General features: G+C 63.6%; 55 protein-coding genes and 1 pseudogene (1 of these 56 cut by a window edge). 32 read left to right on the forward strand and 24 right to left on the reverse strand.

Annotated features, from left to right (window positions below):
• A protein-coding gene (locus V6M89_RS17960; RefSeq protein WP_332854442.1) for a LysR family transcriptional regulator crosses the window boundary here: on the reverse strand, positions 1-776 show its 5' portion. Its footprint begins 148 nt before the window's first position; 776 of the gene's 924 nt are visible here — the first part of the coding sequence; it begins with the start codon at positions 774-776; the stop codon falls past the left edge of the window.
• A 110-nt stretch (positions 777-886) separates the two neighbouring features.
• On the opposite strand from V6M89_RS17960, the gene V6M89_RS17965 reads away from it, so the two are divergent.
• A complete protein-coding gene (locus V6M89_RS17965) occupies positions 887-1621 on the forward strand; it encodes a 3-oxoacyl-ACP reductase family protein (RefSeq protein ID WP_332854443.1) in 735 nt (244 codons plus the stop codon).
• Positions 1622-1628: 7 nt separating this feature from the next.
• Here V6M89_RS17965 and V6M89_RS17970 read toward each other — a convergent pair whose 3' ends face one another.
• Genes V6M89_RS17970 through argS form a run of 7 tightly spaced genes read right to left on the reverse strand, consistent with a single transcriptional unit; the run spans position 1629 to position 7839 of the window.
• On the reverse strand, positions 1629-2321 hold the full coding sequence (locus V6M89_RS17970) for an SPOR domain-containing protein (RefSeq protein WP_332854444.1): 693 nt from the start codon (positions 2319-2321) through the stop codon (positions 1629-1631).
• An 18-nt stretch (positions 2322-2339) separates the two neighbouring features.
• The gene (locus tag V6M89_RS17975; RefSeq protein WP_332854445.1) at positions 2340-3107 is read right to left on the reverse strand and encodes a type III pantothenate kinase; all 768 of its coding nucleotides are present in this window, start codon (positions 3105-3107) and stop codon (positions 2340-2342) included.
• A complete protein-coding gene (locus tag V6M89_RS17980; RefSeq protein ID WP_332854446.1) occupies positions 3104-3919 on the reverse strand; it encodes a biotin--[acetyl-CoA-carboxylase] ligase in 816 nt (271 codons plus the stop codon). Before V6M89_RS17980 ends, V6M89_RS17975 begins: the two co-directional genes overlap by 4 nt.
• On the reverse strand, positions 3916-4722 hold the full coding sequence (locus V6M89_RS17985; RefSeq protein ID WP_332854447.1) for an SDR family oxidoreductase: 807 nt from the start codon (positions 4720-4722) through the stop codon (positions 3916-3918). The genes V6M89_RS17980 and V6M89_RS17985 overlap by 4 nt, the downstream gene beginning before the upstream one ends.
• Positions 4723-4724: 2 nt before the next feature.
• Positions 4725-5396, reverse strand: a complete 672-nt coding sequence (locus V6M89_RS17990; RefSeq protein ID WP_332854448.1) for a thiol:disulfide interchange protein DsbA/DsbL — start codon at positions 5394-5396, stop codon at positions 4725-4727.
• Between the two features lie 25 nt (positions 5397-5421).
• A complete protein-coding gene (locus V6M89_RS17995) occupies positions 5422-6108 on the reverse strand; it encodes an SPOR domain-containing protein (protein WP_332854449.1) in 687 nt (228 codons plus the stop codon).
• A 21-nt stretch (positions 6109-6129) separates the two neighbouring features.
• A complete protein-coding gene (argS, locus tag V6M89_RS18000; RefSeq protein ID WP_332854450.1) occupies positions 6130-7839 on the reverse strand; it encodes an arginine--tRNA ligase in 1710 nt (569 codons plus the stop codon).
• A gap of 222 nt (positions 7840-8061) precedes the next feature.
• Here argS and rsmB point away from each other — a divergent pair, with 222 nt between their 5' ends.
• The 8 genes from rsmB to V6M89_RS18040 all read left to right on the forward strand — a co-directional run bounded on the left by rsmB (position 8062) and on the right by V6M89_RS18040 (position 16175).
• Complete coding sequence (rsmB, locus tag V6M89_RS18005) at positions 8062-9465, forward strand: 16S rRNA (cytosine(967)-C(5))-methyltransferase RsmB (protein ID WP_332854451.1); 1404 nt, start codon at positions 8062-8064, stop codon at positions 9463-9465.
• Complete coding sequence (locus tag V6M89_RS18010) at positions 9458-10111, forward strand: DUF4390 domain-containing protein (protein ID WP_442881983.1); 654 nt, start codon at positions 9458-9460, stop codon at positions 10109-10111. The genes rsmB and V6M89_RS18010 overlap by 8 nt, the downstream gene beginning before the upstream one ends.
• Positions 10112-12409 carry a sensor histidine kinase gene (locus V6M89_RS18015; RefSeq protein WP_332854453.1) on the forward strand — a complete coding sequence of 766 codons (2298 nt, stop codon included), beginning with the start codon at positions 10112-10114 and terminating at the stop codon, positions 12407-12409. It abuts the gene before it with no gap.
• 63 nt (positions 12410-12472) lie between these two features.
• Positions 12473-13186, forward strand: a complete 714-nt coding sequence (locus tag V6M89_RS18020; RefSeq protein WP_116992269.1) for a response regulator — start codon at positions 12473-12475, stop codon at positions 13184-13186.
• Between the two features lie 16 nt (positions 13187-13202).
• The gene (locus V6M89_RS18025; RefSeq protein WP_332854454.1) at positions 13203-13610 is read left to right on the forward strand and encodes a GTPase; all 408 of its coding nucleotides are present in this window, start codon (positions 13203-13205) and stop codon (positions 13608-13610) included.
• Between the two features lie 111 nt (positions 13611-13721).
• Positions 13722-13979 carry a BTH_I0359 family protein gene (locus V6M89_RS18030; RefSeq protein WP_008445042.1) on the forward strand — a complete coding sequence of 86 codons (258 nt, stop codon included), beginning with the start codon at positions 13722-13724 and terminating at the stop codon, positions 13977-13979.
• Positions 13980-14032: 53 nt separating this feature from the next.
• Positions 14033-14800, forward strand: a complete 768-nt coding sequence (locus tag V6M89_RS18035) for a class II glutamine amidotransferase (RefSeq protein WP_332854455.1) — start codon at positions 14033-14035, stop codon at positions 14798-14800.
• A 94-nt stretch (positions 14801-14894) separates the two neighbouring features.
• Complete coding sequence (locus V6M89_RS18040; RefSeq protein ID WP_332854456.1) at positions 14895-16175, forward strand: EAL and HDOD domain-containing protein; 1281 nt, start codon at positions 14895-14897, stop codon at positions 16173-16175.
• Between the two features lie 62 nt (positions 16176-16237).
• On the opposite strand, the gene V6M89_RS18045 is transcribed toward V6M89_RS18040, so the two are convergent.
• Positions 16238-16627, reverse strand: coding sequence for an SPW repeat protein (locus V6M89_RS18045; RefSeq protein ID WP_332854457.1), 390 nt, complete (start codon positions 16625-16627; stop codon positions 16238-16240).
• A 162-nt stretch (positions 16628-16789) separates the two neighbouring features.
• Between V6M89_RS18045 and V6M89_RS18050 the strand changes: the two genes are divergently transcribed.
• The 7 genes from V6M89_RS18050 to V6M89_RS18075 all read left to right on the forward strand — a co-directional run bounded on the left by V6M89_RS18050 (position 16790) and on the right by V6M89_RS18075 (position 21801).
• A complete protein-coding gene (locus V6M89_RS18050) occupies positions 16790-17731 on the forward strand; it encodes an ABC transporter ATP-binding protein (RefSeq protein WP_332854458.1) in 942 nt (313 codons plus the stop codon).
• 10 nt (positions 17732-17741) lie between these two features.
• Positions 17742-19055, forward strand: a complete 1314-nt coding sequence (locus V6M89_RS18055) for an ABC transporter permease (protein WP_332854459.1) — start codon at positions 17742-17744, stop codon at positions 19053-19055.
• Positions 19056-19065: 10 nt separating this feature from the next.
• Positions 19066-19278, forward strand: coding sequence for a DUF6434 domain-containing protein (locus tag V6M89_RS18060; RefSeq protein WP_332854460.1), 213 nt, complete (start codon positions 19066-19068; stop codon positions 19276-19278).
• A gap of 509 nt (positions 19279-19787) precedes the next feature.
• A complete protein-coding gene (locus V6M89_RS30425) occupies positions 19788-20138 on the forward strand; it encodes a ferredoxin (protein WP_442881984.1) in 351 nt (116 codons plus the stop codon).
• 88 nt (positions 20139-20226) lie between these two features.
• Positions 20227-20589: a hypothetical protein gene (locus V6M89_RS18065; protein WP_332854461.1), complete on the forward strand. Its 363-nt coding sequence runs from the start codon at positions 20227-20229 to the stop codon at positions 20587-20589.
• Between the two features lie 147 nt (positions 20590-20736).
• Complete coding sequence (locus V6M89_RS18070; protein WP_332854462.1) at positions 20737-21090, forward strand: hypothetical protein; 354 nt, start codon at positions 20737-20739, stop codon at positions 21088-21090.
• A 69-nt stretch (positions 21091-21159) separates the two neighbouring features.
• Complete coding sequence (locus V6M89_RS18075) at positions 21160-21801, forward strand: hypothetical protein (RefSeq protein WP_332854463.1); 642 nt, start codon at positions 21160-21162, stop codon at positions 21799-21801.
• A 4-nt stretch (positions 21802-21805) separates the two neighbouring features.
• On the opposite strand, the gene metH is transcribed toward V6M89_RS18075, so the two are convergent.
• Complete coding sequence (gene metH / locus V6M89_RS18080) at positions 21806-25579, reverse strand: methionine synthase (protein ID WP_442881985.1); 3774 nt, start codon at positions 25577-25579, stop codon at positions 21806-21808.
• 241 nt (positions 25580-25820) lie between these two features.
• Between metH and V6M89_RS18085 the strand changes: the two genes are divergently transcribed.
• Together V6M89_RS18085 and V6M89_RS18090 are read left to right on the forward strand one after the other, a co-directional pair.
• Positions 25821-26654: a glycosyltransferase gene (locus V6M89_RS18085; protein WP_332854465.1), complete on the forward strand. Its 834-nt coding sequence runs from the start codon at positions 25821-25823 to the stop codon at positions 26652-26654.
• Between the two features lie 87 nt (positions 26655-26741).
• Positions 26742-27335 carry a PEP-CTERM sorting domain-containing protein gene (locus V6M89_RS18090; protein WP_332854466.1) on the forward strand — a complete coding sequence of 198 codons (594 nt, stop codon included), beginning with the start codon at positions 26742-26744 and terminating at the stop codon, positions 27333-27335.
• 67 nt (positions 27336-27402) lie between these two features.
• Here V6M89_RS18090 and V6M89_RS18095 read toward each other — a convergent pair whose 3' ends face one another.
• Positions 27403-28041 carry a TetR/AcrR family transcriptional regulator gene (locus tag V6M89_RS18095; protein WP_332854467.1) on the reverse strand — a complete coding sequence of 213 codons (639 nt, stop codon included), beginning with the start codon at positions 28039-28041 and terminating at the stop codon, positions 27403-27405.
• A 144-nt stretch (positions 28042-28185) separates the two neighbouring features.
• Here V6M89_RS18095 and V6M89_RS18100 point away from each other — a divergent pair, with 144 nt between their 5' ends.
• The 3 genes from V6M89_RS18100 to V6M89_RS18110 are packed head-to-tail and all read left to right on the forward strand — an operon-like array spanning position 28186 to position 30269.
• Positions 28186-28848 carry a DUF3313 domain-containing protein gene (locus V6M89_RS18100; protein WP_332854468.1) on the forward strand — a complete coding sequence of 221 codons (663 nt, stop codon included), beginning with the start codon at positions 28186-28188 and terminating at the stop codon, positions 28846-28848.
• A 42-nt stretch (positions 28849-28890) separates the two neighbouring features.
• The gene (locus tag V6M89_RS18105; protein ID WP_332854469.1) at positions 28891-29349 is read left to right on the forward strand and encodes a hypothetical protein; all 459 of its coding nucleotides are present in this window, start codon (positions 28891-28893) and stop codon (positions 29347-29349) included.
• Positions 29346-30269: a DUF2145 domain-containing protein gene (locus V6M89_RS18110; protein WP_332854470.1), complete on the forward strand. Its 924-nt coding sequence runs from the start codon at positions 29346-29348 to the stop codon at positions 30267-30269. The genes V6M89_RS18105 and V6M89_RS18110 overlap by 4 nt, the downstream gene beginning before the upstream one ends.
• On the opposite strand, the gene V6M89_RS18115 is transcribed toward V6M89_RS18110, so the two are convergent.
• The gene (locus tag V6M89_RS18115) at positions 30266-30904 is read right to left on the reverse strand and encodes an NAD(P)H-dependent oxidoreductase (RefSeq protein ID WP_332854471.1); all 639 of its coding nucleotides are present in this window, start codon (positions 30902-30904) and stop codon (positions 30266-30268) included. The genes V6M89_RS18110 and V6M89_RS18115 overlap by 4 nt on opposite strands.
• 103 nt (positions 30905-31007) lie before the next feature.
• Here V6M89_RS18115 and V6M89_RS18120 point away from each other — a divergent pair, with 103 nt between their 5' ends.
• Positions 31008-31388, forward strand: a complete 381-nt coding sequence (locus V6M89_RS18120) for a MerR family transcriptional regulator (protein WP_332854472.1) — start codon at positions 31008-31010, stop codon at positions 31386-31388.
• Here V6M89_RS18120 and V6M89_RS18125 read toward each other — a convergent pair.
• Together V6M89_RS18125 and V6M89_RS18130 are read right to left on the reverse strand one after the other, a co-directional pair.
• A complete protein-coding gene (locus tag V6M89_RS18125; protein WP_332854473.1) occupies positions 31351-31959 on the reverse strand; it encodes a 2-hydroxychromene-2-carboxylate isomerase in 609 nt (202 codons plus the stop codon). The two genes, V6M89_RS18120 and V6M89_RS18125, sit on opposite strands and share 38 nt — an antisense overlap.
• Before the next feature lies 1 nt (position 31960).
• The gene (locus V6M89_RS18130) at positions 31961-32782 is read right to left on the reverse strand and encodes a CmcJ/NvfI family oxidoreductase (protein WP_332854474.1); all 822 of its coding nucleotides are present in this window, start codon (positions 32780-32782) and stop codon (positions 31961-31963) included.
• Positions 32783-32887: 105 nt separating this feature from the next.
• On the opposite strand from V6M89_RS18130, the gene V6M89_RS18135 reads away from it, so the two are divergent.
• On the forward strand, positions 32888-33814 hold the full coding sequence (locus V6M89_RS18135; RefSeq protein ID WP_332854475.1) for a LysR substrate-binding domain-containing protein: 927 nt from the start codon (positions 32888-32890) through the stop codon (positions 33812-33814).
• Between the two features lie 4 nt (positions 33815-33818).
• Here the strand turns inward: V6M89_RS18135 and fmt are convergent.
• Both fmt and def read right to left on the reverse strand, forming a co-directional pair.
• Positions 33819-34770 (reverse strand): annotated as a pseudogene (gene fmt / locus V6M89_RS18140) (methionyl-tRNA formyltransferase).
• Between the two features lie 18 nt (positions 34771-34788).
• The gene (def, locus tag V6M89_RS18145) at positions 34789-35331 is read right to left on the reverse strand and encodes a peptide deformylase (RefSeq protein WP_116992290.1); all 543 of its coding nucleotides are present in this window, start codon (positions 35329-35331) and stop codon (positions 34789-34791) included.
• A 256-nt stretch (positions 35332-35587) separates the two neighbouring features.
• On the opposite strand from def, the gene V6M89_RS18150 reads away from it, so the two are divergent.
• The 4 genes from V6M89_RS18150 (at position 35588) to V6M89_RS18165 (ending at position 41339) form a co-directional block, all read left to right on the forward strand.
• A complete protein-coding gene (locus V6M89_RS18150; protein ID WP_332854476.1) occupies positions 35588-36697 on the forward strand; it encodes a LysM peptidoglycan-binding domain-containing protein in 1110 nt (369 codons plus the stop codon).
• An 8-nt stretch (positions 36698-36705) separates the two neighbouring features.
• A complete protein-coding gene (gene dprA, locus V6M89_RS18155) occupies positions 36706-37839 on the forward strand; it encodes a DNA-processing protein DprA (RefSeq protein WP_332854477.1) in 1134 nt (377 codons plus the stop codon).
• A 76-nt stretch (positions 37840-37915) separates the two neighbouring features.
• Positions 37916-38380 (forward strand): DUF494 family protein, encoded by a 465-nt coding sequence (locus V6M89_RS18160; protein ID WP_332854478.1) that lies wholly within the window; start codon positions 37916-37918, stop codon positions 38378-38380.
• 268 nt (positions 38381-38648) lie between these two features.
• The gene (locus V6M89_RS18165; protein ID WP_332854479.1) at positions 38649-41339 is read left to right on the forward strand and encodes a DNA topoisomerase III; all 2691 of its coding nucleotides are present in this window, start codon (positions 38649-38651) and stop codon (positions 41337-41339) included.
• 147 nt (positions 41340-41486) lie between these two features.
• Here V6M89_RS18165 and V6M89_RS18170 read toward each other — a convergent pair whose 3' ends face one another.
• From V6M89_RS18170 to V6M89_RS18180, 3 genes are read right to left on the reverse strand one after another with little or no spacing between them, the layout of a single operon-like run.
• On the reverse strand, positions 41487-42089 hold the full coding sequence (locus V6M89_RS18170; protein ID WP_332854480.1) for a hypothetical protein: 603 nt from the start codon (positions 42087-42089) through the stop codon (positions 41487-41489).
• 1 nt (position 42090) lies between these two features.
• Positions 42091-42759: a hypothetical protein gene (locus V6M89_RS18175; protein WP_332854481.1), complete on the reverse strand. Its 669-nt coding sequence runs from the start codon at positions 42757-42759 to the stop codon at positions 42091-42093.
• Positions 42756-43781, reverse strand: a complete 1026-nt coding sequence (locus tag V6M89_RS18180) for an NADP-dependent oxidoreductase (RefSeq protein WP_332854482.1) — start codon at positions 43779-43781, stop codon at positions 42756-42758. The genes V6M89_RS18175 and V6M89_RS18180 overlap by 4 nt, the downstream gene beginning before the upstream one ends.
• A gap of 74 nt (positions 43782-43855) precedes the next feature.
• Here V6M89_RS18180 and V6M89_RS18185 point away from each other — a divergent pair, with 74 nt between their 5' ends.
• The 3 genes from V6M89_RS18185 to V6M89_RS18195 all read left to right on the forward strand — a co-directional run bounded on the left by V6M89_RS18185 (position 43856) and on the right by V6M89_RS18195 (position 47103).
• Positions 43856-44770: a LysR family transcriptional regulator gene (locus tag V6M89_RS18185; RefSeq protein WP_332854483.1), complete on the forward strand. Its 915-nt coding sequence runs from the start codon at positions 43856-43858 to the stop codon at positions 44768-44770.
• Positions 44771-44874: 104 nt separating this feature from the next.
• On the forward strand, positions 44875-45357 hold the full coding sequence (locus tag V6M89_RS18190) for a hypothetical protein (protein WP_332854484.1): 483 nt from the start codon (positions 44875-44877) through the stop codon (positions 45355-45357).
• 204 nt (positions 45358-45561) lie between these two features.
• A complete protein-coding gene (locus V6M89_RS18195) occupies positions 45562-47103 on the forward strand; it encodes a methyl-accepting chemotaxis protein (RefSeq protein ID WP_332854485.1) in 1542 nt (513 codons plus the stop codon).
• A gap of 84 nt (positions 47104-47187) precedes the next feature.
• Here the strand turns inward: V6M89_RS18195 and V6M89_RS18200 are convergent, their stop codons facing one another.
• The 4 genes from V6M89_RS18200 to V6M89_RS18215 all read right to left on the reverse strand — a co-directional run bounded on the left by V6M89_RS18200 (position 47188) and on the right by V6M89_RS18215 (position 53859).
• Positions 47188-50769 carry an ABC transporter permease/M1 family aminopeptidase gene (locus tag V6M89_RS18200; RefSeq protein ID WP_332854486.1) on the reverse strand — a complete coding sequence of 1194 codons (3582 nt, stop codon included), beginning with the start codon at positions 50767-50769 and terminating at the stop codon, positions 47188-47190.
• 9 nt (positions 50770-50778) lie between these two features.
• Complete coding sequence (locus V6M89_RS18205) at positions 50779-51672, reverse strand: ABC transporter ATP-binding protein (RefSeq protein ID WP_332854487.1); 894 nt, start codon at positions 51670-51672, stop codon at positions 50779-50781.
• A gap of 207 nt (positions 51673-51879) precedes the next feature.
• Positions 51880-53076, reverse strand: a complete 1197-nt coding sequence (locus tag V6M89_RS18210) for an ABC transporter permease (RefSeq protein WP_332854488.1) — start codon at positions 53074-53076, stop codon at positions 51880-51882.
• Between the two features lie 3 nt (positions 53077-53079).
• The gene (locus tag V6M89_RS18215; RefSeq protein ID WP_332854489.1) at positions 53080-53859 is read right to left on the reverse strand and encodes an ABC transporter ATP-binding protein; all 780 of its coding nucleotides are present in this window, start codon (positions 53857-53859) and stop codon (positions 53080-53082) included.
• A 112-nt stretch (positions 53860-53971) separates the two neighbouring features.
• Here V6M89_RS18215 and V6M89_RS18220 point away from each other — a divergent pair, with 112 nt between their 5' ends.
• Together V6M89_RS18220 and coq7 are read left to right on the forward strand one after the other, a co-directional pair.
• The gene (locus V6M89_RS18220) at positions 53972-54406 is read left to right on the forward strand and encodes a hypothetical protein (RefSeq protein ID WP_332854490.1); all 435 of its coding nucleotides are present in this window, start codon (positions 53972-53974) and stop codon (positions 54404-54406) included.
• Between the two features lie 47 nt (positions 54407-54453).
• Complete coding sequence (gene coq7 / locus V6M89_RS18225) at positions 54454-55095, forward strand: 2-polyprenyl-3-methyl-6-methoxy-1,4-benzoquinone monooxygenase (RefSeq protein WP_332854491.1); 642 nt, start codon at positions 54454-54456, stop codon at positions 55093-55095.
• A 9-nt stretch (positions 55096-55104) separates the two neighbouring features.
• On the opposite strand, the gene V6M89_RS18230 is transcribed toward coq7, so the two are convergent.
• Positions 55105-55527 carry an OsmC family protein gene (locus V6M89_RS18230; protein WP_332854532.1) on the reverse strand — a complete coding sequence of 141 codons (423 nt, stop codon included), beginning with the start codon at positions 55525-55527 and terminating at the stop codon, positions 55105-55107.
• Positions 55528-55558: the final 31 nt, after the last annotated feature.

Genomic DNA, 55558 nt, shown 5'->3' on the forward strand with positions numbered 1-55558 from the left:
ACGCGCACCAGCGTGCCCGCATCCAGATGCGCCAGCGCTTCCGAGTAGTTGATCAAGGCGATGCCCAGGCCCAGTGCCGCCGCGTCGCAGGCGGCGCCGGGATCGCTCATCGTCATGCGCACGCGCAGCGTGACGGGCGCCTGCTGCTTGCTGCGGTTGACCAGCGCCCACGGACGTATCCTGCCCGTTTGCGGCGAGCGGATCAGGATGCCGTCATGTTCATGCAGGTCGGCGGGCGACTTCGGCGCGGGATGTTCGGCCAGGTAGGCCGGCGACGCCACCAGCACCCGGTTCGCCGGTGTCAGTTTGCGCGCCACCACGCCGGGCGACAAGTCGATGCCGCCGCCCAGCGCGGCGTCGAAACCCTGCGCGACCAGGTCCACCGGACGGTTGTCGAAGGCCCAGTCGGGCGAGATGGCGGGATAGCGCTGCAAAAAATCGCCCAGCATCGGCACGATGTACTTGCGGCCGAAATTGGCCGGCATGCTGACCCGCAGTACGCCGGCAGGCTGGCCGCCGGCGCTGGACAGGTTGGCGACGGCGTTCTGTATCGTCGACAGGCTGCCGCCCACTTCATCGAGGAACTGCTGCCCGGCCTCCGTCAGCGACAGGCTGCGCGTGCTGCGCTGGAACAAGCGCACGCCCAGCCGCGCCTCCAGCCGCGAGATGTTCTTGCCGACGGCGGCCGGCGTCAATCCCAGCCTGCGGGCCGCCTCCGAAAAACTGCCCGCTTCGGCGCTGCGCACGAAGCATTCAATGCTGATCATGGTTTCCATGGGTTTGATTTTAAACCAATTGGATCAACTGCATATAGTAACTATGGTCTAGTCGAGACATAATTGCAGGCGGATACTGAAGGCTCCAAATCACTCACCAGGAGCTTCAAATGATCGACGGTAAAATCGCATTCGTACAGGGCGGCTCGCGCGGCATCGGCGCGGCTATCGCAAAACGGCTGGCAGCGGACGGCGCCACCGTCGTGTTGACCTATTCCAGCTCGGCCGACAAGGCCGCGCAAGTGGTGGCGGAGATTGAAGCCGCTGGCGGCAAGGCGCAAGCCGTCAAAGCCGACAGCGCCGACGCGTCGGCATTGAAAGCAGCCATCCGCAACGCGGCCGAAGCCCACGGCCGCATCGACATCCTGGTCAACAACGCCGGCGTGCTGGCAATCGCACCGCTGGAAGACTTTACGCTGGAAGACTTCGACCGCACGCTGGCCGTCAATGTGCGCAGCGTGTTCGTGGCGACGCAGGAAGCGGCGCGTCACATGGGGCAGGGCGGCCGCGTGATCACCATCGGCAGCACCAACGCCGACCGCATGCCGTTTGGTGGCGGCGCGACCTACGCGATGAGCAAATCGGCGCTGGTCGGCCTGACCAAGGGCATGGCGCGCGACCTTGGGCCGCGCGGCATCACCGTCAACAACGTGCAGCCCGGCCCTGTCGATACCGACATGAACCCGGACAGCGGCGATTTCGCCGGCGCGCTGAAAGCCATGATGGCCTTGCCGCGCTACGGCAAGGTGGAGGAGATCGCCAGCTTCGTCGCTTATCTGGCGGGACCGGAAGCGGGCTACATCACCGGCGCCAGCCTGACCATCGACGGCGGCTTCGGCGCCTAAGCCTGGGTTATTTGCAGGCGTGGCTTTCCGCGTTCGGGTAGCCGGCGCGGAATTGTTCCAGCTTGGCCTTGAGCTCCGTATCCACGTCACGGAACTGGAAGGCCAGCAGCTTGCTGCCGCTCATGCGCGGGGCGACGCGCGCGGTGCGCACGCCTTGCTTCATCAAGATGGCCAACTGGCTTTGCGCCGCGCCTTCGGTCTTGAACACGCCCAGCGAAATCCCCCAGCGCAGCGGCGAGTTGTCGTTCATGATGAAGTAGTTGGTCACGCCCAGCGCGCGCAGTTCGCCGGCCTTCTTGTCGGCGCCTTCTTTGCTACCCTGCGGCGGCATATAAACGATATAGCTCGATATCTCGTTGCCCGGCAGGTTGTGGCGCGACTGGCGGTCGCCCAGGTTCAGCGGCGCCAGCTGGGCCTCGAAGCGGCGCGCGTCGGCCAGCACGAAGCTGCCGATTTCCACGCAGGCCAGCACTTCCGGCGCCGGCTTGGCGCTGGCGGCGGCGCTGGCCGCCGCCGCTGTCGCGGCAGTTGCGTCGCTGGCCTTGTCGGCGGAGACGATGGCCAGCTTGTCGGCGTTGAGTTGATTGAGCAGGCGCTCCGGTTCGCGCTCGTTGCCGCTGAAATGGCCGAGATAACCTTTGCCGTACGCGAACAGCGTGGCATTGATGGCGACCAGCGACCAGAAAATAAATTTCAGCACGGAGCTTCCCTTGCAACCTTAGTCGGCGCTGCCGGCGGCAGCATGCAAACCGATTAACACGATATTCTCGACGATACGGTACGGTACCTTCAGCATCGGCGCGATATACGGCGCCGCGCCGCCGGAGATGATGCACTCACTGGCGCCATGCCGCGCGTAAGCGTGCTCGATGGCGCCGCTCTGCGCGGCCAGGCAGCCGCTCAGGATGGCGTCGTCGGTATTGTCGGCGAATCCGTCCGGCAGCTTACCGTCTTGCGCAATTTGCGGCAACTGCGCCGTGTTGCGCGCCAGCGAACTGGCCATCAGGCCCAGGCCCGGCAGGATCATCCCGCCCAGGAACATGCCGTCGGCCGTGATGGCGTCGATGGTGGTGGCGGTGCCGCAGTTGGCGACGATGACTTCGCGTCCGGCCGCCAGCGCGTGGCCGGCGATGGCGGCGGCGAATCGGTCGCAGCCCAGCTGCGCCGGATTGCGGTAGCCGTTGGTCACGCCGGCCAGCGCCGGCAGCGAGGCAAACCATTCGATCGCCTGCTGCGGCAGGATCATCGCCGGGAAGGTCCGCTGCAGCACGTACTCCAGCTGCACGCGCAGCGCGCCGCCGGCCACGTTGGCGATCAGGATGCGGTCGACGCCGCGATCGCCCACCGCTTCGCTCAGGTGCAGTTCCAGCTGCTGCAGGTCGACGTGCATGACGGCGCCGTGGGCGATCCATGCGCCCAGTTCCGTGCCCGGTTCGGCCAATGCCCATTTGACGCGGGTGTTGCCGGCGTCGATCAGTAGAATCATGTTAGTCCGATAAAAGTAGATAAGCGCAGCGAGACGTCGCCGGACAGCACCTCGGCGCGGCCCTGTTCCGTGTCGAGCATCAGGCGGCCGATGGCGTCGACGCCGGCGGCGCGGCCTTGTTGCAGCACTTTGCCCTGGTCGAGGATGACCACTTCCTGGCCCTGCCACGCATGCAGCAGGTTCCAGCGCTCGGCGAAGGGGGCGAAGCCGGTGTCGTCGAACTCGGCCAGCACGGCGGCCAGGCGGCTGAGCAGGGCGGCCATCAGCTGGTTGCGGTCCATCTTGGCCAGCCACGGCGCGGCGGCCACTTCGCGGCCGATCTGCGCTTCCAGCTCGTCCGGCATGAGCAGGTTGATGCCGACGCCGATCACGGCCCAGATGGCGCCGTCGCCGTCCTTGCGGGCGGCCTGGGTTTCGACCAGGATGCCGGCCAGTTTTTTACCGTCGCGCAGCAGGTCGTTGGGCCACTTGATCTGCACCGGCACGCCCAGCGAGGCGATGGTCTCGGCCAGCGCGACGCCAACCGCCATCGGCAGGCCGGACATGCTGTGCAGCGGTCCCTTGAAGCGCCAGGCCAGCGAAAACATCAGCGCAGCGCCGGGTGCGGACAGCCAGCTGCGGCCGGCGCGGCCGCGTCCCGCCGTCTGGTTGCCGGCGATGCGCAGCACCGGGCCGGCCAGCGTATCGATGCGCGCCAGCAGGTCGGCGTTGGTGGAGCCGGTTTCGGCTACGGTTTCGATCGCCACGTGCGAGGCGCTGGTGGCGCAGTGCAGGCGGATGGCGTCTGCGGCGAGTGTATTCGAGGTGCTCATGATGCGGCCTTGCGTGGTTTGTGCGGCGCTTTCGCAAAGGCCAGGTCGTAGAGTGGATTCGGCAGCATGCGCAGCACCTTGGCGACGATGCCCATCTGCCACGGGATCACTTTGTAGCTGCTGCCGGCGGCGATGGTGCGCGCGGCCTTGGCGGCGAACTTGGCGGGCGCCATCAGGAACGGCATCGGGTAGGGATTCACCTGCGTCATCGGCGTGTCGATGTAGCCGGGGCACAGGGTGACGACGCGGATGCCGTAGGGCTTCATCTCCAGCCGCAGCGATTCGCAGTAGCTGATCACGGCCGCCTTGGAGGCGCTGTACGCCTCGGCGCCGGGCAGGCCGCGGATGCCGGCCACGCTGCCGATGCCGACCAGCCGCGCCGGCCGGTTTTGCGTTTTCATCTGGGCCTTCATCACCGGGATGAACGGCGCGAACGTGGCGGCGGTAGCCACCACGTTGGTGGCGATGACGGCTTCGAATACGGGGATGTCTTCGGCGAACTCGGTCAACGTGCCGACCGAGATGCCGGCGTTGGCGATCACCACGTCGATGCCGCCGGCGTGCGCCATGAAGGCTTGCGCGGCGGCGGCGATGGCGGCGTGGTCGCGCACATCGGCCGCGTAGGCGCGGTGGCGTTCAGGGTTGGGGAGGGAGGCGATCAGCTGGTCCAGCATGTCGCTGCGGCGGGCCAGCAGGCCCAGTGTGGCGCCTTGCGCCGCGTATTCGGCGGCGAGGGCCGCACCCAGGCCGCTTGAGGCGCCGGTGATGAAGACCCGCTCCGGCCCGGCGCCCTGTTTGCTCATCTTTATTTCTTTTCCGCTTTCGCCTTGGCGACCAGGATGTCCATCACTTGCGTGGCTTCGGTGTGCAGCTCGGCTTCGGTGGTGGCGGCCTTGGTGCCTTCGTTGGCCATGGTCGGCGAGGTGACGTACTTGCCGTCGATGGCGATCATCGGCCACGAATCGACGCCGTAGGCATCCATCATCGAGGTCGCGCGGCGCACGCTGCCGGCGACGCCAAGGCCGCGATACACCTCGATGAATTTCTGGCGGTCGACGCCCTGCTTGGCGGCGAAGTCGAAGGCCATCTCGTCGCGGTTCATGCGGTTGCGGTTGACGTGCATCTCGGTGAAGATCTTGGTCTGCATGGCGTCGTTCAGCAGGCCCATGGCGCCGAGCGTGAAGAACAGCTTCTGCTGCGGCAGGTCGGTGCCGCTGCGCGAGATGTGCATGCGCTTGAAGACGATGGCGTCGCCCTGTTTCTTGACCCAGGCCGTCAGCGACGGATCGAAAGCGAAGCAATGCGGGCAGGCATAGTCGAAGAACTCGATGACTTCGACCTTCTTGCCGCTATCGACGGCTTGCGGCGTTGGCAGCGTCTTGTACTCGACGCCGTTCTTCGGATCGGACGGGGAGGCCGACGACAGGGCTGCAACGCTCAACATCAATGCACCGACTACGAATTTCATGAATCGCATCTGAATACTCCTGGCTTATTTTTGCTTATTTTTGATTACGCACGACGGCGACGTCGATGCCGTTTTCGGACAGCTTGCTACGAACCTTGTTCATCGTTTCGACCTGGTTGTACGGGCCAAGGCGCACGCGGTGCAGCACGCCGGTGTCGGTGGCGCGGTCGGAGAGGTTGGCCTCGAAGCCCAACAGGGCCAGCTTGGCGCGGGCGCTCTCGGCGTCGGCGACTTCGCGGAAGGCGCCGGCCTGCAGGTAGTAGATGAATTTGTCGTCGCCGTTGTCGGCGGCGGCAGCCGGCCTGGCAGGCGTCGGCGTGACGTTGGCGGCGGCAGGAGTGGCTGGCTGGGCGGCTTTAGGCTTTTCAACCGGCGCCGGGGCAGGAGCAGGCGCTGGCGCGGCCTGGATCTTGTCGACCACCGCTTGCAGCGGATCGGCCGGAGGCGGGGCCTTCGGCGGTTCCTTGGCAAAGTCCTTGGCCGCTTCGCGCACCGCTTCCTTGTTGCCGTACATAGGCTTGTTCGGATCGGCGGCTTGTCCCGCAGTCGGTTCCGCAACCTTGCTGTTACGCGCCTTGTCGGTGAACGGCGTCGAGCCCTTGTTGATCACCAGGGCGACGACGACAGCGATCGCCAGGCCGATGACCAGGCCGATGACGATGCCGATGATGGTGTTGCCGTGCTGGCGCGAACGTGGGGTAAGGCTGGTGCGGAAATTCATTGTGCGGGATGTCCTTCGCAATTACATTTTGTTGGGAGCGGAGACGCCGATCAGCGCCAGGCCGTTGCGCAGCACCTGGCGGGTGGCCACCATCAGCGCGATACGGGCCGCCTTCAGTGCCTCGTCGTCCACCAGCACACGCTCGGCGAAGTAGAAGCTGTGCAGGTTGGCGGCCAGGTCGCGCAGGTAGAACGCGATCTGGTGCGGGCCCAGTTCCGCTTGCGCGCGCGCCAGCGTTTCCGGGTAGGCGGCCAGGGTCGCCAGCAGCGTCGCTTCGGTCGGCGCGGTCAGCGGCGACAGGTCGACGTTGGCCAGGTCGGCTTCGTTGCCGGTCCACTGTTCCAGCATGCGGCAGATGCGCGCGTGGGCGTACTGCACGTAATACACCGGATTCTCGTCCGAGGTTTTCAACGCGACGTCGACATCGAACACGAATTCGGTGTCGGCCTTGCGCGAGATGAGGAAGAAGCGCACCGCGTCGCGGCCTTTTTCGATGTCGCCGCCGCCCGACCATTCGATCAGGTCGCGCACGGTCACGTAGGAGCCGGCGCGCTTGGAGATCTTGACCTCTTCGCCGCCCTTCATCACGGTGACCATCTTGTGCAGCACGTAGTCGGGGAAGCCTTGCGGCACGCCGACGTTGACCGCCTGCAGGCCGGCGCGCACGCGGGCGATGGTGCCGTGGTGGTCCGAACCCTGGACGTTGATCGCCTGGGTGAAACCGCGCTGGAACTTGACGATGTGGTAGGCCACGTCCGGCACGAAGTAGGTGTAGGTGCCGTCCTTCTTGCGCATCACGCGGTTCTTGTCGTCGCCGTAGTCTTCGGTGCGCAGCCACAGCGCGCCTTCTTCCTCGTAGGTCTTGCCGGACTTGTTGAGCATGTCGACCGCGGCGTCGACCTTGCCGTCGGCGTACAGCGACGATTCGAGGTAGTAGTTGTCGAACTTGACGCCGAAGGCTTGCAGGTCGATGTCCTGCTCGTTGCGCAGGTAGGTCACGGCGAAGTGGCGGATCGATTCGATGTCTTCGATATCGCCCGAGGCGGTGGCCGGCGTGCCGTCCGAGGCCGACACGGTTTTCTTCAGCAGGAAGTCGGCGGCGATGTCGGCGATGTAGTCGCCGTTGTAGGCCGATTCGGGCCAGGCGGCGTCGCCCGGCTTGTGGCCGCGCAGGCGGGCCTGCACCGAGTTGGCCAGGGTCTGGATCTGCACGCCGGCGTCGTTGTAGTAGAACTCGCGGGTGACGGCGTAGCCCTGGGAGCCGAACAGCGACGACAGCGCGTCGCCCAGCGCCGCCTGGCGGCCGTGGCCCACGTGCAGCGGGCCGGTCGGGTTGGCGGAGACGAATTCGATGATGACTTTCTTGCCGGCGCCGGCGGCGGCGCTGCCGAAGGCCGCGCCCTGCGCCAGCACGGCCTTGACCACGGCCTGTTTGGCGGCGGCGCTCACGCGCAGGTTGATGAAGCCTGGGCCGGCGATGTCCGCCGATTCGACCAGACCCTTGCCGGCCGGATTGGCCAGCAGCGCGTCGACCACTTTGGTGGCCAGTTCACGCGGGTTCATTTTGAGCTGCTTGGCCAGTTGCATGGCGATGTTGCAGGCCACGTCACCGTGCGACGGGTCGCGCGGTCGCTCCAGCACAACGTTGGCGGAAACGTCGGTTCCAGCCAGGATAGGTGCGAGGGCGGCCTGGAACAGGGCGGTGATATCTTGTTTTTGTTGGGCGAGCATGAGCAAAATGGCGGCTGAACCGCGTGTATGAATACATCCGAAAGCGAAAACGGCCGGCACTCTGGCACCGGCCAAACAGCGGTAATTATACTGGTTTGCCGCAGCGGGGTCACCGCAGCCGGACGCGAACGTTACAAGCGTTACAATCAGCTTCATCGCCTTGTCATATGCACTGCTGTATACTGCGCGATCACGCCCGCCGGCAATACCTGGAATTAGCATATGAACAAGCGCCCGACGCTCTCCCTGAAGTCCCCCGTCAAGGCGGCAGCGCCCAAGCTGCGCGCCAGCCATGCGCGCGAGCTGAAACCGGCGCTGCAAACCAGCTTCCAGACCGGCCTCAAGCCTGATTCGCTGGCTTACAGCCTGATCGGCGCCGCCCAGGCGGTGGCCCAGGTCCGCACCGGCACCAACCTGCCGCAGGCGCTGGCCCAGGTCTGGGCCAGGGGCGACGCCAGCCCGCAGGCGCGCGGCGCGATGCAGGACATCGCCTACCGCTGCATGCGCCAGCTGGGCCAGAGCGAGATTTTGATCGGCCTGATGGCGCCCAAGGCGCCGGAGCCGCTGGTGGCGGCCCTGCTGGCCTGCGCGCTGGCGCTGATGACGGCGCCGGACGAAGTCCAGCCCTACGAAGAATTCACCGTGGTCGACCAGACCGTGACGGCGGCCGACGCCCATCCGGACACCGCGCGCGCCAAGGGCATGGTCAACGCCGTGCTGCGCCGCTTCCTGCGCGAGCGCAAGGCGCTGCTGGAGACCGCGCTGCTGCAACCGGTGGCCAAGTGGAACTACCCGCAATGGTGGATCGACGCCGCCAAGGCCGCCTGGCCGCAGGACTGGCAGGGCGTGCTGGCGACCGGCAACACCGCGCCGCCGCTCACTTTGCGCATCAACGCCCGCAAGACCACGATGGAACAATACCTGGCCACGCTGGAGGCGGCCGGCATGGCGGCCACCCAGATCGGCCCGTACGCGGTGCGCCTGGCCAAGCCGGTCGGCGTGACCCTGATCCCCGGTTTCAGCGACGGCCTGGTGTCGGTGCAGGACGCCGGCGCCCAGCTGGCCGCGCCGCTGCTGGACGTGCGGGACGGCATGCGCGTGCTGGACGCCTGCGCCGCGCCCGGCGGCAAGACCTGCCACATCCTGGAACTGGCCGACGCCAGCGTGACGGCGCTGGACGCCGACGCCAAGCGCCTGGCGCGGGTCGGCGAGAACCTGGAGCGGCTCGGCCAGCAGGCCACGCTGCGCGCCGCCGACGCCCAGAGCGCCGGCTGGTGGGACGGCACGCCGTTCGACCGCATCCTGGCCGACGTGCCGTGCACCGCCTCCGGCATCGTGCGCCGCCACCCGGATATCCGCTGGCTGCGCCGCAAGGGCGACACGCTCCAACTTGCAACACTTTCGTCCAAAATCCTCGACAACCTTTGGCAGATGCTCGCACCGGGTGGTAAATTGCTATTCGTGACATGTTCCTTGTGGCCGCAGGAATCCGAAGCCCAGGCAGCCGCTTTTGCAGTGCGCAACCAGGCTGTGCGGCTCGATGCGCCTGGCCAGTTGCTCCCCGCCGGTGGCGCAGGACAGGATCACGATGGTTTGTTCTACGCGCTGTTCCAGAAAAATGCGTAGCCGTTTTGCCTGCTTAGTTGCCCGCATAATTGCCCATACGCCAACGACGGACCTTTTGAACACCGGCCCCCACGTGACATCACGATTTTTTCGCCTCCTGATCGGACCCCTGCTGCTGATAATGGCCTGCCTGCTGCCGCAGACAGCCGGCGCCGCCGACGGCGTGGAAATCCGTCGCGCGCTGGTCGAGGCCAGCGACGAGGGCTACCGCCTCAACGCCAAGTACAGCTTCGAGCTGACCCACGACATGGAAGACACGCTGCAATACGGCGTGACCCTGTACTTCACCACCGAGATTGAATTCACCCGTCCGCGCTGGTACTGGTTCGACGAGAAGGCCATCGTCAAGCGCCAGACCATCAGCCTGTACTACAACGTGCTGACGCGCCAGTACCATGTGACCATCGACGGCAATGTGCGCCAGACCTTCTCGACCTTGGACGACGCGCTGTTCCTGATCCGCAGCCCCAACCGCTGGGTGGTGGCGCCGCGCGGCGCGCTGGAGGTCGGCAAGACCTACAACGTCAAGCTGAGCATGGGCCTGGACCCGAACTACGTCTCCAAGCCGCTCAAGGTCACTGCCCTCAACAGCGCGGAATGGCGGCTGGCGTCCGACAAGAAAATCTTCCAGTACAAGGCGGAGTAAGTGAGCACTGCCCTGCGGTATTTTTCCGTCGTCGGCGGCGCCATCATCAGTATCCTGCTGTTCCTGCTCGCTTCCGCCTCCGACAACTCCGGCTTCTTCGACCGCTACTACGCCTGGCTGCTGGGCCTGAACGCGGCGGTGGCCGGCGCGCTGCTGCTGCTGGTGGCGGTGTCGCTGTTCCGCCTGTACGGCCGCTACAAGAGCGGCAAGTTCGGCTCCAAGCTGATGACGCGGCTGGTGCTGCTGTTCGCCGCCATCGGCGTGCTGCCGGGGCTGGTGATCTTCCTGGTGTCGGTGCAGTTCGTCTCCCATTCGATTGAATCGTGGTTCAACGTGCCGGTCGAGGAGGCGCTGGAGTCCGGCATCAACCTCAGCCGCGCCGGCCTGGACGCGGCGCTCAAGGACCTGACGGCCACCGCCAACAAGACCGTGCAGCAGCTGGCCGAACAGCCGTACGGCACCGAGCGCGCCGCGCTGGCCGGCCTGGTCAAGGGGCAGGCCGGCATGCAGAACGCCATCATCGTCGACGCCGAGGGCGGCCTGATCATCAGCGCCCGCGCCAACCGCAGCGGCAACCTCAGCGCCGACCTGCCGACCCGCGAAATGATGGCCAAGGCCAAGGAGGGCGACAGCTACGGCGCGCCCGAGGGCGGCAGCGAGCTGCGCAGCAACCTGATCAACGCCCCCGTCACCACCGTCGACAGCACCAGCCAGCTGCGGCTGCGGGTGGTGATGGCGATCCCGGACCGGGTGCAGGACAACGGCACCCACCTGGCGCCGCGCTACCTGCAGCTGATCCAGCTGGCGCCGGCGCAGCTGGCCGCCGACGGCGAGACCATCCGCAGCGCCTATTCGGACTACAAGGAACGCTTCGTGGCCCGGGTCGGCCTGCGCAAGATGTACATCGTGACCCTGACCCTGACCTTGCTGCTGGCGGTGTTCGGCGCCATCGCCAGCGCCTTCCTGATTGCCAGCGACCTGGCGCAGCCGCTGCTGCTGTTGGCCGAGGGCACGCGCGCGGTGGCCGAGGGCGACCTGTCGCCGCGGCCTATCGTCGCCACCTCGGACGAGCTGGGCACGCTGACGCAATCGTTCAACACCATGACGCGCCAGCTGTCCGACGCCCGCAGCGCCGTCGAGCGCAACCGCTCGGCGCTGCAGAACGCCAAGGCCCACCTGGAATCGGTGCTGGCCAATATGTCGGCCGGGGTGATGGTGCTGGACCATGAATTCCACCTGATCAGCTGCAACGACTCGGTCGAGCGCATCCTGCAGCAGGCCGGCGTGACGATGATAGGCCAGAAGCTCGACGAGATCGAAGGCTTGCAGGAATTCGGCGGCGCCATCGTGGCCGCGTTCGCGGCGCAGAGCGCGCAGTCGGCGGCCGGGCGCAACCTGCAGCGCATGCACTGGCAGCGCCAGATCGAGGTGCCGCGCCGCTCCGCCAGCCTGGACGACAACGACCAGACCCTGCTCACGCGCGGCTCGCGGCTGCCGGTCGAGGGCGGCGGCAGCGGCTACCTGGTGGTGTTCGACGATATTTCCGACGTCATCTCGGCGCAGCGCTCGATCGCCTGGGGCGAGGTGGCGCGCCGGCTGGCGCACGAGATCAAGAATCCGCTGACGCCGATCCAGCTGTCGGCCGAGCGCCTGCAGATGAAACTGGAAGGCAAGCTGTCGCCGGCCGACATGGAACTGCTCAACAAGGGCACCGCCACCATCGTCAACCAGGTGGCGGCGATGAAGCGCATGGTCGACGATTTCCGCGACTATGCGCGCACGCCGCCGGCGGTGCTGGAGCCGCTCGACCTGAATGCGCTGGTGGAGGAGATCCTGCACCTGTACCTGCGCGGCGAAGGCGACGACATCATCCACCCGCAACTGGCGCCCGGCCTGCCGCTGGTGATGGGCGACCAGACCCAGCTGCGCCAGGTCATCCACAACCTGCTGCAGAATTCCCAGGACGCGATGGCCGAGCGGCCGGAGGGCGCGCCGCAAGCGCACATTGACGTGATCAGCGAAGCCATTCATTATCAGGGCGCGGACGGCAGCACGCGCACGGCGGTGCGGCTGGCGATCTCCGACAACGGGCCGGGATTCGCACCGAAAATCCTGGCGCGGGCGTTCGAACCGTATGTCACATCGAAGGCCAAAGGCACCGGCCTGGGCCTGGCGATGGTGAAAAAAATTATCGATGAACATGGGGGCAGGATCGATATCCAGAACCATGTCGATAGAAGTGGCGCGTCGGTATTGATTTTGCTGTTAAAGTTAGCACCGGCGACGCAAATTACCTGAGTAGCACGGATTAGAAAAATCATTGCCGGCCATGAGCTGGCGAAATGAGGAAGGCAAGGGAAGATGGCAAACATTCTGGTAGTGGACGATGAAATGGGTATCCGCGAGTTGCTCTCGGAAATCTTGAGCGATGAGGGACACGCAATACAATTGGCGGAGAACGCCCAGCAGGCGCGCGAGGCGCGGGCCGGCGGCGCGCCCGACCTGGTGCTGCTCGATATCTGGATGCCGGATACCGATGGCGTGACCTTGCTCAAGGAGTGGCAGCGCGACGGTTTGCTGACCATGCCGGTGATTATGATGTCGGGTCACGCGACGATCGATACGGCGGTCGAGGCGACCCGCATCGGCGCGCTGAACTTCCTGGAAAAGCCGATCGCCTTGCAAAAACTGCTGAAAGCGGTCCAGCAAGGCCTGACCCGCGCGCAGGAAACGGTGCGCGCTCCGGCGCTGGCGCCGCGTCCGATCGCGGCGGCCCAGGTCGAGGAGGCGCAAAACGCCGGCTTCAACCAGCCCAACCCGGCGGCGGCGATCTCCGTGCGCGGTGGCGCCACCGTGGCCGGCGCCGACAACCACATGTTCAACCTGTCGTTCGACCTGCCGCTGCGCGAGGCGCGCGACGCCTTCGAACGCATGTACTTCGAACACCACCTGGGCCGCGAAGGCGGCAGCATGACGCGCGTGGCCGAGAAGACCGGGCTGGAGCGCACCCACTTGTACCGCAAACTCAAGCAATTGGGTGTGGAGCCGGGCAAACTCGCAAAAAAGGGCGCCTGAGCCCGTGACCGGACCCATGTCCACCGGTGCAGCCCCCAAGCGGGCGCCGGTGCCGACCTGGCTGGTCATTGGCTCCCGCGCCCGCGAGCGCGAAGCTGCCATCGCCGCACACCTGGCAACCGGTGTGCCCAGCGTCGTTATCCTGGAAGGCCTGTCGGACGGAAGTTCGGCACTGGCCTTCGACCCCGCCGACAGTCCCCCTCCAATAGATTCCGTACCGCAAGTGTTGCGTATTGCCCCAGGCTGTCTTCATTGCAGCGGCAATCTCATTTTGCGAGTAACATTGAATCGGGTGTTGCGCCGCCCACCCGCGCGGCTCTACATCAGCCTGGCATCCGCCGAGCACCTCGAACTGCTGCGTTCCTGGCTGTCCGAGGCGCCCTACGACGAATTGCTGGATTTGCAATCCGACCTCGCGGCCTAAGCCCCGCCCGCTGATCGGCCTTGATTTGGCCTTGAATCGTCCGCTTTCAGCCCCATTTCGGTACTGAAGGCGCAACCGATAAGTGTTACGCCCCTTGTGAAAGGAAGCAACATGAACCTCATCTATAACAGCGAGCAATACAGTGTTGTCGAATTTGGCGCCGACCGTACCCTCGATGCGCTGCGTTTCGGCGGCTACGAAATCGTCGACAAAGGCGGCAAGCGCGAGATCTTTATCAACGGCATCCTGGCGCAGCATTTCCGCCGCGACGTCAATGAACTGATCGCCGGCGAACCGACGATGGCGGAAATCGATGAATTTTTGGGCAGTTATGATGAGCTGATGAGCCATCCGGTGCTGCTGCACTAAGAAAAGCGGGCGGCGCATGGTATGGTTCTGCTGTAACAACAGAGAACCAGACCATGTGCCAACTTCTAGGAATGAACTGCAATGTCCCGACTGACATTGTGTTCAGCTTTACCGGCTTCGCCATGCGCGGCGGCCAGACCGATACCCACCACGATGGCTGGGGCATCGCCTTTTTCGAAGGCGCCGGCGTGCGCCACTTCGTCGACCACCAGGCCGCGATCGCCTCTCCGATCGCCGAGCTGATCAAGCGTTACCCGATCAAGTCCACCAACGTCATCGCCCATATCCGCAAGGCCACCCAGGGCCAGGTGGCGCTGGAGAATTGCCATCCCTTCGTGCGCGAGTTGTGGGGCCAGTACTGGGTGTTCGCCCACAATGGCGACCTGAAGGAGTTCGCGCCGGTGCTCAACGGCTCCTACCGCCCGGTCGGCAATACCGACAGCGAACAGGCGTTCTGCTACATCTTGCAGCATTTGCGCGTCCGCTTCGGCGAGCAGCGCCCGCCGCTGGCCGAGCTGCGCGCCGCGCTGGCCGAGATGGCGCGCGAGATCGCCGGCTACGGCACCTTCAATATGCTGCTGTCGTCCGGCGGCGAGCTGTTTGCCCATTGCTCGACCCATCTGTACTACCTGGTGCGCCAGCATCCGTTCGACACCGCCAAGCTGTCGGACGAGGATGTCAGCGTGGATTTCTCGCAAGTGACCACGCCCGACGACCGGGTCGCCATCATCGTCACCCAGCCGTTGACGACCAATGAACAATGGACGGCGTTCGCCGCCGGCGAGTTGAAACTGTTCATCGACGGGGTGCCGCAAGCCTAGGGGCGGGCCAAATTATCCAAGACAGGGGCAAGTATTGCTGTCAAAATATTAGTACGGCGAAATATCAGCCCCATGTTTTGTACTGATAGAAGCGATGATCGATCTCTCCCTACACGATACCGGCCCGCGCAGCCTGCGCGTGCGCGAATTCTATCTGGGCCGCCAGCCTATCCTGGACCGCAACCAGACGCTGTTCGGCTACGAGTTGCTTTTCCGCAACGCTCCGGTCGGCCCGGCACACATCACCAATGAATTGTCGGCCACGGCGGCCGTGATTGCCCACGCCTCGCAGCTGGGCATGGAAAAAACCATAGGCGACGCCCTGGGCTTCGTCAACGTGGATGCCGACGTCCTGATGACCGACATCTTTTCCTTCCTGCCGCGCGAAAAAGTGGTGCTGGAAGTCGCCGAGACCATGCCGCTGACGCCGCAAGTGCTGGCGCGCATCACGGAACTGGCCGGCCACGGCTTCCGCTTCGCGCTGGACGACCTCACCGGCGACAGCCCCAACGTGGCCGCGCTGCTGCCGCTGGCCGAATACGTCAAGATGGACATGCGCAATATTCCGCTGTCCACGCTGACGAAGCTGGCCCCGCGCTTCCGCCAGGACCAGAAAAAGCTGGTGGCGGAAAAGGTCGAGACCCGCGAAGAATTCAAGAATTGCCTGGACTTGGGCTTCGATTACTTCCAGGGCTATTATTTCGCCAAGCCGGTCATCATGAGCGGCAAGAAGCTGTCGCCGTCGCAACTGGCGGTGATGGAGTTGATGACCCTGGTCACCTCGGAAGCGGACAACCTGGAGATCGAGCGCGCCATCAAGCGCGACGTGTCGCTGGCGCTGAACCTGCTGCGCCTGGTGAACACGCCGGCCGTCGGCGCCCGCCAGCGCATCGATTCGCTGAGCCAGGCGGTGACGATACTGGGCCGCCGCCAGCTGCAACGCTGGCTGCAAATCATGCTGTACGCCGAACCGAGCAAGCGCGGCCATAGCATGACGCCGCTGCTGATGCTGGCGACCACCCGCGGCCGCCTGCTGGAGCTGTTGGCCGGCAAGCTGCGCCCCAGCCAGCGGCAGGCCGCCGATGTCGCCTTCACGGTTGGCATCATGTCGCTGATGGACACGCTGTTCGGCATCCCGATGGCCGAGATCCTGTCGCAGATCCCGGTCAACGAGGAAGTGTCGGAAGCCTTGCTGTACCGGGGCGGCTTCTTCGGCGACCTGCTCAAGCTGGCCGAATGCATCGAACGCATCGAAGAAATGGACGACCACATCGTGCCGACGCTGCGCGACCTCGCCATGTCCACCGACGAACTGGTGGAACTGGAAATGGCCGCCTTCGAATGGAGCGACAACGTGGTGCGCTACGCGCTTTAACCCCCAACCGAAGGGGTCTGACCCCGCATGGGGTCAGACCCCGGGCGCAGCGCTGTGCGGGGTCAGGTTGCGTGGCCCGCGCCCGGCCAGTGCTTGTGCAGCTCGGGATCGGTGCGCATCTCCCACAGCGCCAGCACCGCCACGGCGATGCCGACCACCACCGAGTTCCACATCAGCTCGCGGTTGTCGGCGATTTTCAGCACCCACGGCGACACCGCCACCCAGATCCCCACCAGCAGATTGAGCACCACGGCCCAGAAGTAGGTCTTGTACAGATCGAACGCCGCCAGCAGCGCCACCACCGCGCCGGAAATGAACGCGGTCCATGCCTGGATCGACGGTATCGGATAAGCGAACACCCATGGTGAGATGAAGAACCACAGCCCCAGCAGCAGGATTACCTGATCCTGCCAGCGTTTGAGGGATGGATTGTTTGCCGGATTGTTTGCCATATCTACCTCCCTGGTTACGAGTCAACACCTGCCGTCGGATGGCGGTGTTCATTCTTAGGCCGCGCAACAACGCAAAAGTTCACGCCAGCCGCTCCGGCCTTGCCATTCAGGCATCCCACGGCTATGCTTGCCGCTTATCGAAAATACATGGTGGTATGGCTTATGGCATCGGTTTTACTCAGCGTGAATCAGGTCTCCAAATCCTACGGCGCGCGCAAGGCGGTCGATGGCGTGTCGTTCCAGGTGCAGCAGGGCCAGACGGTCGGCCTGATCGGCCCCAACGGCGCCGGCAAGTCCACTACCGTCGGCATGATCTGCGGCCTGCTCAGCGCCGACAGCGGCAGCATCGTCATGGACGGCGCGCCGATCGGGCAAGGCTCCAGCGAGGCCAAGCGCAAGATCGGCTTCGTGCCGCAGGACCTGGCGCTGTATGAGGACCTGTCGTCGCTGGAAAACCTCAAGCTGTTCGGCGCGCTGTACGGCCTCAAGGGCCCGCTGTTGAAGCAGCGCTGCGAGCAGGCGCTGGCGCTGGTCAACCTGGCCGACCGCGCCAACGACAAGCCTTCCACTTATTCCGGCGGCATGAAGCGCCGCCTCAACATCGCCGCCGCGCTGCTGCACGATCCGCAACTGCTGATCCTCGACGAGCCCACCGTCGGCGTCGATCCGCAAAGCCGCAACGCCATCTTCGACACGCTGGAAACCTTGAAGGCGCAGGGTCGCTCGCTGATCTACACCAGCCACTACATGGAGGAAGTCGAGCGCCTGGCCGACCACATCGTCATCATCGACCACGGCAAGGTGCTGGCCGACGAAACCCCGGCCGCGCTGTACCGCCGCCTGCCGGCGCAGGCCGCCTTGCGCGCCGAGCTGGCCGCCGCGCCATCGGTCGCGCTGCTGTCCGGCGTGCAGGTGCTGCCCGGCGTGACCGGCGTGCAGGGCGACGGCAATGCGCTCGACATCGGCCTGGCCGACGCCTCGCACGCAGCGGCCACGCTGGCCTGGCTGGCCGCGCAGGACATCACGCTGCTGCATTTCGCCACCGCCAAGACTTCGCTGGAAAACATCTTCCTCAACCTGACCGGCCGCAGCCTGCGCGACTGATAGGAACACTATGATTGCTTTGATCGCCCTGGTTCGCAAGGACCTGATCCTCTATATCAACGACAAGCGCGCGCTGATGCTGCACCTGCTGATGCCGGTGGTGCTGGCGGCTTTCTTCGGTTCGCTGTTCGGCGGCGGCTCGGAAGCCAGGACCGGCAAGATCGAAGTCGGCCTGGTGCAGCTGGACCAGTCCGACAACGGCAAGAAAATCGCCGCCGGCCTGCGAGCCGAGAGCACGCTCAAGATCATCGAACTGAGCGACGCCGAGGCGCAGGCCAAGGTCCGCGCCGGCAAACTGTCGGTGGCGGTGGTGATCCCCGCCGGCTTCGGCGAGCAGGCCGCCGACGCGCTGTTCAGCGGCCAGAACAAGCCGGAGCTGCCGGTCTACTACGACCCCTCGCAATCGACCATGCTGGCCATGGTGAAGGGCTTGTTGACGCAGCAGGTGATGCAGGTGACCAGCGCCGCCGCCATGAGCCCCAAGGGCAACAAGACCACGGAGCGGCAGCTGGCCGAGTTGCGCGACAAGGCCGCAAAAGATCCCGAGACGGCGCAACTGAGCGACTTCCTCACCAGCCTGAAGAAGTACCAGGACCAGCGCGTGGCCGCCGACGCCGAGAAGGAAGCCGCCGCCAAGGCGGAGGGCAAGCCGGCGCCGGTCGAGGCGCCGGTCGGCATGAGCATGCCTTACACCACGCAGGACCAGGCGCTCAGCAGCGGTCCCAAGTACAACGGCTATGCGCACTCGTTCGCCGGCATGGGCGTGCAGTTCATCCTGTTCATGGGCATCGACATGGGCATCGGCATTTTGCTGGCGCGCCGCATGGGCATCTGGAACCGCCTGCTGGCGGCGCCGGTGTCGTTGGCCACGGTGTTGATGGGCCGCGCCATTTCCGGCGCCATCATCGCCATGGGGCTGATGTGCGCGATGTTCGTTTGCGCCATGTTGATCTTCAAGGTGCAGATCAGTAGCCCGATCGGCTTCCTCGGCATGGCGGCCGGTTTCTCGCTGATGACGGCGGCGTTCGGCCTGCTGATCGCCGCCTTCGGCAAGACGCCGGAAGCGGCGCGCGGCATCGCCACCTTCGCCACGCTGATCATGGTGATGCTGGGTGGCGCGTGGGTGCCGTCGTTCATCTTCCCGGAGTGGATGCAGCAGCTCACGTTGGTGGTGCCGACGCGCTGGGCGGTCGACGGCTTCGATGCCGTCACCTGGCGCGGCCTGGGACTGGACGGCGTGCTGGCGCCGATCGCGGTGCAGCTGGGCTTTGCCGTGTTGTTCGGCGGACTCGCCGGCTGGAAGTTCCTGCGCGATCAGAAGTGAGGTCTGGACTATGAAATTCGACTGGCATGGTGGAGAAATTTCGCGGGCAACCGAAATTGATTCTGACTACCGGAACACGCAAAACGTGCGGCGCTTTCTTACCGATCAGTGCGGACCGGACTTCAAGTTCGACCGTGAACTGATGGCCTGGGTGCGCAGCGGAGCCGCGAAGAACATGGGCGATGTGGCGGATGAATGGTCGCGCCGCCGCGTGGCGCGATAGCTCTTGATAGAGGGCAGCATTAGGCTAATTGTAGTCGTTCAGATAAATGAAAGTTGATTATGTATCGAAGCGCGTTAGCGTGGACGCCATCGGTGCTGCTACTGGGCGCTCTGTGTATCCCAGATTCATATTGGTGCTCACCGATAAATCCTGGAGGCACAGAGCTAGCGTGCGGGTATGAGTACGCTCGAGTAGAGGGTAAAACCATTGTCGTTCTACTTCAACTTTTTGGTGTTTGCGCCTTCATTGCAACTGCTTGGTATGCTATGCAGAGACGGCTGACGGCATGGGGGCTATGGGGACTAGCTTTGTCAGTCCTCTTAGTTGGATTGGTGTTGCTCTTGAAATTTCGATACGGGGTTAATGATTCACCCTGACAGGCCGACAGCGGCCAAGAGCCGTCAAATTTAATCCATGCTGGAACGTAAGACAGTATCTGACCCTGCGCCCGGAAATATTTTTCTATTCGCTTGCGGCGGAACACTTAACACTATGTGCGGTCTTCATAAATGACGAGAACAAGAATTCCTTTTCCTGAAAATTCACCAGGCCCCTTCTATGTCGAAGATGGATGCTGCACTTCCTGTGGGATGCCATCTACCGTGGCACCCGGCCTTTTTTCGTATGCCAATGATGGTCATTGTTACGTAAGCAAACAACCATCTGACGAAAAAGAAGTTTACCAAATGATCCAGGCATTTGAAGTTCAAGATATTGGCTGCATTCGTTACAGGGGATCGAACCGTGTCATCAAAATTAAGCTAGTTGCCTTAGGTGAAGGAGATCAATGTGATCGGCTTGACCGGGATCTGCAAAAACTGAATCAAGAAATCCAAGCGGACCGTTGCGGTCTACGATAGCCAGGTTTTTTTGCGTAAGGCCCGCACTCCCGAACGTCCGCAACCAGAAGCAGACCTCGAAAATTTTTGATTTGAAACTCCTCATTTGATGACACAAATATTCTCTCCGCCTGACGAATCTGAGTTCTTTGAGCGTGGCTTTGGATTGTCTGCTATGCACACTCCAGACGAATGTGTGATTTCATTTGTACGTTCGTATGCCGATGGAAATGAACTTACTCTGACTTTCGAAGTCGGATCGATCACGACGTTGCACGTGTCACTGGAGCGGTTGAGCAAAGTGCTCACCGAAATAACTGCGGAAAGTGTGGCGGATGTCTCATTCCAGTCATGGCATGGTGAGCGAACGATTCGCTGCGGCTTTTCACTGCACTCAGTGGCAATGGATCTTCGAATTCATTACGATCCGGCGGCATCTATACACTTTTCGGCGTTGTCGAAATATGACTAATCATTTATCCCGGCTAACGCCTACGAGTAGTTCGTCGTCCGGCCAGTTGCGGCCGCTCACTAGGCAAGCGGCAAGCGATGAAGTGGGGGAACTGACCCTGCGCCATGGAATATGAAATTCGATGGAGTTACAAACAGAATAATGCGAATGAAAAAAATCTTACTTTTCTTGTTCTTGGCCCTGGCCATTGGATTTATTGCTTGCTCTTCCTTTCCCGCCAAAGGCGTAACCTTTAGCGTGAAGAACGTTGGCAAGGAGACGATTGCTTCTCTGGTTGTCCACGTCACTGGAAATTCATACGCAATTGGTGATATCGAACCTGGCTCAAGCAAAACGGTGGTGTTGAGCCCAACATCTGAATCGCACGTTGAGCTTACTTTCGCCGGTTCCCCTGGATTAAAGATCGATTGTTATTTCGAGCGCGGATACAGCGGCACTCTTGCCACCGAGATTACTGTTGAAAAAGTCGTGGCGGTGAAAGATTCCATCGTTCCTGGTTGACCGCAAGTCTAAAGTTTCCGTAAATCAATCCGATACATAAGGATACAAACCGTTTTCGTGAGCTTTTGAATGGCGCAATCCGTCAGGGCCCTGATCGCGCACTGCGTCAATCAGGTGGTCCGCCAGTATTATCCCGAACAATATTGTTCGCTGTGCCATGTGTACGCCATCGTCGGCTCCAACCTGATCAGCATCGTGCTGGGACGGGTGTTCCGGCCGGTGGCGGGCCTGGCCGCTGTCGATTGCGGTGGCGGCGAGCTGATGCGCATGATGGACAACGACGCCTTCGCCAATCCCATCGGCGGCGCCTACCACTGCTGGATTGAATCGGCCGACGACCTGATCGCCGAACGCGAAGTGGTGGACCTGACGTTCCGTCACAATCACATCTACGCTGAAAAGAACGGCCACGGCTGGCGGCGCGAGTTGCCGCCGGATTTCCTGTGGGGACCGCAAAGCCAGATCGCCGTGCAGGCGCCGATCGATGCGATACCGGATGCCTTCCCGGACGGCATGGTATGGCTGTATGAAACCGACGAGGGCTGGGAATGGATGACGGACCAGCTGCTGGCCCATCAGAACGCCTTTGTGGCGCTGACGGCCGAGGCCTACAAGCTGTTCCAGGCCAGCCTGCCGCCGGACAGTACGCTGCTGGGGCCGGTGGTACCCGAGGTCAGCGCGGCGCCCACCGAGGCAGTCGCCGCGCAGTAAGCGACTACGACAGGTTAGGGGCCAGCCAGCGCTCCATGTCGGCCTTGTCCACCTGACGGCGCGTGGCCATGTCGTTCAACTGGTCCTCGCCGATCTTCCCGACCACGAAGTACTTCGACTCCGGATGCGCGAAGTAGAAGCCCGACACCGCCGCGCCGGGATACATCGCAAACGATTCCGTCAGCACCATGCCGATATCTTCCGCCTGCATGGTGTTGAACATCTCGCGCTTGACGGTGTGCTCCGGGCAGGCCGGGTAGCCCGGCGCCGGACGGATGCCGACATACTTCTCGGCGATCATGTCGTCGTTGCTCAGCGATTCGCCGGTGGCATAACCCCACAGGTCGGTCCGCACGCGCTCGTGCAGGTATTCGGCGAAGGCTTCGGCCAGGCGGTCGGCCAGTGACTTCAGCATGATCGACGAATAGTCGTCGTGCGCGTCTTCAAAGCGCTGCTCGTATTTCTCGATGCCCAGGCCGGCGGTCACGGCGAACATGCCGATGTAATCCTTGATACCCGACTCTTTCGGCGCGATGAAATCGGCCAGGCACTGGTTCGGGCGCTGCACGCCGTCCACCACCGGCTTGACGCCTTGCTGGCGCAGGCCGTAGTAGGTGAAGTCCACGGTGCTGCGCGTATCGTCGGTGTAGATCTCGATATCGTCGTCGTTGACCGTGTTGGCAGGCAGCAGCGAGATGACGCCGTTGGCGGTCAGCCAGCGGCCGTCGATCAGCTTCTTCAACAGCGCCTGGCCTTCGGCATACACCTTGGTCGCCGCTTCGCCAACCACTTCATCGGTCAGGATAGCGGGGAAGGGACCGGCCAGGTCCCAGGTCTGGAAGAACGGACCCCAGTCGATGTATTTGGCGATGGTGGCCAGGTCGACATTCTTGAACTCGCGGCGGCCGATGAACTTCGGCTTGACCGGTGCGGCCGCGCCGGTGAACGGCACCACCATCTTGTTGGCGCGCGCGTCCTTCAGCGACAGCATCGGCAGCGCCTTCTTGTTGGCGTGCTGCTCGCGGATGCGCACGTAGTCCTGCTCGATGTCGTCGATGTATTGCTGGCGGCTTTCCGGCGTCAGCAGCGACTGCGCCACCGATACCGAACGCGAGGCGTCCGGCACGTACACCACCGGACCCTCGTAGTTGTGGGCGATCTTGACGGCGGTGTGGGCGCGGCTGGTGGTGGCGCCGCCGATCAGCAGCGGGATCTTCAGCATGCGGAAGTGCTCGTCGCGCTGCATCTCCTTGGCCACGTGGGCCATCTCTTCCAGCGACGGCGTGATCAGGCCGGACAGGCCGATGATGTCGGCGTTTTCCAGCTTGGCGCGCGCCAGGATCTCGGAGCAGGGCACCATCACGCCCATGTTCACCACTTCGAAGTTATTACATTGCAGGACCACCGAGACGATGTTCTTGCCGATGTCGTGCACGTCGCCCTTGACGGTGGCGATGACGATCTTGCCCTTCGGCTTGGCGACGATGCCGGTGCGCGCTTCCTCGGCTTTTTTCTCTTCCTCGATGTACGGAATCAGATGGGCCACGGCCTGCTTCATCACGCGCGCCGACTTGACCACCTGCGGCAGGAACATCTTGCCCTGGCCGAACAGGTCGCCGACGATGTTCATGCCGTCCATCAGCGGGCCTTCGATCACGTGGATAGGACGGCCGTTGGCGGCCAGCACCTGCTGGCGCATCTCTTCGGTATCGTCGGTGATGAACTGGGTGATGCCGTGCACCAGCGCGTGCGCCAGGCGCTTCTCGACCGGGGCGTTGCGCCACTCCAGGTTCTGCGCATCCTGCTTGCCGGCGCCGGCCTTCAAGGTGCCGGCGATGTCGATCATGCGTTCGGTGGCGTCGTCGCGGCGGTTCAGCACCACGTCCTCGACGCGCTCGCGCAGCTCGGCCGGCAGGTCGTCGTACACGCCGACCATGCCGGCGTTGACGATACCCATGGTCATGCCGGCCTTGATGGCGTGGTACAGGAACACGGTGTGGATCGCCTCGCGCGCCGGGTCGTTGCCGCGGAAGGAGAATGAGACGTTGGACACGCCGCCCGAGATCTTCGCGTGCGGCAGGTTGTCCTTGATCCAGCGGGTGGCGTTGATGAAGTCCACCGCGTAGTTGTTGTGCTCTTCGATGCCGGTGGCGATGGCGAAGATATTCGGGTCGAAGATGATGTCTTCCGGCGGAAAGCCGACGGTGTTCACCAGCAGCTTGTAGGCGCGCTCGCAGATTTCGGTCTTGCGCTCGAAGGTGTCGGCCTGGCCTTTTTCGTCGAAGGCCATGACGATGACGGCGGCGCCATAGCTGCGGCACAGCTTGGCCTGGCGGATGAATTCTTCCTCGCCTTCCTTCATCGAGATCGAGTTGACGATGGACTTGCCCTGCACGCACTTCAGGCCCGCTTCGATCACCGACCACTTCGAGGAGTCGATCATGATGGGCACGCGCGAGATGTCCGGTTCCGAGGCGATCAGGTTCAGGAAGCGCGTCATGGCCGCCAGCGAGTCCAGCATCGCCTCGTCCATGTTGATGTCGATGACCTGGGCGCCGTTTTCCACCTGCTGGCGGGCCACGCTAAGCGCCTCGTCGTACTGCTCGTTGAGGATCATGCGCGCGAACGCCTTGGAACCGGTGACGTTGGTGCGCTCGCCGACGTTGACGAACAGCGAGTCGTCGTCGATGGTGAACGGCTCCAGGCCCGACAGGCGCTGCGCCACCGGCACGTGCGGCACGCTGCGCGGCTTGACCTTGGCGAGGATCTCGCCGATGGCCTTGATGTGGTCGGGCGTGGTGCCGCAGCAGCCGCCGGCGATGTTGATGAAGCCCGCCTCGGCGAATTCCTTCAGCAGCGCCGAGGTATCGGCCGGCAGCTCGTCGAAGCCGGTGTCGCTCATCGGGTTGGGCAGGCCGGCGTTCGGGTAGATGCAGACAAAGGTGTCGGCGATCTGCGACAGCTCTTCGGCATACGGGCGCATCAGCGCCGCGCCCAGCGCGCAATTGAGGCCGATGGTCAGCGGCTTGGCGTGGCGCACCGAGTTCCAGAAGGCCGGCACGGTCTGGCCGGACAGGATGCGGCCGGAGGCGTCGGTCACGGTGCCGGAGATCATCAGCGGCAGGCGAGGCACGCCCGGGTTCTCTTCGTAGAATTTGTCGATGGCGAACAGCGCGGCCTTGCAGTTCAGCGTGTCGAAGATGGTTTCGACCAGCAGCACGTCGACGCCGCCTTCGATCAGGCCCTTGGTCTGCTGGTGGTAGGCGTCGACCAGTTGGTCGAAGGTGATGTTGCGGGCGGCCGGGTCGTTGACGTCGGGCGAGATCGACGCGGTCTTGGGCGTCGGTCCGAGCGCGCCGGCGACGAAGCGCGGCTTGTCGGCGCTGCTGTACTTGTCGCAGGCTGCGCGCGCCAGCTTGGCCGCTTGCACGTTCATCTCGTAGGCCAGGTGGCCCATGTGATAGTCGTCCTGGGCGATGGTGGTGGCGCCGAAGGTGTTGGTCTCGATCAAGTCGGCGCCGCCGGCCAGGTAGCGCTCGTGGATCTCCTGGATCACGTGTGGCTGGGTCAGCGTCAGCAGCTCGTTGTTACCCTTGACGAACAGTTCGCGCGCGCCGGAATCGACCGGTGCCGCGAAATCGATGAAACGGCCGTTGGGGCCGCCGCGGTATGCGGTTTCATCCAGCTTGTACTGCTGGATGATGGTGCCCATCGCGCCGTCGAGGATCATGATGCGGCGCGCAAGGATCTCGCGCAATTGGGCATCGGTCTTGGACATGACGGGGCGGGACACGTTGTTATTCATTTATTACTTTCTGTGGTCGTGGACGAGCGCGCTGGGAGTTGCCAGCGGTCTAAAATTATACGGCATCACGGAACTTGCTTCAGCAGACTGCCGCGGCGCAGCAACAATCTGCCAAATTTGCCTGTTTTTTCATCACGCAGCTTTACGACACATAGCGATACTCAGGCGCTACAGTGCGCAATTCGTCTGCAACATGGTGTCGCGAGAATGAGGCATGAAAATCTCCGTCATCATTTCCGCGCACTGCAAAGGCCGCGAGCTCGAATACGTGCTGACCGGCTACGCCATGCAAACCCGCAAGCCCGATCAAGTCATCATTGCGCAGGATGGGCGCGATCCGGCGATCGGCGCCGCGCTGGAGGCGGTGCGGCGGCGCGGCTGGACCATTCCGCTGCTGTACCAGAACCAGCAGCAGCGCGGCTTCGGCAAGTACCGCGCCCTGAATCGCGCCGTCCTGGCCGCCAGCGGCGACCTGCTGCTGTTCACCGACGGCGACTGCATCCCGCGCGACGACTACGTGGCCAACTACCTGCGGCTGATGCGGCGCGGGATCTTCCTCTCGGGCGGCAGCCATGTCAGCATTCCGGAAGCCTACCACCAGCGGCACGACCTGCTGGAGCCGGTGCGCGACCAGAGTTTGTTCGACTATCGCTACCTGAGCGCGATACCGGGCTTTTGCAAGAGCGCCAACCGGCTTACCCGCAAGCGCTGGCTGGCGCGCGCGCTGGACTTGCTCACCCAGCGCAACGCCTTCAGCGGCTCCAACAGCTGCGCCTGGCGCGATGACGTGCTGGCCGTGGGTGGCTTCGACGAGCAGATGGCCTACGGTGGAGGCGACTTGAACATGGGCTTGCGCCTGAACCACATCGGCGTGCGCGGCGTGCGTGCGCGGCATACGCTGGTCAGCCTGCACCTGGACCACGGCCGCAGCTACTACTGCGCCGACAAGGAGCGTGCCAACCACGACTGGAATCGGCAGGTGCGCCACGGCCGCCTGGTGCTGCCGCGCGAGTCGGCGATCTGTGGCAATTTAGCACTAATCACTTGATGATTTTTGTAAAGGCAGCATCAATCAAAGTGTTTTTATGGTAATATGTGTTTGCTTTTTAATACCAACTAAAACTAGGGGAAGCAAATGCGCCTGACACACTTTTTGATCGGTACAGCCATCCTGAGCGCAGGTGCAATCGCTCACGCTGACAACATCATTGCCGCCGGCACGGGCCTGAGCGGCATCTACTCGACGGAAACCTTCACTTCCGCACTGGCGGAAAATGCAGTGGCTGGCAGTAATTTCGCCGGCGTCACTTTTGGCGCGGGCAACTACGTCACCGGCGCATATGACGGAACATTCCCGAATATGGTGGGCACGGTGCTTTCCAATTTCTCCCCTTGCTGCACCACGCCGACCACGATGACTTTCGCCTCGAACCTGTCCGGCGCGGCGTTCAACTACGTTTCGAATGACGGCGAGTCGACTTTCACCGCCTACCTGGGCGCGACCCAAGTGGCGAGCTTTACCGCCACGACCGGCTACGGCGGCGAGTTCTATGGCTTCCAGAACGTCGTGTTCAACAGCATCAAGATCGATTCTGGTGGCGTCAACAACGCCTACATTATCGATAACCTGCAAACGGCTCCCGTGCCGGAACCGGAAACCTATGCCATGCTGCTGGGCGGCCTGGGTCTGCTGGCCTTGGTCCGCCGCCGTCGCGCCAAGCAAGCCTGAAGCGCGGGCGCCAGCGCCCTGACTGAAAAAAAGCCGTCCCGCAGTTTGCGGAACGGCTTTTTTGTTTTCATGGACAGGCGTCGGCTGCCGGTCTCGGCGTCGCGCCGGCAAAGAACATGTCGGTGGCGCGCTGCACCACCTGCCGGATTTCCTGCTGCGACAGCGGCGGCGGGTCGCGCTGGTACAGGCGCACATCCACTTCCGCCGTCAGCAGCGACAGGAACTGCTGTGCGGTGATCGTGGGATCGGCCTGGCGGATGTCGCCGCGATCCATGGCGCCCGACAGCAGCGCCGCCAGCGTTTCCACCGACGTGCGCGGACCGGCGTCGTAGAACAACTGGCCGACATCGGAGCGGCCCGCCTCAGCCACCACCATGCGGTAGACCGCCAGCGCGCTCTTGTCGTTGGCCAGCACGCCCAGCATGCGCACGCCAAAATGCTCCAGCGCCGCCTCCAGCCCGGCGCGGCCTATCGGTGCTGTCGACAGCTCCCGCGTTGCGTCGGCCAGGTGGCCGGTGGCGCAGGATTGCACGACCGCGACAAACAGCGCTTCCTTGGACGGGAAGTAGCCGTACAGCGTGACCTTCGATCCGCCCCAGCGCTTCGCCACCTCATTCATCGACGCGCCGTCATAGCCTGCTTCCTGAAACAGCGCGTCGGCTGCCTCAATGATGGCCTGGCGGCGCGCCTCGGTACGTACCTTCATTTCCACTCCATATCTGAACCCTGTCGTACATTTTATGCGCAAACACGCTTGACAGTGGTGGCTAATCACTCAATACTGTACTAGTGTGTTCAGTTATGGAAATCTTGAACGGTTGCTTCTTCCCCTCACAAATAAGGCCATGCCATGCACTCCTCGCTCAAATTAAAGTTCCCCATCCTGCTCGCCCTGTGCGGCGCAATCGCCGGTTGCGCCAGCACCCAGCCGGTCGCTTATGGCGGCCTGGCATCGGCAGCCCAGCTGCGTCCGAACGTCGATGACAAGTCCGGGCGCGTTCCCTACAGCTATTCGACGGCGGTGACGCTGCGCGACTATTCGAGCATCATCATCGATCCGGTGCTGGTCTATCGCGGCCAGGACAGCCAGTTCGAGGAGGTCAGCGATGACCAGAAGGACATGCTGGCCGCTTACATGCAGGGCGAGTTCGAGTCCAAGCTGCGCAACCGCTTGCGGATCAGCAGGGACGCGGGTTGGAAAACGCTGCGCCTGAAACTGACGCTGACCGGCGCCAAGTCGAGCACCCGCTTCCTCAGCACGGTGACGCGCTTCGACCTGGTCGGCGGTCCCTACAACATCGTGCAGAGCATACGCGGCAAGGAGGGCACGTTTACCGGATCGGTGAGCTACGCGGTGGAGCTGTACGATGCCAGCACCAACCTGCTGGTGAGCGCCTATGTCGCCAAACAGTATCCCAGTCCGATGAATATCTCGGCCAGCCTGGGGCCGATGGACGCATCCAAAGCCGGCATACAGAAAGGCGCGGACGAGCTGTTGGCCGCGTTTAATTGAAAACATCTATACTTGCTGTTTGAAAAAAACTGAGGATATCCGATGCCTGTTTCCCTGCCATTCCGCCTCATCGTCGCCGCCGGCGCGCTGGGCTTGTCCCTGTTTGCCCATGCCGAAAGTTTCGCCTCGTCGGCGTCGAGCGCCGGTTCCGCATCCAGCGGCAGCATCTCCGATTCGTTGAACGGTTCGAGCAACAGCTCGAGCGGCGACAAGCGCAAGGTCGCCGACGGCGAGTACCGCATCATCCAGATCGCCGCCACGCCGGACCGCGCCGACCGCACCCGCATCACGATGCAGGCCAACGATCCGGCACAACGCATCGTGCTGGATCTGCCGCAGACCACCTTTGACAAGCAGCAGCTCGCCGTTGGTGATGCGATGTATGCGCAGAACCGCGTGTACGGCATCGAGTTCGGTCGCGGCGATACGCATCAGCCGTTCTACCTGGTGCTGGCCGACGAGTGGTACGGCGAGCTGGCCTCGCGTCCGGTCAGCCTTTGAAGCCAGCCCGCGCGCTGGCGCTGGTCGCCTTGACCTGCGCGGCGCTCGGTGCGGCCGGGGCGGCGCAGGCCGCCGGCTCGTCCGGATCGTCTCGTTTTTGCGATCGCGGCGAGCCGCTGTCCGCCGCCGAGCAAGACCGCCTGCTGCGCTTTGCCGCCGTGCTGCGCGAGGAACTGGCCGGCGTCGGCGATGGCGTGGCGCTGGTCAGCCGCTCGGGCCTGGACTTGTCGCGCTTCGACATCCGCTACTCGCATGCGGCGCTGGCGTGGCGTTCGGAGGCCGGCGCCTGGTCCGCGCGCCAGCTGTACTATGCCTGCGATGAAAGCCGTCCCCGCATCTTCGACCAAGGCCTGGCCGGCTTCGCGCTCGGCACCGACGATCCGGCGCTGGGCTATCTTTCCGTGGTGCGGTTGCCGGCCGAGGCGATCGCCGCGCTGCGTCCGGCGCTGCTCGACGGGCCGCGCGTACAGCATCTGCTGGCTTCCCAGTACAGCGCCAGCGCCTACGCATTCAGCGTGCGCTACCAGAATTGCAATCAATGGGTGATGGAGATGTTGGCCGCCGGCTGGGGCGATCTGCTCGACGGCGACGACCTGCGCGTGCGCGCGCAGACCTGGCTGCGCGAAGAACACTACACGCCGCAACCGGTGCAGGTGGGCTCGCGCTTGCTGATGCTGGCTTCGCACTTCGTGCCGCTGCTGCATCTGGACGACCATCCGGACGAGGACCGTTCGGCCATGCAGCTTCGTATCAGCCTGCCGTCCACGGTGGAGGCGTTCGTGCACCAGCGCTATCCGGCCAGCGAGCGCGTCGAGCTATGCCACGACGATGAGCGGATTGTCATCCATCGTGGCTGGACGCCCATCGCCGCAGGCTGCAAGCCGGGCGAGGGCGACCGTGTGGTGCAGCTGCGTGATTAAGCCACTTCGGTGATCAGGTTGGGACGCGAACGGCGCACCTTCTTGAGGTTGACCAGCCAGTCGCCTTCCGGCTGGCGGTAGCCGATCGGCAGCATCACCACGCTGCGCAGTTTGCGCTCCTTCAGCGACAGGATCTCGTCGACGGCGGCCGGATCGAAGCCTTCCATCGGCGTGGCGTCGACGCCTTCAAACGCGGCGGCCACCATCGCCACGCCCAGCGCGATGTACGCCTGGCGCGCGGCCGAATCGAAATTGCCCTGCTGGCCGCGTGCGGCCACGATGCCCAGCAGCTGCTTGCGATAGGCTTCCCAGCCTTCGTTGATAAAGCCGCGCTGCTTGTTGGTCAGGTCGAACATCATGTTGACGCGATCGGCGGTGATGTCGTCCCACGCCGCGAACACCAGCAGGTGCGAGCTCTCGCTGATCTGCGCCTGGTTCCAGCCCACCGCCTGGATCTTGGCGCGGATGTCCGGGTTGGTAACGACGAAGACTTCGAACGGCTGCAGACCGCTGGAGGTCGGCGCCAGGCGGATCGCTTCCAGGATGCGTTCCAGTTTTTCGTCGCTTACCTGCTTGGCGGGATCGAACTTCTTGGTGGCGTAGCGCCAGTTAAGTTTGTCAATTACATCGGTCATTTGTGAACTCCAGTGTGAAATCGTGAATGCGCCCCCAGTCAGCAAGCTCTGGGGTACCGATCTATAATAAGTTTCAAGCCAACTTGAGAGTCAAGGCGTAAAAATGAAAATAGGTGAATTAGCCCGGAAGTCGGGGTTGACCCCATCGGCGATACGGTTTTATGAGGAGCAGGGCCTGTTGGCGCCCATTTCACGCACCGCCGCTGGTTATCGCGAATACTCCAACTATGCAATGGAGCGGCTGCACGTGATCCAGGTGTCGAAGCGCCTGGGATTTTCGCTCGACGTCATCCGGGGGATGTTTGGCGAAAACGGCCAATGCCTGAAAACGGAGATCCTGGAGCGCACCGAAACCCGCCTGCGTGAAGTCGAGGAACAGCAGGAGGCGCTGGCAAGCCAGCATCGTGAGTTGCTGGCGCTGCGCGCCATCCTGCGCGACGAGAGTGTCAGCCGGCCGTTTTGCGAGGACCTGGCGGTGAACTGAGCGCCATCGCCAGCGCGTCGTCCAGCCGGTCGTTCCCCCAGAACATGGCGTCGCCGACCATGAAGGTGGGGGCGCCGAAGATGTGGCGGGCCTTGGCCTGTTCGGTGCGTTCGCGCAGCCTGGCCTTGTTCTCGTCCGCTTGCGCGGCGTGCAGGATGGCCGCCGCGTCCTGGCCCAGCGCGGACAATATCTCCGCCATGCATTGCTCGCTGCCGATGTCGCGGTCCTCGGCGAAGTTGGCCAGCATGGTGCGTTCGCAGAAGTCGGTCATCCACGGCTGTTCTTCGCACAGGATGCCGATGCGCGCCGCCAGCAGCGAGTTGCGCGGGAAGGTGGACGGCTGCCGCCAAGGCAGGCCGTACTTGGCGCACTGGCGCGGCATGTCCTGCCATACGTAGGCGCCTTTGTCCTTTTGTAGCACGAAGGGCGAGTTGTTCCAGCCGGCGTCCTTGAAGATGGGGCCGAGCAGGAAGGGCCTCCACACCACGCCGTCCGGCGCCAGCTGGCGGATGCGCATCACGCTCAGGTAGCTGTAGTTGCTGGCGAAGTCGAACCAGAATTCGATTTTCATTTTATCTCCCCTTGTAGATCAACAGGCAGCGGATTTCTATGCTTTCCCGTAGCGGTGCATCGGCCGGTGCGTCGGCGTGTTCGAAGGCGGCGTGCGGCGTGTACCTGGCCACCGGTCCGGGCGCGGAATCGAACTGCTTGAATACCAGTACCTCGTCGCGCGTCATCGCCGGGAAGTACGACCAAGCGTGATCCGTATTGTGCACCGCCTGGTAGATTTCGCCGTTCCGCTCCGGATAAAAAATATCGCTGGCCACCAGGTCGGCGGGAGTGGCGCTGCGGGCGTCGCATACGGCCAGCGGTGCGTCGAGTACCGGGTGGCGAGTCGAGCGCCACAGGTTGACGATGCTGTAGCGCTGCACCTGCGCCGTGTCGCCGTGCAGTTCCAGTTCCAGCCTGCGCTGGGCCGATGCCGGCGTGAAGTCGCAATGCACGCGGCCTGCCGCGCCGGGGCGCTGGCCTTCGATGCGGCCAAATGCTTGCGGCGAGCCGGGCATGCGTTTGCGGACCAGGTGGTCGAACACGAAGGCCTGGCTGGCGCCGGTCAGCGCCAGGGCCAGCTCGGCTACTTCGGGATAGTAGAGCCGTACGACTTCTTCCTTGTCGGTGAAATCGTGCACGGCGCTGGGGGCGTGGCGCAGCAGATAGCCTTCGCGGTCGAGCGACAGGTGCGCGTCGGCGCGGGCGTCGCGTATCGTCACCGGCACGCGCTCGTAGCTGGCGTTTTGCCACGGCTGGCCGTCCGGCGGCGGGTACATATAGGTGTGCGGCCGGTCCGATGTCGGTCGCAGGTACTCCAGCGTGGCGGTGGTTGTGTGTGTCATCGCATTCCCCCTGAAAGCTCCATTGAATCCGATCGCCGTGCAGCGCTCAAACGATATTCCTGGTGCTTTCACATTCTCAATTCGCATGCGTGATACATTGATGGCATGGCTAATCGTCTTCTGGACCTTCCCCCGCTGGACTTGTTGCGCAGCCTGGTCGCAGTCGGCCGGCGCATGAGTATCACGCTCGCCGCGCAGGATATGTGCGTGACGCAATCGGCGCTCAGCCGCCAGATACAGGCGCTGGAGGCCACGCTGGGCTATCGCGTGCTGGTGCGCGGCCATCGCTCTATCGAGTTCACGGCCGAGGGGCGGCGGCTGTTCCGCCATGCCGATGCGATGCTGGAGCAATTGGGTGAAGTGGTCGCCAGCCTGCGGCCCGGCGATGCGCGCCAGGCGGTGACGATCAGCGCCAGTATCGGCGTGACGGCCTTGTGGATACTGCCTCGCCTGAATGCCTTCCAACAGGCTGCGCCGCAAATCGATGTGCGCGTGGCGGCCAGTAATCGTTTTGTTGACCTGGAGCGCGAACAGGTGGATTTGTCGCTGCGCTATTGCCGGCCGCAAGATGCGCCCGAAGGCGCGCTGCGTCTGTTCGACGAGGCGCTGGTGCCGGTGGCGCATCCGGCGCTGGCGGTGGCCGCGATCGAGGATGCGGCGCAGTTGCGGCTACAGGTGCTGCTGGAGTTTGACGATGTGTCGCGCCCGTGGCTGCAATGGTCGGCGTGGTTGCGCGGTGTCGGCGCGGGCCGCGTCAAGCCGAAGGGCGTGCTGCGGTTTAATCAATACGATCAGGTGGTGCAGGCCGCGTTGGCGGGGCAGGGGGTGGCGCTGGGCCGATTGGAATTAGTGCGGCCCTTGCTGGAGCAGGGCAAGCTGGCGCTGGCCAGCACGCTACCGGCGACGGCCAGCGATTATGCGTACTGGCTGATTGCCCGCAGTGCGCTCAGCGCGGATGCGGTCGTGGTGCGGGATTGGATACGAGAGGAAGCGGCGCGCAGCAAGGCCAGGGCCAAGCCACGCGCCGGCTAAGCCATCAGGCGAAGCTCAAGCCTTCGAGTGGGAAGCCCTTGATGAATTCCGCCGCCGGCAGACGCTTGCCGCCCGGCTTTTGCAGTTCCGTCAGCCGCAGCGAGCCGCTGCCGCAGGAAACCACGATGCCATGCTGCGCATCGGCCGCCAGCACCTGGCCGGCCGGGGCCTTGCTGTCGGCTTCCAGCACTTCGGCGCCCCACAGCTTGACGTTGACGCCGTTGACCACACCGTACGCACCGGGGAATGGATTGAAGGCGCGGATCTTGCGGCTGATCTCCAGCGCCGATTGCGTGAAGTCCAGCGCCGCTTCTTCCTTGCTGATCTTGGCGGCGTAGTTGACGCCCGCTTCCGGCTGCGGCACGGCTTCCAGCTGGCCATGCTGCATCTTGCGCAGCGCTTCGACGATCATCTTGCCGCCCAGCGCGGCCAGCTTGTCGTGCACCATGCCGGTGGTGTCCTGCTCGCCGATGGCGATGCGTTCGATCAGCAGCATCGGGCCGGTGTCCAGGCCTTCTTCCATCTCCATGATGGTGATGCCGGTCTCGCTGTCGCCGGCCTCGATGGCGCGGTGGATCGGCGCGGCGCCAGCGCGGCAGCAGCGAACCGTGGATGTTCAGGCAGGGCTTGATGTCCAGCGTGGCGCGCGGCAGGATCAGGCCATAGGCCGCCACCACCATCACGTCATACGGCGTGGACAGCAAACGCGCATGCGCTTCCTTCGCCTGCTCGGCGCGCACCGGATCCTTGCTGTCGGTGCGCAGCGACAGCGGCTGCAGCACCTCGATGCCTTGCGCCAGCGCGTACTGCTTGACGGCCGATGGTTGCAGATGCATGCCGCGGCCGGCCGGGCGGTCCGGCTGGGTCAGCACCAGCGGAATCTCGAAGCCCGCCTCATGCAAGGCTTGCAATGCCACTGCGGCGAATTCCGGCGTGCCGGCGAAGATGACTTTCATGCGCTATCCCTGTGCGGCTTAGAAACGACGGCCGGCGGCGCGCAGCTGGGCTTCGCGCGCCATGCCGCGCTCTTCCTTGACGAGCTTGGCCTTGATGCGGTTGCGCTTCAGCGGCGACAGGTATTCAACGAAGACCTTGCCCAGCAGGTGATCCATTTCGTGCTGGATGCAGACCGCCAGCAGGCCGTCGGCTTCCACTTCGAAAGGCTGGCCCTTGACGTCCAGCGCGCGCACCTTGATCTGGGCGTGGCGTTCGACGCCGTCGTAAATGCCAGGCACCGACAGGCAGCCTTCGTCGTAGACCTGCTTCTCTTCGCTGGCCCAGATGATTTCCGGATTGATGTAGGCGACCAGCGCGTCCTTGGTTTCGGAGATGTCGATCACCACCAGCTGCTCGTGCACGTCGACCTGCGACGCGGCCAGGCCGATGCCCGGCGCCTCGTACATGGTCTCGGCCATGTCGGCGACCAGTTGTTCCAGTTTGGCGTCGAAGACGGTGACTGGGGTGGCGACTTTATGCAGGCGCGGATCGGGGTAACGCAAAATATTTAAGATGGCCATATGCTGTACTGTGTTGATAACTAAGTGAAAACTAAGTGAGTGCCTTGATAACGCGCGGCGCGTCGAGGGCGTCGCCGCCGTCATTTTCCCGATCAAAAATGCAACAACCGCGCGGGCTGCCATTGCGCGGTTTCTCTTGCTAGTTCAGGGTTTTATGGGCAGAATTTGATTCAATTTAGCAAGCCTTTTCCGTTGATTGGGCGCTTCTTGCTATCGTGTGCCTGCGCAATTTATGGCGCATTTACTGGATCTACTAATGAAAAATTTTAGCACAGTCGGCACCCGCTTAGTATTAGCGGCTCTTTTTTCAGGCTTGACGGCGGCTTCGGCCGAACCACTGAAATGCGAGTTTCGCGCCGATGCGCCGGACCAGCACCTGGTGGTCAAGGGCGATACGCTGTGGGATATTTCCGGTAAATTCCTCGAGCGCCCCTGGTGCTGGCCTACCGTCTGGGGCATGAACCGCGAGGAAATCGCCAATCCGCACTGGATCTATCCGGGCCAGATCATCTGGTTCGACCGCACCGCCGGCCGCCTGCGCCTGGGCAACAAGATCGACGCCAGCAACGACGGCAGCAACAGCGCCTCCAACCTGCGTCTGAAGCCGCAATTGCGCACCGAGGGCCTGGGCAAGGATGCCGTGACGTCGATACCGGCCGGCGTGATCGAACCCTTCCTGACCCAGCCGCTGATCATCGAGAACGACGAGCTGGCCGGCGCGCCGCGCGTGGTGGCCACGCAGGACGGCCACGTGTTCCTCGGCAAGGACGACAAGGCTTATGTGCGCGGCGACCTGAAGGGCGGCACCTCGTTCCAGGTGTTCCGTCCCGGCAACCCGCTGAAAGATCCGATCACCAAGGCCGTCATCGGCTACGAGGCGTTCTACCTCGGCACGCTGAAATTGCAGACCGAAGCCCGGCCCGGCGCCGGCAGCGACGTCCACACCTTCCTGGTCGCCAGCGCCAAGGAGGAGATGGGCAAGGGCGACCAGCTGCGCGCGATTCCGCCGATGCCGATGCAAAATTACGTGCCGCATCCGCCCGAGCAGAAGGTGGGCGCGCGGGTGGTGGCGATTTACGGCGGCGTCACGCACGCCGGGCAGAACCAGGTTGTCAGCATTAATCGCGGAAAGCTTGATGGACTCGACATCGGCTCCGTGCTGCAGCTGTACCATGCGGGGAAGACTGTCAGCGACGCCACGGCCGCCAAGAGCTGGCTGGGCATGCGCGAACAGCAGGTCAAGCTGCCGGACGAGGAAGTGGGCAGCTTGTTTATCTTCCGCGTGTTTAAGCATATTTCCTACGGCTTGATCATGCAGGTGTCGGCGCCGGTGGAAGTGGGCGACGTCGCCAAGTCGCCGGAGTGACCCGCGCCGTGCAAGCCACGGATACCCCCACCGCCGCATTCCAGCCCGTCAGCGCCGCCGCGCTGGCGGGCTGGCTGCGTCTGGAACTGACGGACGGCGTCGGCCTGGGCACGGCGCACCGGCTGCTGGAGCGCTTCGCCACGCCCGAGGCGATCTTCAGCGCCGGCCGCGGCGCGCTGCTGGAAGAGGTCAAGCCCGGGCAGGCCGATGCGTTGCTGCAAGCGCCGCCCGGCGCACTGGCGGCCCTGGTCGACGCCACGCTGGCCTGGCAGCAACAGCCGGGCAACCGCCTGCTGAGTTACGACCATCCCGACTATCCCGAAGCGCTGCGCCAGATCGCCGCCGCGCCGCTATTGTTGTACCTCAAAGGCCGGGCCGAGCTGCTGGAGCGGCCGTCGCTGGCGGTGGTGGGCGCGCGCAACGCCAGCGCCCAGGGCATGCTGAACGCGGGCCGCATGGCGCAGGCGCTGTCCGAGGCCGGGCTGACCATCGTTTCCGGGCTGGCTCTGGGCATTGACGCGGCCGCGCACGCCGGCGGCTTGAACGGGCCGGGCAGCACCATCGCCGTGATCGGTACCGGCCCCGACCGTATTTATCCGGCCCGCAACAACGCGCTGGCCCGGCGTATCGCCGAGGAGGGCTGCATCGTCAGCGAGTACGCGCTGGGCACGCCGCCGCTGCGCGACAATTTCCCGCGCCGCAACCGCGTCATCAGCGGCCTGGCGCGTGGCGTGCTGGTGGTGGAGGCGGCCGCCAAGTCCGGTTCCTTGATCACGGCGAAGCTGGCGATAGAGCAGGGCAAGGAGCTGTACGCGATCCCCGGCTCGATCCACGCCACGCTGGCCAAGGGCTGCCATGCGCTGATACGCGAGGACGGCGCCAAGCTGGTCGAGACGGCGGCCGACATCCTGACCGACCTCAAGCTGCTCAAGCCGGGCGCGCGCGGCACGCGGCCGCCGCCGGACGATAGCTTTGTCGACCGCGTGCTGGAGGCGCTGGGCGAGCATCCGGCCGGCGCCGACCTGCTGGCGCTGCGGCTGAACCAGTCCGCCGCCGACTTGCAGGGGCAGTTGCTGGCGCTGGAACTGGCCGGCCTGGTCGAGCGTTTGCCGGGCGGTATGTTCCAGCGTTTATGGGCCTAGTGGCCGAAATTGCCGCAAAAAAAGGCAATCTGTGCGGCACTTGTGCCCGATCTGTTTTAACTGATAGAGTAGAGCCATGTTCGACATCCTTGTTTACCTCTACGAGACTTATTATCGTCCCGATGCCTGCCCGGAACCGGCCGCATTGGCCAAGAAACTGTCGGCTGTCGGTTTTGACGATGTCGAGATTTCCGAGGCGCTGGTCTGGCTGACCGACCTGAACGCGATGGCCGGGGTGGAACACACGCTGACCGCGTCCTCCACCGGCACCCGTTTCTACGTGGAAGAAGAGCAGGATGTGCTGGGACCGGCCGCGATCGGCTTCATCCAGTTCCTGGAGTCGGCCAAGGTGCTGTCGCCGTTGCAGCGCGAAATCGTCATCGAGCGCGCGCTGGCGCTGGAAGAGGCGCCGGTGTCGCTGGGCAAGCTCAAGGTCATCGTCCTGATGTTGCTCTGGAGCCAAGGCAAGGAGCCGGACGCGCTGATGTTCGACGACCTGTTCGGCTCGGACGAAGACCAGGCGCCCCGCCTGCTGCACTAATATAGACCGCCGCAGCGGCCTGTAGTCCCCCTGAAGCAATGAATTAAGCAACATTCGGCCAGGATTTGGCCGGGCAATACGCCGTATTGCCTCCGCGTGGCCCTGTTTGCTTGCAGTCTGGCCGACAACGCGCTTATCATTGGCGCTTTGACAAGACTGTGACGCCTCGGCCTTGCCATCCGCATCGCAAAAGTGCAGACTGCGACACGATCCATGTATGATGCGCATGCTGCACCCATCCCAAGTGTTAAAAAACGAGATACAAAATATGACCAAAACCCTCATCATCGCCGAGAAGCCTTCTGTCGCGAACGACATCGCGAAGACGCTTGGCGGCTTTACCAAGCACGATGAGTACTTTGAATCCGACGAGTACGTGCTGTCCTCCGCCGTCGGTCACCTGCTGGAAATTGCCGTACCGGAAGAACACGACGTCAAGCGCGGCAAATGGAGCTTCGCCCACCTGCCGATGATCCCGCCTTACTTCGCGCTGAACCCGATCGCCAAGACCGAGGCGCGCCTCAAGGTGCTCAACAAGCTGATCAAGCGCAAAGACGTCACCACCCTCATCAACGCATGTGACGCGGGCCGCGAAGGCGAGTTGATTTTCCGTTTGATCGCGCAGAACGCCAAGGCCAAGCAACCGGTCAAGCGCCTGTGGCTGCAATCGATGACGCCCGGCGCGATCCGCGAAGGCTTCACCCAGTTGCGCACCGATGAAGACATGATGCCGCTGGCCGACGCCGCCCGTTGCCGCTCGGAGGCCGATTGGCTGATCGGCATCAACGGCACCCGCGCGATGACCGCGTTCAACTCGAAAGAGGGCGGCTTCTACCTGACCACCGTGGGCCGCGTGCAGACGCCGACCCTGTCGATCGTGGTCGAGCGGGAAGAGAAGATCAAGAAATTCGTCTCGCGCGACTTCTGGGAAGTGCGCGCCGAGTTCGTTTGCGCGGCCGGCATCTATGAAGGCCGCTGGCTGGACACCAAGTTCAAGAAGGACGAGACCGACCCTGAGAAACGCGCTGAGCGCCTGTGGAGCAAGGCCGCGGCCGATTCCATCGCGCTGGCCGTGCGCGGCAAGCAGGGCGCCGTCACCGAGGAATCCAAGCCGACCACGTCGATGGCGCCGGCGCTGTTCGACCTGACCAGCCTGCAGCGCGAAGCCAACTCGCGCTTCGGTTTCTCGGCCAAGAACACGCTGGGCCTGGCGCAGGCGCTGTATGAAAAGCATAAGGCGCTGACCTACCCGCGTACCGATTCGCGCCACCTGCCGGAAGATTACATTCCGACCGTGATGCAGGCGCTGGAAGTGGTCAAGGAAAACCCGAACTACCACCAGTTCGCCAAGCAGATCCTGGACAAGAAGTGGGTCAAGCCGAACAAGCGCATCTTCGACAACACCAAGATCTCGGATCACTTCGCGATCATTCCGACCACCATCGCGCCGAAGAATTTGTCCGAGCCGGAACAGAAGCTGTACGACCTGGTCACGCGCCGCTTCATGGCCGTGTTCTTCCCGCCTGCCGAGTTCCAGGTCACCACCCGCTACACCGAAGTGTCCGGCCATCAGTTCAAGACTGAAGGCAAGGTCATGACCAACCCGGGCTGGCTGGCGATCTACGGCAAGGAAGCCTCGACCGACGACGACAAGGACGGCAACGCCAACGGCAACCTGGTGCCGGTCGCCAAGGGCGAGAAGGTGCTGACCGACACGGTCAACGCCAACGGCCTGGTCACCAAGCCGCCTGCGCGCTACACCGAGGCGACGTTGCTGTCGGCCATGGAAGGCGCGGGCAAGCTGGTCGAGGACGACGAACTGCGCGATGCGATGGCCGGCAAGGGCCTGGGCACGCCAGCGACGCGCGCCGCCACCATCGAGGGTCTGCTGACCGAGCGCTATCTGCTGCGCGAAGGCCGCGAACTGATGCCGACCGCGAAAGCGTTCCAGCTGATGACGCTGCTGCGCGGCCTGGGCGTCAACGAACTGACCGCGCCGGAACTGACCGGCGAGTGGGAATACAAGCTGTCGCAAATGGAGAAGGGTAAGATTTCGCGTGAAGAGTTCATGCGTGAGATCGCCCAGATGACGCAGATCATCGTCAAGCGCGCCAAGGAATACGACAACGATACGATCCCGGGTGATTACCACACGCTGCACACGCCGTGCCCGAACTGCGGCAGCGTGGTCAAGGAAAACTATCGCCGCTTCGCCTGCACCAAGTGCGAATTCTCGATGAGCAAAACGCCGGGCAGCCGCCAGTTCGAGATCGAGGAAGTGGAACAGTTGCTGAAGGACCGCACCATCGGCCCGCTGCAAGGTTTCCGCTCGAAGATGGGCCGTCCGTTCGCGGCCATCCTGCGCATCGTGCGCGACGAAGAGATCAAGAACTTCAAGCTGGAGTTCGACTTCGGCCAGAACGACGATTCGGAAGATGCCGAGCCGGTCGACTTCACCGGCCAGACCGCCTTGGGCCCGTGCCCGAAGTGTGCCGGCGGCGTGTACGAGATGGGCCTGGCGTATGTGTGCGAAAACAGCGTCGCCAAGCCGAAGACTTGCGACTTCCGCAGCGGCCGCATCATCCTGCAGCAGGAGATCTTGCCTGAGCAGATGGCCAAGCTGCTCAACGACGGCAAGACCGATTTGCTGCCGGGCTTTGTTTCGCAGCGCACCCGTCGTCCGTTCAAGGCCTTCCTGACCAAGGGCAAGGACGGCAAGATCAGCTTCGAGTTCGAAGAGCGCAAGGCCAAGGCTCCGGCCAAGGGCAAAGCGGCCAAGGTAGCGGACGAGGGCGCGGACGGTGCAGCGGAAGACGCGGCGCCAGCCAAGAAAGCCCCGGCCAAGAAGGCAGCGGCAGCCAAGGCTCCGGCCAAGGCGGCGGCAGCCAAGAAGCCGGCGGCCAAGAAAGCGCCAGCCAAAAAAGCAGCCCCTAAAAAGGCCGCCGCGACCGCTGAGTAATCTTCGGCAGCGCCAACAAAAACGGGACCTCGATGGTCCCGTTTTTCATGCTGGGGTCAAGTCTGACATTCGGACACGGCCAGAGCCGTAGTTTGTCGTTTGTGGTTGAGCTTGTGTCCGAATGTCAGACTTGACCCTCGGTTGGCGTTAGACGCGCCAGAGCTTGCCCGGCTTCATGGGGACCTCGATCAGTTCGCCGGTCTGCCATTGCAGCACCTGCTCCTTGCTGAGTACGACCGCGTGCGTGGGCGTGGCCAGGTTGGTGGCGATGGCGATCCATTGCTGCTGCTCGCGCCGATAGACTGTGATCTCGCAAGCGCCGCTTGGGCTGCCGCAGGCCCAGGCCATCCAGTCGTCGCTGATCAGCAGGTAAGCCAACTGGTCGCTGCGCGGATCTGCCAGCCGTACGCCGTGCATGGAGCCGCTGGGTTCGCGATACCAGTCTTCTTCGTAGTTGTTGTCGAGGCCGGTTTCGTGGACGTGGTTGGCGTCGTCGAAGCGCATCCAGCCGGCGTCGAGCTCGCTGCTGAGGGCGGGGTAGGCGATGGCGGGGTGCCAGGCGCAGCGCTCGCCTTCCACCACGGTTTCGCCGGCGAAGCCGTTAATGCCGATGCGGTCGACGGGAACGCGCAGGTCGATGTGATAACGCGCCGCCTGGAACCACCACACTTGCGTGGTCAGGTCGCTGCTGCCGTTGCTGCGCCAGATACCGCTGCGGCGCCACAGGCCTTCGTATTCTGCTGGAACCATGTCACTTCAAATCGTCGGTGTAAAAGTAGACCGTACCACGAATGGCGCTAACAGGCACATGCAGCGCTGCAGCCAGCGCTTGCGCGTTCGGCTGCTGCAAGGCCTGCTTGTTGAGCGTGATCGCCGTCGTTGATGCTCCACCGGCCGCCGCGTAGGAAACGATGTGGTCGAAATCCGGCCGGCTGTCGATCTGCTTGACCAGGTAGCGTTGTTGGCCGCTGCCGATCTGCACGTAGCTGGCGTCGGCGCTGGTCTTCTGCGCCGGCGACAGCTGGCGATACATCAGCACCTTGTCGACCACGACAGTGGAAGCGGCGAACTGCGTCTTGCCGCCTTGTTCGAAATGGCCCAGCACCAGGTCGGCCTTGAACTGCTTCAACGGCGTGGCGCTCGCTGGCGCCAGGCGCGACAGTTCGAACTTCTCCGGCGCGATGGTCCATAGCGTGGTCTTGCCGTCAAGGCGACGGCGCAGCGCCGCGTCGGTGGCGGGATCGGCCACGTGCACTTGCAGGATCACCTGGTAGTCGTGCGGCGCATGGAACATCGGCAGGTGCGATGCATACAGGCCTTGCTTGCCGCCGAACAGCGCCATGCCATGTTCGCCGTAACTGGCGTCCGCCGCGCCGGCGCTGCCGCCGATCAAGGCCAGCGCAAGCAGCGCGGCCCTCATGCCTTCACCAGCAGCTTGCCGCGATGCTCGCCGGTGAACAGCGAGTTGAGCGCGGCCGGCAATTGCCCGAAGCCGTCGATCACCGTTTCCTCGAACACGATCTCGCCCGCCTTCACCCACGGCGCGACGATGCGTGTCATCTCGTCCATGCGGTGCAGGTAGTCGCGCGCCAGCATGCCCTGGATGGTGGCGCGCTGGTACAGCATGTGATGCAGCAGGCGCGGCCCCAGTTCCGGCGTCTCCAGGCCGCCGCTGTACTGGCTGATCTGGCCGCAGATGACGATGCGGGCGCGGCGGTTGATGAGCGGGATGATGGCGTCGGTCACCATGCCGCCGACGTTGTCGAAATACACGTCGACGCCGCCGGTCAGCCGCTTGATTTCCGCGCCCAGCGCATCGGCGTCGGCGTAGGCCTTGTAGTCGATGGCCCAGTCCGCGTCCAGCACATTGCGCAGCCAGTCGCACTTGGCGGCGCCGCCGGCGATGCCGAGCACGCGCGCGCCGTGGCGCTTGGCGAACTGCACCACCAGCGATCCCACCGCGCCGGCCGCGCCGGACACCACCACCACTTCGCCCGCATGCGGCTTGCCCGATTCCGTCAGGCCGAACCAGGCGGTGCGGCCCGGCATGCCCAGCACGCCGAGCGCGGTGGTGACCGGCGCCAGCTCCGGGTCGATCCGCTTCAGGCCGCTGGCGTGCACGCGCGCGTGCGTCTGCCAGCCGGTGTAGCTCTGCACCCAGTCGCCGGTGGCGAAGCCGGGCGCGTTCGACGCCAGCACCTGCGCCACCACGGCGCCTTGCTGCACGGTGTTGAGCGGATGCGGCTCGGTGTCGTAGGTCGGTTTGGTGGACTGGCCGATGCGCATGTAGGGATCGACGCTGAACCAGCGCGCCTCGATCAGCACCTCGCCGTCGCCCAGCGCGGTCGACAACTGTTGTTCAACGAGCTCGTAGTGCTCGGCCGTGATCTGGCCGACGGGTTGCCGGCGGTAGATCCATTGTTGTTGGGTGAGAGTAGTCATGCTGCAGATGGTAAGATGCTCTTCGTATCCAGTAAAGCAACTTAAATTCACTATTCGTATCCTGTTTGGACATCATGAATCTTTCCGACCTGCGTGTTTTTGTCAGTGCCGCCCGCCGTCCGTCGCTGGGCGCGGCCGCGCTGGAGCTGCATTTGACGCCGTCGGCGGTGTCCAAGGCGCTCAAGCGGCTGGAAGACAGCCTGGGCAAGCCGCTGTTCGACCGCAGCGCCAAGCAACTGGTGCTGAACGACAGCGGCCAGTTGCTGCTGGCCCGCGCCCAGAATTTGCTGGCGCTGGCCGACCAGGCCAAGGCCGACCTGATGGGCGAACGCGCAGCCGTGGACAGCCGCATCGCCGGCCCTGCCATCCTGCTGTGGCGGCATGGCCAGATGCTGTCGCAGGCCTTGCGCGCCTACCCGGAAGCCAGCCTGCGCATGCAAGCCATGTTCGAGGATGAAGCGCTGGCGGCGCTGCTGCGCGGCGATATCAACGCCGCCATCGTCACCGGCGACGTCATCGAGGGACGCGGCGAGCACTGGTCGGATGAATGGCAGGTGACGCCGCTGGGCAGCGTGACCCTGCACCTGGTGGCGGGGCAGCGCCATCCGCTGGTGACGTCGCTACCGCCGGCGCCGCTGCTGGAGGCGGACACGGCGCAAGTGCTGGCGCACGATTTCGCCTGCCCGTCGCGTTCGCTGTTTTGCGGCGTGCAGCGCGGCGCCCGTTCCGACGGCTGGCGCGACGACCAGCTGCCGCGCAAGATCCGCTACTGGACCGACGATCTGCAACTGCTGCTGGCGCTGGTCAAATCCGGCGAGGCGCTGGCCTACCTGCCGGACTTCGCGTTGGCCGATCCCGAGCTGCGCCGCATCCACGTGAGCGATTGTGCGTTCGAATGCGTGGAGCAGGTGGCGCTGGTGTGGAATCGCGTCAAGGCCAGCGCCTGGCAGCGCGAACTGGCGGCTTCGCTTGCAGGATACAACTCGTAACTTTTCTTACGGAACTGTGGTCGTCTGCCGCCGGGGCGGTCGCGTTAATTGCTCAAGACACTGATGAACAGCGGTCTGCCAACCACTAGAAAAGGAACACAATCATGAAAACCAAATCCCTGATGATCGCCGGCGTGCTTTCCATGATCAGCGCCGCAGCTTTCGCGCAGACCGCTCCAGTGGCACAAGTCCATCACGACAATGCCCAGATCCGCCAGGACGTCAAAGAGATCCACCAGGACACCCGCCAGATCCAGCGCGACAACGCGGTGATCGCGGTCAAGCAAAGCCAGGTGGCGGCAGGCCGGCAGCAGCTGCAGGCGGAACGCGGCGAGCGCAACGCGCTGGCCCGCGCCGAGCACGCCGATATCAAGAAGGGCGACCTGGCCGGCGCCCAGCAGCTGGACCAGGCGCGCCGCGCCGAGCAGCAAAACATCAAGGTGGAGAAGCAGGCCATCAAGCATGACGAAAAAGTGATCGCGCGCCGCAGCGTCGACAAGCACCAGGAGCAAGTGGCGCGCCGCGACGAGAAACTGGAACGCCATGCGGACAAGGTCAAGCGCGACCATGACGCCGCCAAGATCTGATCGTTGAAATGTTAAGCAAGCCGGGCGCCTCCAAAACGCCCGGCTTTTTTACGCTTCACTGTTTAGGTATACTTCAGCAATAAATTAATACCCGTGATAAACTATTGGTTCTTTAGGGCAATTGTTATCCCGCTGCCCGATTCGCAGTTCCAATAGTAGCAACGCTTCTCTTTTTCCAATATTGCCTTCACGGGCACACACATCATGAAAAACTTGAATATCGGCACGCGCCTTGCCGCGGGCTTTGGCTTGGTATTGGCGTTGATGACGCTGATGACCGCAATCGGCATCGGCCACATGCAAACCGTGGCCGAAGCCACCCGCGACATGATGCAGCAGCCGCTGGCCAAGGAGCGCATGATCAGCGACTGGTATCGCCTGATCCACACCAGCGTGCGCCGCACCTCGGCGATTTCGAAGAGCAGCGATCCGTCCTTGGGACCGTTCTTCGCCGAGGAGACCGCCGCCTCGACCGCCGAGGTCAACGGCCTGCAAAAGCAGGTCGAACCGCTGCTCGTCACGGAGCAGGAGAAAGCGCTGTTCGACGGCATGAAGGCCAACCGCAAGCGCTACCTGGCCTCGCGCGACGCCATCGTGTCGCTGAAGAAGGACGGCAAGCTGGACGAGGCCGCCGCGATGCTGGACCAGCACTTCACGCCGGACGGCAAGGCCTATCTGGAATCGCTGCGCGGCCTGCTGGAATTGCAGCGCAAGAGCATCGACGACAACGCGGCGGCGATTGAATCGCTGTATGAGCACAGCCGCCAGTTCATGATCCTGTTCGGGCTGGCGGTGCTGGCGCTGGGCGTGGTCTGCGCCTGGCGCCTGACGCGCGGCATCACCGTGCCGTTGAACCGGGCGGTGGAGATCGCCGTGGCCGTGGCCAACAAGGACCTGACCACGCGCATTGAAGTGAGCACGAAGGATGAAACCGGCCGCCTGCTGGCGGCGCTGCGCAGCATGAACGACGGCCTGATCGGTATCGTCACCGAAGTGCGCAGCGGCACCGAGAGCATCTCCAGCGCATCGAGCCAGATCGCCGCCGGCAACCTGGATTTGTCGGGGCGTACGGAAGAGCAGGCGTCCAGCCTGGAGGAGACCGCCTCGTCGATGGAAGAACTGACGTCGACCGTCAAACAGAACGCGGACAATGCGCGCCAGGCCAACCAGCTGGCGGTCAAGGCATCGGCAGTGGCGCAGCGCGGCGGCGGCGTGGTGGCGGACGTGGTGCAGACCATGGATGCGATCAACGGTTCGGCGCGCAAGATTGTCGACATCATCGGCGTGATTGATGGCATCGCCTTCCAGACCAACATCCTGGCATTGAACGCGGCGGTGGAAGCGGCCCGCGCGGGCGAGCAGGGGCGTGGTTTCGCGGTGGTCGCGACCGAGGTGCGCAGCCTGGCGCAGCGCAGCGCGACGGCGGCGCGGGAAATCAAAACCCTGATCGACGATTCGCTGCAAAAGGTCGATGCCGGCAGCCTGCTGGTCACGCAGGCCGGCAACACGATGAACGAAGTGGTGGAGAGCATCCAGCGCGTGACCGACATCATGGGCGAGATCACGATCGCCAGCATGGAGCAGAGTTCGGGCATCGAGCAGATCAACCAGGCGATCGGCCAGATGGACCAGGTCACGCAGCAGAACGCCGCGCTGGTGGAAGAAGCCGCCGCAGCGGCGGCCTCCCTGCACGACCAGGCCGATGCACTGACCGAGGTCGTCGCCGTCTTCAAGCTAGCCGCCTAAGCCGTCATTCCCGCGCAGGCGGGAATCCATAGCGCGCTGCTGGGACCGACTGAGCATGGATTCCCGCCTGCGCGGGAATGACGCTTACTGGGTCAGCAGCTCGACGTTGATCAGGTTGTCGTCGGGCTTGCGGTCGATGAGCTTGTTGTCGGGGTCGATGCCGGCCTTGCCCGGACGGCCGTTGATGATCACCGTGTACAGGTTGTCCTTGCGCTCGATCAGCTTGCGCTCGCGGAACAGGCTGTTGCCGTCCTTGTCGTCGATGCCGATGTCGATCCAGTCCTTCAACGGCACGTCTTTTTCCGCGCCCTGGTCGTTGGCCCGCACCTTGGCGGCGCTGACCGCGAACGTCACTTCATACTTGCCGTCCACCAGCTTGCGCGCGGTGGCCGAGACCGCATGGTTCTCGTACAGCACGATGTGGTTGAACAGGTCGTCGATCAGGTAGGCTTGTTCCGGCGGCGTGATCTTGCGCAGCGCGTCGACCAGCACCGTGACGCTAGGATACGGCCCGGTCTTGCGGCCATACTGCGCCAGCATTTCCTTCAACGCGGCGTTGACCTTGGCCTCGCCCAGGATGTCCTGTAACTGGTACATCGCCAGGCTGCCCTTGCGGTACTGGATGTAGTTCTGGTTTTCGTTTTCCGCCAGCGGCATTTCCTTCTTGCGCTCCAGCGCGCGGCCCATCAGGTACAGGTCCAGGTCGTAGTGCAGGAAGCGGCGCATCTTGTCCGCGCCGAAATTCTTCTTCATCACCATCAGCGCCGAGTACTCGGCCAGCGTTTCGCTCAGCACCGTGCCGCCGCGCGTGTTGCCGCCGACCAGCTGGTGGCCCCACCACTGGTGCGCCACTTCGTGCGCGGTGACGTAGAACGGATAGTCGATGTCCTTGGGACTCTTGTCGTTGACCTTGGCGATGAAGCCGATCGACTCCGCATACGGTATCGTGGTCGGCAGCGATTGCGCGTAGGTGGCGTAACGCGGGAACTCGACGATGCGCACCAGCTTGTGCTGGTAAGGCCCGAAGTTGCGGGTGTAGTAGTCCAGCGATTCCTTGATGCCCTTGTCCATGCGGTCGAGGTTGTACTCGTGGCCGGGGTGGTAGTACAGCTCGATGCCGACGTCCTGCCACCAGTCGCGCTTGACCAGATAGCGCGCCGACTGGATGGCGTAGTAGTTCAGGATGGGCTGGTCCATCTTGTAGTGATAGTAGTGCCGCCCCTGCTTGCTCCATTCCTTGACCAGCGTGCCCGGCGCGATGGCGATCTGGTCGGCGCTGGTGCTGACGGTGGCGTCAAAGCTGATCCAGTCGGCGTCGTTGCTGGCGAGGTTGTTGGCCAGGCCGGCCGGGTCGTCGCGCGGCAGCATGCGCTCGCGCGCCGGCAGCTTGTGCTTCCTGCGGTCACGCACATCGCTCAGTTCCATGCCCTGCTGGTAGCCGATGTGCGGCAACACGCCGTTGTTGAAGAAGGTGCCGTTGCCGATCACCGGCGTGTCCTGGCCCATGCCCAAAATGCCTCCCGGCAGGTAGGTGACGTCGAATTCCATCGTCAGCTGCGCGCCGGGCGCCAGCGGCTTGGCCAGCTTGTAGCTGTAGAAGCCGAGATCTTCATCCTGGAAACCCGGCCGCGCATCCTGGCTGAAGCGCGCCTTGAATTGGGTGGTCGTGTTGTCCTGATAGACCAGCACGTCGGTGATCGGCTGCGCGGTCTTGTTCTCCAGCAGGTAGCGGCCCTTGACCACCAGACTGCGCTGTTCCGGCACGATGGCGACGTCGAGCTTGACGTCGGTGATGCGCGGCTGCGGCACCACGGCGAATTTCTTGTACTTGCGCTCGTAGTCGGCGCGCTCGGCATCCTTCTGGTAGGCGGTCTTGAAACAGTGGGCGATGTGGGTGTTGTAGAACACCACGCTGCCGGCGCCGACAAAGACCAGCAGGCCGGCCGCCACCGCGCTCAGCACCGGCACCGTCAGCGCGTGGCGCGCCAGTTGCAGGCGCTGGCGCCAGCCGTCGTTGGTGCCGCGCGCCCAGAACAGCAGCGACAGCACCGCCAGCAGCAGTGCGGCGCCGGTCCAGTAGAGCTCGAACCAGCGTTCGCGCGCCAGGAAGTGGCCGTAGCCGTTCATGGCGGAATAAATGAAGCTCGGCATGGTGCCGTAGACCAGCATCGGATCGTCGATGCCGACCGTGCCCAAGGTGACGCTGGCCAGGTAGTAGACGATCATCGCGAAGTAGGCCAGGTATTTCTGGTTGATCAGCACTTGCAGCGCGATCGCCAGCACCGCCGACAGCGCATAGGCCGGCAGCTGGATCAGGAACAGGTGGTGCAGATACAGGCCCGGCTCCAGGATGAAATAACCTTTGGCGATCTGGATCGCCATGCCGCACACCATCACCACCACCATCAGCAGGGTTTGCAGGCCGATCAGCGCGATCAGCTTGGACAGCATCGGCAACCAGCTCGGGATCGGCAGCGCGTCCAGCATCTGCGCCATGCGCGCCTCGCGCTCGCGCCACACCAGCTCGCCCGCGTAGAAGGTGGTGATGACGAACATGAACAGCGCGAAGGTTTCCGACACCGACTCCAGCACCAGGTAGGTGACCGGGTAGGTAACGGTGCCGAACATCGAGCCCATGTCCAGCGTGCTGGCCAGCATCATCAGCACGCCGGCCAGCACCAGCACCAGGAAGTAGATGTTCTTGGTGGTTTCGCGCAGGTTCAGCCAGCTCATCTTGAACAGCAGCGCGGCCAGGCTGCGCGACTGGAAGTCCGGCTTTTCCTGGGTGCTGGTGGACTGGGCCGACAGGTGCAGCGGCGTTTCGCCTTCGCCGCGGCTGGTGCTGCCGGCGCCGCTGTCGATGGTGGCGATGAAGTGGAAGCGCCAGTAGCCCAGCAGCAGGCCGGCCAGCGCGAACGAACACCACAGCACGCGGTTGAGCAGGTACACGCCTTCCGGCCAGAACATGCGGCTGTTGCGCTCGATGATGGGCCAGTATTCGGTCACGCGGATCACGGCGGTGGTGCCGAAGGGGTCGATCAGCGCGGCCAGCGTCTTGTAGTCGAGGTCGCGCGCCAGGCCGGGGGCGACGATGTAGCCGATCAGCATGACCACGCTGGAGATGTAGACCGGCAGCATGCGCCGCGTCAGCGCAGCCAGGATGAAGAACACGGCGCCGAAGATGAAGATGTCGGGCAGGATGACGATCAGGTAGGGGATCACATAGCCCAGCACGCCGGGCTGGCCCAGCCGCTCGGGATCGATGCCGGGGATATAGCTGCCCAGCCACGCGCCCAGCAGGATGCTGGTGAAGATGATGGCCAGCGTCAGGTAGGCGCCGAGGAAGCGGCCGAACATGTACTGGTGCTTCTTGATCGGCGCGCTGAAGAAGAAGTGCTGCATGTCGTATTCGAAATCCTGCTGCACCGAGCGGCCCATCATGGCGGCCATGACCACCACGCCCAGCGAGGCCAGCACGCTGGTGGTGAACATCAGCGAACGGGGCGAATCGATCAGCTGGCTGCCGAAGGCGACCGAGGCGCCCTTGAAGACGCCGCCGGCGGCGGCCATCCACAGCAGCGACAGCGCCAGGAAGCCGAGGAAATAAACCCAGGTGGACAGCAGCTTGAGGCGCTGGCGCGCTTCAAAGTAGGCGATGGAAAACATGGGGCCGCCTTAATCGCAGGTGGCCGCAGCGCTGTGGCGGCCGGCGATGGTGGCGAAATAGACATCTTCGAGGTCGCCGATGGCTTCTTCGAAGCCGTCGCCGGGATCGGTCTCGCTGTAGACATGGATGAGGGTGCGGCCGGACAGCAGGCGCGACGAGATGACCGGGTGGCGCAGCTGGAACGATTGCAGATCGCGCTTGTCGATGAAGCGGGCCCAGATCTTGTCGCTGACGTCGTGGATCAATTCCTGGGTCGGACCGCACAGCAGCAGGTGGCCCTTGTTGATGATGGCCATGTTGGCGCACAGGTCGGCCACGTCGCTGACGATGTGGGTCGACAGGATCACGGTCTTGTCTTCGCCGATGTCGGACAGCAGGTTGTGGAAGCGCACCCGTTCCTGCGGGTCGAGGCCGGCGGTCGGCTCGTCGACGATGATCAGCTTGGGATCGCCCAGCAGCGCCTGGGCGATGCCGAAGCGCTGGCGCATGCCGCCGGAGAAGCCGCCGAGGCGCTGGTTGCGCACGTCGAACAGATTGGTTTGCTGCAACAGGCCGTCGACCACCTCGCGTCGGCGGTTGCGGTTGGACAGGCCCTTGAGCACGGCGAAATGGTCGAGCAGCTCGTAGGCGGTCACTTTCGGATAGACGCCGAAGTCCTGCGGCAGATAGCCCAGCAGGCGGCGTATTTCGTCTTTTTCGTCCAGCACGTCGATGTCGTCCAGGAACACCGAACCGGAATCGCATTCCTGCAAGGTCGCCAGCGTCCGCATCAGCGTCGACTTGCCGGCGCCGTTGGGCCCGAGCAAACCGAACATCCCGGTCGGGATGGTGAGCGAGATATTGTCCAGCGCTACGACGCCATTGCCGTAGGTTTTAGACAAGTTGCTGATGCGTAATTCCATGCTAACTCCTGAATGATTCTGCCGGTGCCTGCGCCGCGTTTCTGCACGGCCATACACTTTTCACATGATGGCATTGTATTGAATTTGCTCTATATGTGGGGCGCCATTGCGATGGGCGGCGGAAACTGCGCGCCAGAGTGCAGAAAAGGCCGACCAGACGGCGGTGCGCGGCGGCCTTGTTCCGGGTTAGTTGAATAGACAACTTGTTCAATTTCTAAATAAAACCTGCTCGCGGTTGAACCACCAGCGGCACAGGGCCAGCAGGGCGCCGGCGGTCAAGGTGGTCGACAGCAGGATGACCCAGAACATGCTGTAGTCCATCGTGCCCTTCACCAATTCCTTCATCGCCAGCGAGACATTGGTCATCGGCACCATCGCCCATTTCCAGTTCAGCTCGACGCCGGGCAGCAGCGCCACCAGGGTCGGCAGCACAGTGACGATGATCAGCGGCGAGATCAGGCCGGCCGCTTCCTTGTAGCTTTTGGCGTAGACCGAGATCGACAGCAGGATGGCGGCGAAGATGGCGGCGGTCGGCACCAGCATCAGCGCCACCATGGTCAGGTCCAGCAAGCCGATGGCGCGCACCATCTGCACCAGGTCGCCGCCTATCATGGGGCCGAAGAAAGTCAGCAGCATGCCCAGGCTGCCGATCATCAGCAGCGCCGAGGTCAGGCCGACGGTGAACAGCATCAGGAACTTGGCCATCACCAGCGCGGTGCGCGAGACCGGCGCCAGCAGCAGGGTTTCCAGCGTGCCGCGCTCCTTCTCGCCGGCGCCGGTGTCGATCGCCGGATACATGGCCGCCATCAGGCACACCATCAGCAGGATGTAGGGCAGCATGCCGCCGACCACCGCGCCCATCTGCTCGCGCTTGTCTGCGGTGGAATGGTCTTCCAGCGTGATCGGGTCGAGCGCGAAGCGCAGCTGCTCCTTGTTGAGGTTGAGCGCGGACAGCGCCTGTTCGCGCAGCAGGCGGTTCTGGCCGCCGACCACCGACATCACCCGCTTGCGCGTCAGGTCGACCGTGACGGCGCTGTTGTAGTGCAGCGCGATCACGGCTTGCTGCTGCTGGGCCAGGCTCGCTTCGAAGCCGGCCGGGATCACCAGCGCGAACTTGATGCGGTCGTCGCCGATGGCGGTCTTGATGTCCGCCGGGCTGGCCAGCACCACTTCGCGGAAGCCTTTTTCCTTGGCGAAGCGTTCAGCCAGCTTGGGGGCGTTGTCCTTGCCGAAGATGGAGTAGGTCATCTCGGCCTGGCTGGCCTGCTTGAACATGCTCGACGATACGTAGCCGAAGCCGGTGAAGATCAGCGGCATGGCGAACACCGGAATGAACACGGTGAAGAAGAAGGTGCGGCGGTCGCGCGCCAGTTCCAGCAACTCCTTGAGGTAGATGATCCACATGGCTCAGGGCTCCTGGTTGATGACGCCGACGAAGGCGTCGTACAGATCGGCGCTGCCGCCCAGGTGGCGCAGCGCGTCGACCGTGCCGTGGAAGGCGGTCTTGCCGTGGTTGATGATGCAGACGCGGTCGCACAGCTTTTCCACTTCGTGCAGGTGGTGGGTGGAGAAGATCAGCGGCACGTGCAGCGCCTTGTAGCTGGCGATAAAGTCCAGCAGGATCTTGGCCGACATCACGTCCAGGCCGGTGGTCGGTTCATCGAGAATGACGATCTGCGGTTCGTGCACCACGGTGCGGGCGATCGAGCATTTCTGCTTCATGCCGGTGGACAGCTGGTCGGCGCGCTTGTTGCCGTATTCGGTCATCTGCAGCAGCTCGAACAACTCGTCGCAGCGGCGCTTCAGGTAGGGTGGGCTCATGCCGTGCAGGCGGCCGAAGTATTCGACGTTTTCGCGCGCGGTCAGGCGTCCGTACAGGCCGGTGGTGCCGGATAAAAAACCGATGTGCTGGCGCGCCGCCAGCGGATCTTGCAGCAGGTCGACGCCGTTGGCGTGTATGCTGCCTGAATCTGGTTTCAGCGCGGTGGACAGCAGGCGCAGGGTGGTGGTCTTGCCGGCGCCGTTGGGACCCAGCAGGCCCAGCACTTCACCGGGCGCGCAGCGGAAGCTGACATCGCGCACCGCATGGAACCAACCGTCGTGGTCGCGCGGATCGCGCGCCTGGGCCGGCTTGCCGCCGCGTGACGGCAGGCGAAAACGCTTGGCGAGACCCTTGACCTCGATCATTGTTCTGTCCTTTGTTGAAAAGATTTCAAGAGTAGCATGTAAAAATTCTCGCGCGCAAGCTACTAGCCGTACAAATGTCTTGCTATAGTCGGATATGGGAGAACAACAAAAAATGAATCCTCAATTGCAGGAAAAAATTCTGGCCGTGACCCATTGCGGCGTCGACCGTAGCGAGTCCACCGGCTTCTTCCGCGTGGCGCTGGGCCTGTTTTACCTGTCGGGCCTGATGACCAAGGAAACGCTGGACTTCGACAAGCTGGACCGCGACTTCAACCGCTTCATCTATCACAGTATCGGCAAGGGCCACAGCATCACTAGCATCCTGCAATACATGAGCGGCGAGAAGGTGGTGCCGGTGGTGGAATCCAAGCGCTTCCTGCGCGCGTTTGCCGAGCACTGCCCGGAAGTTCCCATCGAGAATATCCCCTTCCTGCTGGGCTTGAACCTGAGCGTGGCGAAAGACATTTCCAAGATCGATGTGCGTGGCCCGGTGGCCGACTACATCGAACGCCAGCGCCAGTTGCGCGAAGCGGCCGAGGCAAACTGAGGCTGTCGCCTCTATAATATTGCTTTCGTCCGAATTCGAGTTTTCCTATGGCCGCACATCACCACACCCCGCTGGACCGATTGATCGCCGGCGCCGACAAGGCGCTGCGCGTGATTACCGGTGTTGCCTCGGCATCGCGGCCGACGCCGGCGCTGCACGCGGCCGACGCCCAGATGAGCGAAGCGGAAACCCGCCACAGCGCCGGACTGATGCGCGTGAACCATGTGGGCGAGGTGTGCGCGCAGGCGCTGTACAACTCGCAGAGCCGCTTCGCCAAGACCGAGGAAATGCGCGCGCAGTTCGAGCAGGCGGGCAGGGAAGAGGAAGACCATCTGGCCTGGACCGCGCAGCGGCTGGCCGAACTGAATTCGCATATCAGCGTGCTCAATCCGCTGTTCTACGCCGGCGCGTATGCGCTGGGCACGGTGGCGGCGGTGCTGGGCGATGCGCGCAGCCTGGGCTTTGTGGTGGAGACGGAGCGGCAGGTGGAGGCGCATCTGGCCAGCCATCTGGATCGGTTGCCGCCGCAGGACGCCAAGTCGCGCGCCATCGTCGAGCAGATGCGGCAGGATGAGATCGAACACGGCGCCGCCGCGCAGGCGCTGGGCGCCTCGCAGACTCCAGCGCCGGTGCAGGCCGTGATGGCGGTGATGGGCAAGGTAATGACCAGCACCGCGTATTACATCTAGGCTTGGGTTTTAAGCTTCGACGATCTCGAACGAGTGGGTGATCTCGGCAGTCTTGCCGAGCATGATGGATGCCGAGCAGTACTTGTCGTGCGACAGCGTGATCGCCCGTTCCACCGCTTCAGGCTTCAAGTCCTTGCCGGTCACGGTGAAGTGGAAATTAATCTTGGTGAACACTTTCGGTTCCGTGTCCGCGCGCTCGGCGGTCAGCGTGCACTCGCAGCCGCGGATGTCGGCACGGCCCTTCTTGAGGATCAGCACCACGTCATACGCCGTGCAGCCGCCGGTGCCCAGCAACACCATCTCCATCGGACGCGGCGCCAGGTTGTGGCCGCCGCCCTCGGGCGCGCCATCCATGTTGACCATGTGGCCGGAGCCGGTCGTGGCCAAGAAACTCATGCCCGACGGGCCATTCCAGCTGACTTTGCATTCCATCATTCTCTCCGTTAAAAAGCGTTGCGCATAT

This window comes from Duganella sp. S19_KUP01_CR8 (assembly GCF_036688705.1).
In the GTDB taxonomy this organism is placed as follows: domain Bacteria; phylum Pseudomonadota; class Gammaproteobacteria; order Burkholderiales; family Burkholderiaceae_D; genus Rugamonas.

Coding starts and splice junctions, on each gene's coding strand:
- V6M89_RS18090 (WP_332854466.1), top strand. CDS start 26,742: ATGCGCCTGACACACTTTTTGATCGGTACAGCCATCCTGAGCGCAGGT.
- V6M89_RS18230 (WP_332854532.1), bottom strand. CDS start 55,527: ATGGAATGCAAAGTCAGCTGGAATGGCCCGTCGGGCATGAGTTTCTTG.
- V6M89_RS18105 (WP_332854469.1), top strand. CDS start 28,891: ATGCCTGTTTCCCTGCCATTCCGCCTCATCGTCGCCGCCGGCGCGCTG.
- V6M89_RS30425 (WP_442881984.1), top strand. CDS start 19,788: ATGACGAGAACAAGAATTCCTTTTCCTGAAAATTCACCAGGCCCCTTC.
- V6M89_RS18190 (WP_332854484.1), top strand. CDS start 44,875: ATGAAAACCAAATCCCTGATGATCGCCGGCGTGCTTTCCATGATCAGC.
- V6M89_RS18055 (WP_332854459.1), top strand. CDS start 17,742: ATGATTGCTTTGATCGCCCTGGTTCGCAAGGACCTGATCCTCTATATC.
- V6M89_RS18210 (WP_332854488.1), bottom strand. CDS start 53,076: ATGTGGATCATCTACCTCAAGGAGTTGCTGGAACTGGCGCGCGACCGC.
- V6M89_RS18165 (WP_332854479.1), top strand. CDS start 38,649: ATGACCAAAACCCTCATCATCGCCGAGAAGCCTTCTGTCGCGAACGAC.
- V6M89_RS18220 (WP_332854490.1), top strand. CDS start 53,972: ATGAATCCTCAATTGCAGGAAAAAATTCTGGCCGTGACCCATTGCGGC.
- V6M89_RS18115 (WP_332854471.1), bottom strand. CDS start 30,904: ATGACCGATGTAATTGACAAACTTAACTGGCGCTACGCCACCAAGAAG.
- V6M89_RS17985 (WP_332854447.1), bottom strand. CDS start 4,722: ATGAGCAAACAGGGCGCCGGGCCGGAGCGGGTCTTCATCACCGGCGCC.
- argS (WP_332854450.1), bottom strand. CDS start 7,839: ATGCTCGCCCAACAAAAACAAGATATCACCGCCCTGTTCCAGGCCGCC.
- V6M89_RS18020 (WP_116992269.1), top strand. CDS start 12,473: ATGGCAAACATTCTGGTAGTGGACGATGAAATGGGTATCCGCGAGTTG.
- V6M89_RS18035 (WP_332854455.1), top strand. CDS start 14,033: ATGTGCCAACTTCTAGGAATGAACTGCAATGTCCCGACTGACATTGTG.
- V6M89_RS18150 (WP_332854476.1), top strand. CDS start 35,588: ATGAAAAATTTTAGCACAGTCGGCACCCGCTTAGTATTAGCGGCTCTT.
- V6M89_RS18180 (WP_332854482.1), bottom strand. CDS start 43,781: ATGACTACTCTCACCCAACAACAATGGATCTACCGCCGGCAACCCGTC.
- V6M89_RS18095 (WP_332854467.1), bottom strand. CDS start 28,041: ATGAAGGTACGTACCGAGGCGCGCCGCCAGGCCATCATTGAGGCAGCC.
- V6M89_RS18185 (WP_332854483.1), top strand. CDS start 43,856: ATGAATCTTTCCGACCTGCGTGTTTTTGTCAGTGCCGCCCGCCGTCCG.
- V6M89_RS17995 (WP_332854449.1), bottom strand. CDS start 6,108: ATGAATTTCCGCACCAGCCTTACCCCACGTTCGCGCCAGCACGGCAAC.
- V6M89_RS18200 (WP_332854486.1), bottom strand. CDS start 50,769: ATGTTTTCCATCGCCTACTTTGAAGCGCGCCAGCGCCTCAAGCTGCTG.
- V6M89_RS18175 (WP_332854481.1), bottom strand. CDS start 42,759: ATGAGGGCCGCGCTGCTTGCGCTGGCCTTGATCGGCGGCAGCGCCGGC.
- metH (WP_442881985.1), bottom strand. CDS start 25,579: ATGTCCAAGACCGATGCCCAATTGCGCGAGATCCTTGCGCGCCGCATC.
- V6M89_RS18050 (WP_332854458.1), top strand. CDS start 16,790: ATGGCATCGGTTTTACTCAGCGTGAATCAGGTCTCCAAATCCTACGGC.
- V6M89_RS18025 (WP_332854454.1), top strand. CDS start 13,203: ATGTCCACCGGTGCAGCCCCCAAGCGGGCGCCGGTGCCGACCTGGCTG.
- V6M89_RS18125 (WP_332854473.1), bottom strand. CDS start 31,959: ATGAAAATCGAATTCTGGTTCGACTTCGCCAGCAACTACAGCTACCTG.
- V6M89_RS18120 (WP_332854472.1), top strand. CDS start 31,008: ATGAAAATAGGTGAATTAGCCCGGAAGTCGGGGTTGACCCCATCGGCG.
- V6M89_RS18060 (WP_332854460.1), top strand. CDS start 19,066: ATGAAATTCGACTGGCATGGTGGAGAAATTTCGCGGGCAACCGAAATT.
- def (WP_116992290.1), bottom strand. CDS start 35,331: ATGGCCATCTTAAATATTTTGCGTTACCCCGATCCGCGCCTGCATAAA.
- coq7 (WP_332854491.1), top strand. CDS start 54,454: ATGGCCGCACATCACCACACCCCGCTGGACCGATTGATCGCCGGCGCC.
- V6M89_RS18070 (WP_332854462.1), top strand. CDS start 20,737: ATGAAAAAAATCTTACTTTTCTTGTTCTTGGCCCTGGCCATTGGATTT.
- V6M89_RS18160 (WP_332854478.1), top strand. CDS start 37,916: ATGTTCGACATCCTTGTTTACCTCTACGAGACTTATTATCGTCCCGAT.
- V6M89_RS18030 (WP_008445042.1), top strand. CDS start 13,722: ATGAACCTCATCTATAACAGCGAGCAATACAGTGTTGTCGAATTTGGC.
- V6M89_RS17990 (WP_332854448.1), bottom strand. CDS start 5,396: ATGCGATTCATGAAATTCGTAGTCGGTGCATTGATGTTGAGCGTTGCA.
- V6M89_RS18085 (WP_332854465.1), top strand. CDS start 25,821: ATGAAAATCTCCGTCATCATTTCCGCGCACTGCAAAGGCCGCGAGCTC.
- V6M89_RS18205 (WP_332854487.1), bottom strand. CDS start 51,672: ATGGAATTACGCATCAGCAACTTGTCTAAAACCTACGGCAATGGCGTC.
- V6M89_RS18170 (WP_332854480.1), bottom strand. CDS start 42,089: ATGGTTCCAGCAGAATACGAAGGCCTGTGGCGCCGCAGCGGTATCTGG.
- V6M89_RS18130 (WP_332854474.1), bottom strand. CDS start 32,782: ATGACACACACAACCACCGCCACGCTGGAGTACCTGCGACCGACATCG.
- V6M89_RS17980 (WP_332854446.1), bottom strand. CDS start 3,919: ATGAGCACCTCGAATACACTCGCCGCAGACGCCATCCGCCTGCACTGC.
- V6M89_RS18010 (WP_442881983.1), top strand. CDS start 9,458: ATGCGTAGCCGTTTTGCCTGCTTAGTTGCCCGCATAATTGCCCATACG.
- V6M89_RS18075 (WP_332854463.1), top strand. CDS start 21,160: ATGGCGCAATCCGTCAGGGCCCTGATCGCGCACTGCGTCAATCAGGTG.
- V6M89_RS18040 (WP_332854456.1), top strand. CDS start 14,895: ATGATCGATCTCTCCCTACACGATACCGGCCCGCGCAGCCTGCGCGTG.
- V6M89_RS18215 (WP_332854489.1), bottom strand. CDS start 53,859: ATGATCGAGGTCAAGGGTCTCGCCAAGCGTTTTCGCCTGCCGTCACGC.
- V6M89_RS18135 (WP_332854475.1), top strand. CDS start 32,888: ATGGCTAATCGTCTTCTGGACCTTCCCCCGCTGGACTTGTTGCGCAGC.
- V6M89_RS18045 (WP_332854457.1), bottom strand. CDS start 16,627: ATGGCAAACAATCCGGCAAACAATCCATCCCTCAAACGCTGGCAGGAT.
- rsmB (WP_332854451.1), top strand. CDS start 8,062: ATGAACAAGCGCCCGACGCTCTCCCTGAAGTCCCCCGTCAAGGCGGCA.
- V6M89_RS17965 (WP_332854443.1), top strand. CDS start 887: ATGATCGACGGTAAAATCGCATTCGTACAGGGCGGCTCGCGCGGCATC.
- V6M89_RS17975 (WP_332854445.1), bottom strand. CDS start 3,107: ATGATTCTACTGATCGACGCCGGCAACACCCGCGTCAAATGGGCATTG.
- V6M89_RS18195 (WP_332854485.1), top strand. CDS start 45,562: ATGAAAAACTTGAATATCGGCACGCGCCTTGCCGCGGGCTTTGGCTTG.
- V6M89_RS18100 (WP_332854468.1), top strand. CDS start 28,186: ATGCACTCCTCGCTCAAATTAAAGTTCCCCATCCTGCTCGCCCTGTGC.
- V6M89_RS18065 (WP_332854461.1), top strand. CDS start 20,227: ATGACACAAATATTCTCTCCGCCTGACGAATCTGAGTTCTTTGAGCGT.